Origin of the sequence: Amycolatopsis sp. lyj-90 (assembly GCF_046549035.1) — a bacterium.
GTDB lineage: Bacteria > Actinomycetota > Actinomycetes > Mycobacteriales > Pseudonocardiaceae > Amycolatopsis.
The window spans coordinates 56,410-111,705 of record NZ_JAJPWP010000006.1 but is presented as its reverse complement, the minus strand read 5'-3'; the positions used below and the strand labels follow the sequence as shown (position 1 = coordinate 111,705).

Here is a 55,296-nt window from a genome sequence, read left to right as displayed (position 1 = left end):
ACACTGCGTCAACCGTACGGTATTCGCTGTGATCGACACCGACGCGCTGCGGACGCAGCCCGAACTCACCGGCGAGAACATCGTGCTGGCGCAGCTCGACGAGTCCTACTTCGAGTCCGCCTGGCGGGCGCTTCAGGAGCCGGAGACCACCCGGCTGACCGGCACGCACACCGTCTTCACCGAGGAACAGATCCGTAACTGGCTGGCCTCGCGGCCGGGACTCGACGACCGGGCCGACTACGCGATCCTGCGCAAGGTGGATCGCGTCTACCTCGGCGATGTCGTGCTTTCGGACTTCGACGAGCACAACCGCTCGGCCTCGTTCCGGATCGCGCTGACCGGGCCCGGCGTCTTCGGCAAGGGATACGGCACCGAGGCGACGAAGCTGATCCTGGACTTCGCCTTCGACGTCGTCGGCGTCCATCGTGTCTCGCTGGAGGTGTTCGACTTCAACCCTCGGGCCCAGCGTGTCTACGAGAAGTGCGGGTTCGTCCGCGAGGGACTTCAGCGGGAAGCCCTGTGGTGGGACGGCGAATGGCATGACGTCATCACGATGGCACTTTTGAAGAACGATCCACGGCCCTGAGCAGCGCCGGACTGGCTACGGTGGGCGCATGCCCAAGAACGGTGAGCCGATCGAGGTCGAGGTAGGCGAGCGCAAGGTCCGGGTCTCCAGTCCGGACAAGCCGTACTTCCCCGCCCGCGGCATCACGAAGCGCCAGGTGGTGGAGCACTACGTCGCGGTCGGCGTGCCGTTGCTGCGCGCGGTCGGCGAGCGGCCCACGACGCTGAAGCGCTACGTCGACGGCGTCGAGGGCGAGTGGTTCTACGCCAAGCGCGTGCCGAAGGGCGCCCCGGACTGGGTGGAGACCGCGAAGATCACCTTCCCGTCGGGCCGGACCGCCGAAGAGGTCTGCCCGACCGAACCCGCCGTGTTCGCCTGGGCGGCGAACCTGGGCACCTTCGACTTCCACCCGTGGCCGGTGCGGCGGCCTGACGTCGACCATCCCGACGAACTCCGCATCGACGTCGACCCGCCGGACGAGGCGGGCTTCTCCGACGCGGTCGAGGTCGCCGGCGTGGTGCGCGAGGTCCTCGACTCGGCGGGGCTCGTCGGCTACCCGAAGACCTCGGGCGGCCGCGGCGTGCACGTCCTGGTGCGGATCCGGCCGGAGTGGGACTTCATCGACGTCCGCCACGCGGTGATCGCGCTGGGCCGCGAGGTCGAGCGCAGGATTCCCGGGAAGGCGACCATCGCGTGGTGGAAGGAAGAGCGCGGCGGCCGGGTCTTCATCGACTACAACCAGGCAGCCCGCGACCGCACGGTGGCGTCGGCCTGGTCGGTCCGCGGCACGCCGCGCGCGACGGTGTCGACCCCGCTGACCTGGGATCTGCTCACCGAGGTCGACCCGGACGACTTCGACGTCCTCACCGCCGGCGCCTTCTACGCCGAGCGCGGTGACCTCCACGCGCCGATGGACGAGCAGGCGTTCGGCATCGAGACGCTGCTGGAGTGGTACGCGCGGGACGAGCGCGACCACGGCCTCGGCGAGATGCCGTATCCGCCCGACTATCCAAAGATGCCGGGCGAGCCGAAGCGGGTCCAGCCCAGCAAGGCGCGCGACGACACCTAGGCCCGCCCGACGCGGGCCAGCGAGCGATCCGCGACGGTCAGCGCGAGGAACAGCACGCTGACCACGAGCATGAACGCGGCCAGGTGGTGCAGGCCGCCGCTGTCGGCGCGCTGCCCGAAGAAGGCGCCGTTGGCCGCGGACGCGACGATGGCGCCGAGGTAGCCGAAGGTGCGCAGCAGCCCGGCCGACGAGCCCATCCGTTCGGCGTGGGCCTGGTGGTACACGGAGTTCTGCAGCGCGAGGTTGTTCAACCCCTGCGGCACCCCGAGGACCACCACGACGGCCAGGAGCGCCCAAATCGGGCTGCCGTCGTTCAGGAACAGCAGCAGGGCGCAGGCGGCGACCTGCCCGAGCGAGCCGATCAGGAGCTTGCCGCGGACGGCCTTGTCGCGACCGGTGACGGTGGAGGCGATGATCCCGACGGCGAACAGGGGGAGCAGGACGAGCCCGGCTTCCGACGCGGACAGCCCGTGGCCCTGCTCCATCCACTGCGTGTAGCCATAGAGGAAGGCGTAGCTGACGACGAAGCTGAGCAGGGCCCTCCCGTAGGTGGCCAGCAGCGGCAGGTTGCCGCCGAGCAGGCGGACGTCGATGAACGGTTGCCGTGCCCGGAGTTCGCGCCAGGTGAATCCGGCGCCCGCCGCGACGGTCACGGCGAGCAGCCACCAGTCGCCGCCCCGCACGTCCATCAGGAACAGCAGCAGGCAGACGAGCGCCGCGGCGAACAGGCCCATGCCGGGCAGGTCCAGTTCGCGCACGATGCTCCGGCCGCCGCGGTGGGGGACGGGTGTCGCCGGGAGACGGCGGAAGCCGAGGTACAGGCCGGCCAAGGCGAGCGGGACGTTGATCGCGAGGGTCGCGCGCCAGCCGCCGACCCCGATCAGCAGTCCGCCGAGGCTGGGCCCCACGACGGCGATGGTCTGCGTGGTGATGGCGAGCGCGGTGAGGACCCCGGCCGGGCTGTCCTTCCCGGTGCGCAGGGACTCGCTCCGGATGAGGTGCATCGCCGCCGGATAGCCGGCGCAGGTGCCGAAACCGAGGAGCACCCGGGACGCGACGAGCACGCCGAAACCGGGGGCGAGCATGCCGACGACGCCCGAGATCCCGGTCAGCGCCGCCCCGGCCAGGAACAGGCTGCGGGGCCCGAAGAGGTCGATGAGCCGTCCCACCACCGGCTGGCCGATCGCGGTGGCCAGGTACAGCGCGGAGACCAGCCACGCCGTCTGGGCGGGCGGCGCCCCGAAGGCCACGCCGATCGGCACCAGGGACACGGAGATGATCGACGAGTTGACCGGGTTGAGGGCCGCTCCGAGCATCATCGGGGGCAGGAGCCGCCGGTCGAAGTCCGTGCTCACCGCCGCACGACCCGTTCCAGCACGGCCGCCGCTTCGATCAGCGTGCGTCGCTCTGCTTCGGTGCAGTGCGTTTCCAGGACCTGGGCGAGCCAGCCCTCCCCGGCGCGACGTCGCTCGTCGAGGAAGGCGCGGCCGTCGTCGGTGACGAAGATCAGCTGACGCCGTCCGTCCTCGGGATCCGGGCGGCGGGCGGCCAGTCCCCGTTCCACGAGGACACCGACGGTGGTCGCGACCGACTGGTGGCGGATGCCTTCCAGCGCGGCCAGGTCGCTGACCGACGCTTCGCCGTCCTTGTCGAGCCTGCTGAGCACGGAGGTCTGGGACGGCGTGAGGTCGCCGCTGCCGTAGTTCTCGCGCAGGCGGCGCCGCAGCCTGCTGAAGGCGACGCGGATGTCGTGGGCCGCGCGTGCGGCGGTCTTGTCCATGTCCGCAGGTTAACTTGCGCAGGTGAAACTGCGCAATTATGACTGCGTATCTACGGGGACAGGCTGAACTCGCAGCCCGCGACCTGCACGTATTCGCCTCTGCGGGTGGTGAACCGGGCTGCGCCGGTGGTCAGCTGGTCGGCCAGGATCTTCGACACGCCGCCGGTGCGCAGCCTCGCCCAGTAACAGTGCCCGTTGCCGCCCGGCACCGGCCCGGGCGAGCGGTACGAGCCCGCTTCGACCTCGGTGCCGACCAGGTAGGTCCCGTCGGCGAACCGGTTCGCGGGAGCGGTGGGGACGGCGCGTCCCGAGGTGACCGGGGGCGCCGGGACGGTCACGGTCGGCGCGGGCGTGGCCTCCGCGGTGACGGTCACCGTCGCCGGGGCAGGCGCCGTGGCCGCGTCGAGCACTCTCGGTTTAGTGGCCGCCACCACTCCGACGCCCGCGCCCAAAGTGAGCGCGACGGCGAGCCCGGCCACGAGCGGGAACGCATTTCGTGACGACGCGTGCGGTATCGGTGACCAATTCGTGCTCGTCATCCATCTCTTCTTCGTTTTTGCTCGCGGAGTGATTGCGCTTTCGTGTCGATCTAGAAACCTGTTACCGCTCCGCGGCGGACCGATACGAGACTGTGTGACGCGTGGGACCTTGTCGTAACGCCGGGCTTCCTGCCAGCGACAGTCTCACCCGAACACTAGGCTGGGGGAGACGAAGGAGTACCTGTGGACGACTTGATCGCCTTTCTCGCCGCGCGTGTGGGGCAACGCCAGGCGTTGATCATGCAGGCGGTCAAGAAAACCGAGATCAGCGAATCGCTCAATCGCGGTGAGACCAAGGTCGTCATCGAAAAGAAGATCCGTTCGATGAACGACATCGAGCTCGATGTGGTCAATCAGATGATCAACGAGATCGAGGCGACCCGCAGGCTCCTGCAGGCGCACCGCACCACGGTTTCGGAGAAGGTCCCGGGATTCCCCCTGTACGGCAACGAGTACTGGTGCGAGACGTGCAACGTGCCCGCCGACGAGGCCGGGACGAACTGGTGCCTGACCCTGCGGCTGCTGGCCCTGCCGCACGCCGACCACGCGGACTACAGCGAGCGCTGGCGCCCCTGAGCGGGGAATGCCCGCCGGGTCCGGGCGCGTTGACCCGAGGGTGATCACGCTTTCGGTACTGGACCGGTCCCCGACCCGCCGTGGTGGCGACGCGCCCCGCGCGCTGCGGGACACGGTCGCCTTCGCCAGGGACATCGAAGCGCTGGGCTATCACCGATTCTGGGTCTCCGAGCACCACAGCGTGCCCGGCGTCGCCGGTTCGGCGCCGACGGTGCTGGCGGCCGCCGTCGCCTCCGCGACCGAGCGGATCCGGGTCGGCACCGGCGGCGTGATGCTGCCGAACCACCGGCCGCTGGTGGTCGCGGAACAGTTCGGTGTCCTCGAATCGCTGTTCCCCGGCCGGATCGACATGGGGCTGGGCCGGTCGGTCGGGTTCACCGGCGGCGTCCGCCAGGCACTCGGGCACGAGAAGGACGACGCCGACCGCTTCGGCGACCAGGTCCGGGAACTGCTGGGCTTCCTGTCAGGAGACCAGACGGCGTATCCGGGCGTGCACGCCATTCCGGCGGAGGGGCTGCGCGTGCCCGCGTTCCTGCTGGCCACCGGCGCCGGGGCGCGGCTGGCCGCGGAACTGGGGCTGCCGCTGGTGATCGCGCCGGTCCGGGGCGAGGGGCCGCTGCTCGAAGCCATCGAGGGCTACCGCTCCGGCTTCCGTCCTTCGGTGCAGGCTTCGCGGCCGTACGTCGTGGTGTCCACGGCGATCGCGGTCGCGGAGACGGCCGAAGCCGCGCGACGGCTGCTGATTCCCGAAGCGTGGTCGACGGTCTACTCGCGCACGCACGGGGTCTTCCCGCCGCTGTCGCCGGTGGAGGAGATCCTCACCGGGGCACTGTCCGAACGCGACCGTGAGCGGCTGGACCGGGCACTCGACGGTCAGATCGCCGGCACCCCGGACGAGGTGGGCGACCGGCTGGCCGCCCTCGTCGCCACCACCGGCGCCGACGAGATCCTCGTGACCACCAGCACTTTCGACCAAGCGGAACGGCTGGATTCCTATCGGGCCCTCGCCGAGGTCGCGGGGCTGCGGAGCCTCGCCACGGCGTCGTGATTCTTGCTAGTGTCACGGCCATGACTGCCGGGTCGGCCTCGTGCCGTGAGCGGACGGGTTCCCCGGCCGACGCTTGATCTCCGCGCGGGCCCGCAGCCCGCCTCCGTGTGCGTCCCTGTGTGGTGGACGATGCGCGGAGAGGAGGTGAATCGCATGTCCCCCAACGAGAACTGGCGCGCTTTCGTCGTCGCCAACGCCGACGGTGGCGTCCTGGACGGCGTCGTCACGCGGGTGCTGCCGTTCGGCGCGTTCGTCGAAGTGGCCCAAGGGATGGAGGGTCTTTTGCCGACCGTCGGCGGTGCCGGCCCGCTCACCGCCGGTGCGGCCGTCGCGGTGCGGCTCGACAAGCTGGACGTCCAGAACCGGCGGTTCAGCCTGACCCTGGCTTGACCCCCCTCGCGATTCGTCCTCTAGTTGCGGTAGTTCGTAACGCGTACAACCGCAACTAGAGGACGAAACGCGGTCTAGAGGCGCAGGAGAAGCTGGGTGAGGATGCGCTGCGCGGGGTCGTCCAGGTCGATCCCGGACACCTCGGCCGCGCGCCGCACCCGGTACCGCACCGTGTTCGGGTGGATGTTCAGCTCGCGCGCCGCGCGCCGGACGTCACCGAAAGCGTCGAGGTACGCGAGCACCGCGGGAACCAGGATCCCGCCGTGTTCGGCGTCGTGCGCGATCAGTTCGGCCAGCCGCGGATCGCGGATCCTCGGCTGATCGCCGAGGAAAGCGAGCACTTCGGAGAGCAGGACCTCGGCGCGGACGTCGGCCAGCGAGGCGACGTCCGCGGTCCCGTGACCACGCGCCATCGTCGCCAGCACGCGGTCCGCGTCGCCCCGCGAGGCCGCCGCGTCAGAGAGACGGGGCACGACGCCGCCCAGCGCGGCGCGCACCCGGACGTCGAGGTGCCGTTGCGCGGTACCGACGATTTCCTTGGCCAGTGCCAAGATCCGGGTCTCCGCGTGTTCGGGCAGATCCGGCAGGAGCGCGTAGACCCGGCCGCCGATCACGCTCACCAGCGCACTCCGCCGGTACGCCGCGGTGTGCACGGTGATCAGGTGCACCAGCTCGGCCCGCCGCAGCTGCCGGTCGGTCGCCGCGCGGTCGCGGGGGAGCGAGAATCCCAGCACCATGGCCGGTTTCCCGGGATCCGCGCCGATGTCGTCGGCCACGGACTCGACGTCGAGGCGGCCGTCGAGCAGTCCCGCCAGCAGGTCTTCGCGCAGCCGGAGTTCCGGGCTGGGCAGGGTCCGGTGCCGGATCAGCTGGGGCGCGAGCGCCCGGCTCGCGCCGAGCAGCGCGATTTCCGCGCTTTCGGTGAGCGGATGCGCGCCCTCCTGGACCCAGATCGTGCCGAGCGGCTGTGACCCGGCGTGGATCCCGGCCGCGATCCGGCGCCGGATGCCGAGATCGGGCCGCTCGTCGATGCGGACGATGCCCTCCCCGGCGCGAAGTCGCTGGTAGACACCCCATTCGCGCAGCATCGCGAGGTACCGCTCCGGGCCTTCACGGCCGAGGATCGAGAGACGGCGCAGTTCGTCCACCTCGTCGCCCGCTCGCGAATAGGCCAGCACGCGGCTCGCGGTGTCCTCGATGCTGACCAGGCCGCCGGTGAGCGTCGCGATGGTCTGCGCGAGCGAGAACAGGTCGCCCAGCACCTCGCCGCTGTCCGCCTCGCCCCCGGCCCTGGCCGCGTCCACGACACCCCTGGCCAGCGCCTCGACCTGCTCCCAGCGCGCCTCGTGGCCGACCTCGATCAGGGCGATCCCCGCGTCGGTCGCGACGTTCACGACCGCCGAGCCGTTCTTGACCGCCACCGCGGCCGCCCCCGACCGCCCCGCCGCCCGGATCGCGCCCGCCGCGACCCGGCCGCGGGCGCCGATCACCAGGACGAGATCACCCGGATGGGCGTCGGGCGGATCCTCCGGATCGTGGATGACGACGTCCCCCACCTCGACCCCGAGCCCACTCGGTGCCGCGAGCACCCTGACCAGCGGTTCCCCGAGAGTGGCGAGGACATGCCGCAGGGAGGCGGCAGTGGTCGAATCACTAGTCGCTGTAATCACCGAATTAAGCCGATCGGACAAGATGGTCACCCCGATTCTAGCCAGTCGAACAAGCCGCGGCGGACTCGTCCGGTCTAACGTTCGGGGTGAGACCTCTACCCGGCGAAGTGAAGTCAGGAGCAGTCAGTGGACGCCGTGACCCAGACCCCCGCCCCGAAGAACGAGCCGGTGCTGAACTACGCGCCGGGCAGCGCGGAGCGCGCTGAACTCGAGGGCGCGCTCAAGTCGCTGGGCGGCGCGGACCCCATCGACATCACCGTGACGATCGGTGGTGAGCAGCGCAAGGGCGGCGGCGAGAAGATCGAGGTCGTCCAGCCGCACAACCACAAAGCGGTGCTGGGCGTCATCCACAGCGCGACCGCGCAGGACACGCACGACGCGATCGCCGCGGCCAAGGCCGCCGCTCCCGGCTGGCGCGCGCTGTCCTACGACGACCGCGCCGCGATCATCCTGCGTGCCGCCGACCTGCTGGCCGGACCGTGGCGTGCCCGGCTGAACGCCGCCACCATGCTCGGCCAGTCGAAGACCGCCTTCCAGGCCGAGATCGACTCCGCCTGCGAGCTGATCGACTTCTGGCGCTTCAACGTCGCCTTCGGCCGCCAGATCCTCGCCGAGCAGCCGGTCAGCTCGCCCGGTATCTGGAACCGGATGGAGCACCGCCCGCTCGAGGGCTTCGTGTACGCCATCACCCCGTTCAACTTCACCGCGATCGCCGGCAACCTGCCGACCGCGCCCGCGCTGATGGGCAACGTCGTGCTGTGGAAGCCGTCGCCGACGCAGAGCTACGCCGCGCACCTGCTGATGCGCCTGCTCGAAGAGGCCGGCATGCCGCCGGGCGTGATCAACCTGCTGCCGGGTGACGGCAAGGCCGTCTCCGAGGTCGCCCTGACCCACCGCGACCTGGCCGGGATCCACTTCACCGGCTCCACCGCGACCTTCCAGCACCTGTGGGGCACCGTCGGCGCCAACATCTCCGGCTACCGCACGTACCCGCGTCTGGTCGGCGAGACCGGCGGCAAGGACTTCGTGCTCGCGCACTCCTCGGCCGACGTCGACATCCTGCGCACCGCGCTGGTCCGCGGCGCCTTCGAGTACCAGGGCCAGAAGTGCTCGGCCGCGTCCCGCGCGTACGTCCCGCGTTCGCTCTGGGCGAGCCTGAAGGACGGCCTGATCGCCGAGACCGAGGCCATCACCTACGGCGACGTCAACGACCTGGGCAACTTCGGCGGCGCCGTGATCGACCGCCGTGCCTTCGACAAGCACGCCGCCGTGCTGAAGAGCGCCGCCGAGGACGCCGAGATCGACGTCATCGCCGGTGGCACCGCGGACGACAGCGTCGGCTACTTCGTGCGCCCGACGATCCTGGTTTCGGACAACCCGGGCCACGAGATCTTCCGCACCGAGTACTTCGGCCCGATCCTCTCGCTCCACGTCTACGACGACGAGACCGACGAGGGTTTCGACAACGTCTTGAAGCTGATCGACGAGACCGCCGACTACGCGCTCACCGGCGCGGTCATCGCCAACGACCGCACGGCCGTCGCGAAGGCGTCCGAGGCGCTGCGCTTCGCCGCCGGCAACTTCTACGTCAACGACAAGCCGACCGGTGCGGTCGTCGGCCAGCAGCCCTTCGGCGGCGGTCGCGCGTCCGGCACCAACGACAAGGCCGGTTCGGTGTTCAACCTCCTCCGCTGGACGAGCCCGCGCTCGGTCAAGGAGACCTTCGTTCCGCCCACCTCCGTCCGTTACCCCCACCAGGGCTGAGTTCTCAGGAGTCCGTGATGTTGCGTGCCCCGCTGCTCGCCGCCGCTCGATCCCAGCGGATGCGCAAGCTGGTCGAGGTCGTTCCCGCCACCCGATCGGTGGTGAGCCGGTTCGTCGCCGGTGCCGGGACGCCCGACGCCGCCCGGGTGGTCCGCGAACTGGCCGATGACGGCCTCCGGGTCACCCTCGACCACCTCGGCGAGGACACCACCGACGCCGAGCAGGCCGCGACGACCGTCCGCGCCTACGAGGAACTGCTGTCCGCGCTGGCCGCCGACGGTCTCGCGTTCGGCGCGGACGTCTCGGTGAAGCTGTCCGCGGTCGGCCAGTTCCTGCCCGCGGAAGGCGAGAAGGTCGCGCTGGAGAACGCCCGCAAGATCTGCGCGGCGGCCGAAGCGGTCGGTGCCACGGTCACCCTCGACATGGAGGACCACACCACCACCGACTCGACGCTGGGCATCCTCCGGGAACTGCGCACCGAGTACCCGTGGGTGGGTGCGGTGCTGCAGGCCTACCTGCGGCGGACCGAACAGGACTGCCGCGACCTCTCCGGCGAAGGCTCCCGCGTCCGGCTGTGCAAGGGCGCGTACGCCGAACCCGAAGAGGTCGCGTTCCAGGACAAGTCCGAAGTGGACAAGTCCTACGTGCGCTGCCTGAAGATCCTCATGCAGGGCAAGGGTTATCCGATGGTCGCCTCGCACGACCCGCGGATGATCGCGATCGCCGAGAAGCTCGTGATGGACACGGACCGCAAGGCGGACGACCACGAATTCCAGATGCTGTACGGGATCCGTCCCGAAGAGCAGCGCCGGATCGCGGGCGACGGCAAGACGATGCGCGTCTACGTCCCCTACGGCGACGAATGGTACGGCTATTTCATGCGCAGGCTGGCGGAACGCCCGGCGAACCTGGCGTTCTTCCTGCGCGGACTCGCCACCCGGGGCTGACCCGGTCCCTGGTGGCACGGTTCCGCTGAAGTACAAAGGGGCCCTTCCCGGCGAAATCCGCCGGGAAGGGCCCCTTCTTTTCGGTTCAGGCTTCTTGTGCCTCTTCCTTGAGCTTGTCCATGTCGATGTCGCGCGCCTGCTGGATCAGGTCTTCGAGCGTCTTCTCGGGCAGCGCGCCCGGCTGCGCGTAGATGACCGTCTTGTCGCGGATCACCGCGAGCGTGGGGATCGAGCGCACGTCGAAGGCGGCGGCCAGCTGCTGTTCGGCCTCGGTGTCGACGCTCGCGAACACGATGTCGTCGTGATTGCCCGACACCTTTTCGTAGGTCGGCGCGAACTGGCGGCACGGCATGCACCAGCCCGCCCAGAAGTCGATGATCACGAAGTCGTTCTCGGACACGACCTGATCGAAGTTGGCGGCGGTCAGCTCAACTGTGCTCATGTCCGGCGTAACGAAACAGGCTGGGCGCACATTCCCGCGAGAGCGCGTAGCGTCTCTTATGGAGCAACCCAGGTTTCGTTTCGCAGGAGGCGCACATGGCCGACGGGGACATCCTCAGCCGGATCGACGAACTGGTCAGCGAGGAGCACGAACTCCGCTCGCGGGCGATCGGCGCCGGGCTGAGTTCGGACGACCGGGCCCGGCTCGCGGGTGTGGAGCAGCAGCTCGACCAGTGCTGGGACCTGCTGCGGCAGCGGCGGGCGCGGGTCGAGTTCGACGAGGACCCGGACGGGGCCGCGGTGCGGCCGGTCTCCGAGGTGGAGTCTTACCGGCAGTAGCGCTTTTCGCGGCCGCCCGACGCTATGAAAGGCCCGTTACTTGCAAAATTTGCAAGTAACGGGCCTTTCATAGCGCGCGCGGGGGGCACGGAACGTGAGGGATCAGGCGGGGCAGAGGGTGCCGTCGACGGGGATCTTGCCGTCGATCAGGAAGGCCCGCGTCGCGTCGGTGACGCAGGGGGAGAGGCCCAGCGCGCCGTGCCCGGAGCCCTGCCAGGTGATCGTGACCGCGCTCGGCATCTGGTCGGCGGCCCGGCCGGTGCCCTGTTCCGGCGTGACCGGGTCGGTCGCGGTGCCCGCGACGAGGATCGGCGGCGCGCCGGGGGCACCCGCGGGCGGGAGCGGTTCGCGGCGCACGGGCCACGGGCTGCACCACGCCAGCTGTTGCGCGGCGAAGACGCCGAACTGCGGGTACTTGTCGCGCAGGGTCGTGGTCACGCGCGTGAGTTCTTCGGCCGAGAGCCGTGTCGCGCTGTCGTTGCATTTGGTCGCGAGCGTGCCGTCCAGCCGGGTCGGCCGGGCCCGGGAGTCCTTGAGCACCGGTTCGGCGAACGCGGCCAGCGGCGTGACGTCGCCGGTCTGCGCGGTCTTGAGCGCCTCGGCGAGTTCCACCCACCGCGAGCGCTGCGCGAGCCCGGAATAGACGGCGTACAAAGCGATCCCCGGCGTGATCTCCACCCCGTCGGTGGTCATCGCGGTCGCTGCGCGGAGCCGGTCCGCCACCGCGGTCACGGCCGCGCGGGCGTCGCCGATCGGGCAGCCCTTGGCGATGCAGTCGGCACCGAAGGCGTCGAGGGTGGCCTGCGCGCTCGCGGCGATGGACTCCTGGACGGCGGCCGCATCGGGGGCCGGGTCGGGCAGTCCGTCGAGCATGACGCGGCCGACCTGTGCCGGGAACCGCACGGCGTACTCGGCGAGGACCTTCGAACCGTCACCGCGGCCCAGCGCGTGCAGTTTGTCCAGCCCCAGCTGCTCCCGGAGTTCTTCGAGGTCGCCCGCTGCCCGCCAGCTGTCCATCGCGACCTGCGAGTCGTCCAGTTCGATCGCGCACTGCTGGCCCGCCTTGCGCGCCGCGTCGACCACCGCTTCGAGGTCGCCGGCGGCCGGGTCCCCGCCGAGCAGGTCGGTGCGGATCTCCGCCGGGATGCACTGCACCGGCGCGGACGCCCCGGTCCCGCGCCGGTCCACGCCGATCAGCGAGAACTTCTGCAGGTACTCGGGCGGCAGCGCCGCGGCCAGCCGCGCGGCGTACAGCGAACCCGGCTCACCGTCGACGTCGTTGACCACGACCAGCGGGATCGGCCCGCCGCCGGTCTTGACCACCGTCATCCGCGAGAGCCCGCGGCCGGGCAGATCCGGCGCGTCGAGCGTGGTGGGCACCCTGGCGCAGGAGAACTTCAGCGTGTCCGGCACGGACGGCTGGCCAAGCCGTTGCCGGGTCGCCTCGTCGCAGTTCTCCCATTTGATGGACGGCGACTGCGGTTCGGTGAGCGGCGGCAGCGGTACCTGCTGCGCCGTGGTCGACGAGCCGGGATCGGCCTTGCCGTCGTTGTCGATCACCGCCGGCCGGACCGACGGACCGGCCGTGCAGCCCGCGAGCGCGGCCGTGACCATGGCCGTGGTCAGGATCAGCCGTGGCGTGCGGCGGGCGGTGCTCACGGGCTGGTCCTCACTTCCAGGGCATGACAAAGCTCGTGGGTGAGCTTCGCAGGTGGTGTGTCAGACCCCGGTTAGCGGGTGCGCTTGACCTCGCCGCGGAAGACCGCGTCCAGGTCGTAGCGGGCCACTTCTTCGAGCTGGGCGTAGGTGCAGGAATCCGGTTCGCGGTCGGGACGCCACCGCTTGAACTGCGCGGTGTGGCGGAACCGCGACGGATAGCCGCCTTCCGTGTGCTCGTAGCCGACCTCGACCACCTTCTCCAGCTTCAGCGGCACCCACGGGGCTTCCTTGGACTTCCACCGGGTGATCCCGCCGGGGATCCGCTGCTTCTCCCGCACGTTGTCACCCAGCCAGGGGTGATCGGCCCCGTCGGTGATCAGCGGCGCCAGCTCCTCGGCCAGTTCACGCCGCCGGGTGACCGGGAACGACCCGACGACACCGGGGTGGTGCAGCACGCCGTCCTCGTCGTAGAGCCCGAGCAGGAACGAGCCGACCATCTCGCCCGCTTCGCCGTCGACGTGCCAGCGCAAGCCCGCGAGCACGCAGTCGGCGGTGCGGGAGTGCTTGTACTTGAGCAGGACCCGTTTGCCGGGGGTGTACGGCTCGTCGAGCGGTTTGCCGATGACGCCGTCGAGTCCGGCGCCCTCGAACAGCTCGAACCAGTGCCGCGCGATCGCCGGATCCGAGGTGGCCGGGGTCAGGTGGATGCCGTCCGAGGCCAGCTTCTCCAGCCGTTCGCGCCGCTTCGACGTCGGTTCGTCCAGATAGGACTCGTCGCCGAGCGCCAGCAGGTCGAACGCGACGAACTCCGCCGGGGTCTGCTCCGCCAGCAGCTTGATCCGGCTTTCGGCGGGGTGGATCCGGTCGGTGAGCGCGTCGAAGTCGAGCTTCCCGTCCCGGCCGACCACCAGTTCGCCGTCGAGCACGATCCGCTCGGGCAGCGCCGCCTTCAGCCGCTCGACGACCTCGGGGAAGTACCGGTTGAGCGGTTTCTCCGAGCGGGACTGCAGGGTCAGCTCGTCGCCGTCGCGGAACACCAGGCAGCGGAAGCCGTCCCACTTCGGCTCGAACAGCAGACCACCGGAATCGGGGATCGCCTTCGCCGGTTTGGCGAGCATCGGTTTGACCGGCGGTGTCAAGGGAAGCGACATGACGGCCATTCTTGCCACAACGACGCGCTCAGCGCACCCGTTGCGGTGCTCCCGTGTCGAGTTCGAGCCGGACGGCGGTGGGCAGCACGGTGACCCCGAGCGATTCCCGCGCGCGGGCCAGGACGGTGAGGTCGAGCTGCTCCCAGACCCGTTTCAGGTCGGTGCCCTCGCTCAGCCAGAGCGTGATCCGCAGCGCCGGGTTGTCGCTGTCGCCGACCGCGCGGACCCGGGCGCGCCCGACGCCGTCGATCGTCTCGGCGTCGGCTCGGACGGCCTCGGAGATGGCCGAGGAGGTCACCACGAGGTCGTCGTCGAGTTCGAGGTCCGGACGGCCTTCCGGGCGCAGCGACCGGAAGAACCACCACAATCCCAGCCACAACAGCAGGACACCGAGCACGATGGCGCCGATCCGGGCGGCGAGCGCGTGCTGCGAGAGCCAGTCGAGCGCGATCGGGTCCACGAGCGAGCGGTCGGCCCGATAGGTGCCGAGCCAGCCCGCGCCGACCGCGATCACCGCGGCCCCGCCGAGCAGCGCGAGCAGTCCGATGAGGACGGTCAGGGTGCGTTCGGTGCCGGTGGACCGGCCGAGCGCCTTGGCGGAGACCGAACGGGTCATCGGCGGTCCTTCGGGGAGTCGACGACGACGGACACCTTCGGCCGCCGCACCAGGGGGACGTCGTCGAGCAGGCCGGAGACCGTTTCCAGCAGCCGCGGCCGCAGCTCGCCTTCGGTTTCCAGCCTGCTCGTCGCGCGGACGCGGATCTTCTTGGCGGTGGCGGTGACCTTGGCGCCCGCGACGTTGTCCTGCGCGCGCACGGTCAGCCCCACCAGCCTCGCCAGCGAACGCGGCGAAGTGGTCACGCTGACCTCGTTCGCCGGATCGGTCAGCCGGATGGCCCGCCGCCCGGCCGAGGCCGCGGCCAGGATCAGCAGCAGGCCCACGACCGCGACGGCGATCGCGAGGTACCGGACCTCCGGCGCGCTCCAGGACACCCCCGAAAGCCTGTCGCGCCAGTCGTCCCACGGGAGGAAGAGCGGCCCCCGCCCCGGCCGCCACCAGCCCCAGCCGACCTCCAAGGCCAGCAGGACCCCGGCGGCGGCCAGCGCCAGCCCGATCAGGGCGGACAGCAGGCGGACGAACAAACGCATGCCAGTTGCTCCTTTTAGCGGACGCGGGGCGCGATGTCGGGCAAGAGCGCGGAGACCTTCACCGAGATGTCGCGGACCTGGTACGAGGTGATCCGTTCGACCTCTTCGGTGACGTGAGCGCGCAGATCGCCGACGATCCGCCGCACCGGTGCCGGATAGTTCAGCGCCACGTCGAGCACGAGATCGACGTCGTTGCCCTCACCGCCGACCTTCGCGCTCGCGCCGTGTGTCCCCAGCCCGAGTCCGGCGATCCGCCGCTCGGCACGCGTGGTCCCGTCGACCTGGTCCGCCGCGTGCTGCGCGATCTTGCGGACCACGGCGGGCGCGATGGTGAGGGTGCCGCGATCTTCCGGGTCGGGCGGGACGGTCATTTGTCGCGGCCCCGGCCGAACAGATCGCCGAGGTCGAGTTCGCCGTCGAGCACCCGGCCGAGGACGAGGCCGATGACGCCGACGGCCAGTGTCACCAGGAACGCGGTGAAGCCCTGGGTCGCGGCGAGGCCGAGGATGAGCCCGGCGAGCAGGCCGGTCTGGGTCCCGTTCATCATTCGACCCGCGAGGTCTCGGTCTCGCCGCCGTTCTCGTCGGGCAGGTGGATGTCGTTGACCGCGATGTTGACCTCGATCACCTCGAGGCCGGTGATCTGCTCGACCTGGCCGATCACGTTGCGGCGCACCGCCCGCGCGACGTCGACGATGCGCGCGCCGTACTCGACGACCACGTCGAGATCGATGGCCGCCTGCTTCTCGCCGACCTCGACCGAGACACCGGAAGTGGTGACCGTGCCGGAACCGGGGATGCGCTCGCGGATCGCGCCGAAGGCCCGCGAGACGCCGCCGCCCAGCGCGTGGATCCCGGTCACCTCACGGGTGGCCAGACCGGCCACCTTCTGCACCACCACCGACGAGATCGTGGTCTTGCCGGCGGCTCCTTCCTCGTTGAGGGACGACCCCGCGACCGGGGTGTCGGGCTTGCTCACGCTCGGTTGCGCCATGAAGTTCGCTCCTTCTCGCACCGGTTGCCGCGCGACCTGCGCGCGCGGCGGTCCCTACGCTCTCACCGACCAGGACACGCGCGCATGCCGAGTCGTCCCGCCGTGTCCCCCGAACGGGGTAATCACTTCGGGGGTTCAGTCCGGGTGGACGTCGACCACGTGGACGTTGATCGCGGGCGGGGACGAGCCGAGCTGACCGGTCAGCGCCGCGGTGACGCGGTGGCGCAACAGTTCCGCGGCCGACGCCTCGACGCCGAACCGGACCGTCACCAGCACCTGGAGGACGTCGTCCTCGAGCGCGACGGCCGAGACGTGGACCCCGCCGAGGTCGCGGCCGATCTCGGCGGCGACCCTTCTGGTCATCAGCACCAGCGCCCGTTCCGACACCTGGGTCTTCCCACCCGCCGAGGGCAGATCGAGCGGCGCCGTGGTGTGCCTGCCGCGGACCCCGCCGACCGAGCGGAGCACCCGTTCGACGAGCCCGGGCGGCGTCGGCACCGGACGGCTCGCGGCGGCGCGCACCTGCGCCCACCGGGGGTCGTCGCGCGGATCCTCGCTCATCACCGTTCCCCGGGTCGGAAGTTGCCGCCGAGCTTCGCCAGCAGAGCCACCCTCGCGCGGTGCAGACGGGCGCGCAAGGCGGGCACTCCGACCTCGAGGACCTCGGCGATCTCCTCGTAGGTCAAGCCTTCGAATTCTCGCAGAATTAGCGGGATCCGCTGGCCGACATCGAGTTCGGCGATCGCGCGCAGCACGGTGCCGACCTGTTCGGCACTCACCACATGCCCCTCCGGACCAGGCACGACGCCCGCGTCCCCCTCATCGAGCGGCACGGTCGGTTTCCGGCGCCGGACCTGGCCGAGCGCGCCGTTCGTCGTCACCCGGTAGAGCCAGGTGGACACCGCGGATTCGAACCGGAACGCCGGCAGCGCGCGCCACGCGGAAAGCCAGGCCTCCTGGACGACGTCCTCGGCCTCCGACGTGCTGCCGGTGATCCGCAGGGCCACGCGGTACATCCTGGCCGTGTGCCGCCGGACCAACGTGTCGAAGGCACCGTGGTCCCCGGCGGCGGCCCGGGCCGCCAGCTCCTCGTCCGGAACCGGCGCGGGCTCGCTCACCCGCCCTCCCGGCGGCGATAGCGGAGCATGGTGAAGCCGTCTTCGAAAAGCACGGACGCGAGATCCATCCGCCGCGGTTCCGGGGCGGGGCGGCCGTCGGCGATCCGGCGTTCGCCCGCGCCCGCCAGCAGGGGAGCGACGGTCAGGCACAGCTGGTCGACGAGGTCGGCCGCGATCAGGTCGCCGAACAGCATCGGCCCGCCTTCGCAGTCGACGCGATACAGCCCGCGCCCGGCCAGGAGTTTCAGTGCCTCGTGGAGGTCGACGTCGTCGGTCCCGGCGACGAGTACCTCGGCACCCGCGCGCTCCAGCGCGGCCCGCGGCGCCTTCTCGGTGGTGATGACGAGGGGCGGGACCTTGGTGTCGGTGAACAACGGGCCCGCGGGGTCAAGTTCACCGGAACGGGTCACCACCGCGATCGGCGGGACTTCGGACAGGCCGAGCGAGACCCGGCGGGCGGCGCGTTCGGGAGTGATCCGCGCGCCGCGGTAGCCCTCGGCGCGAGCCGTGCCCGCGCCGACCAGGATCACGTCGGAAAGCAGCCGTCCCATCAGGAAGATCCGCTTGTCGGCGGGGTGCGAAAGCCCCTCGGACAGCTCGTCGACCGCGGCCGCGCCGTCCGCGGAGCTGACGAAGTTGACCTGGACCCAGGGACGGGTCAGATCCTCGGGGTACCCGTAGAGCCGTTCCAGGTCGGCGTCGGAGACGGGATCCGCCGGTGTCGTTGGCCACAAAAGCTGCACACGACCATCCCAGCACGCGCCCGACGGCACCGCTGAGCGGGGGATACGCCCGGTCAGGGAGGGTGAACGGCCGCCGCCGGTGCCGTTACTCTCGGCGAATGCCCGCCCGCCTGATCGATCGCCGTCCGGAGCTGTCCGCCGACGAGCTGATCACCGCGCTCGTCCCGCCGCCCCGGTTCGACGCCGTCCGGTTCTCCACTTACGTGCCCAACCCGGACGAGCCGAGCCAGGCCGCGGCCGTCGTCGACTGCGGCGCTTTCGCGAAGCGCGTGGCCGAGGCCGCGAACCGGAAGCCGAAGTCTAAGCTGCGCGCGCTGTTCGGCGGCGGGGACGACGCGCCCGCTGGGCCGATGGGGCTCTACCTGGACGGCGGCTTCGGTGTCGGCAAGACGCACCTGCTCGCCTCGACATGGCACGAGACGCCGTCCCCCAAGGCATACGGCACTTTCGTGGAGCTGACCCACCTCGTCGGTGCCCTCGGTTTCGCCGAAGCGGTCCGGCGGCTGTCCGAGCACCGGTTCCTGGCGATCGACGAATTCGAACTCGACGACCCCGGCGACACCATGCTCGTCACCCGGCTGCTGCAGGAGCTGATCTCGGCCGGGGTCTTCGTGGCGGCGACCTCCAACACGCTGCCGGACAAACTCGGCGAAGGCCGGTTCGCCGCCGCGGACTTCCTGCGCGAGATCCAGTCGCTCTCCGCCCGCTTCGGCGTCTGCCGCGTCGACGGCCCGGACTACCGCCACCGCGGCCTGCCCGACGCGCCGCCGCCCGCGAGCCCGGAGGCGCTGGAAGCCTCCGCCGCCGCGCATCCCGAGTCCACTGTGGACGACTTCGACGCGTTGTGCGGGCACCTCGGCGAGCTGCATCCTTCGCGCTACGGCAGGCTTCTCGACGGCGTGACCCGCGTGCACCTGCGCGACATCCACCCGGTCCCCGACCAGAACGTCGGACTGCGGCTGGTCGCCTTCGCCGACCGGCTCTACGACCGCGCGATCCCGCTGGTGGTCTCGGGTGAGCCGGTGCCGCTGCTGTTCACCGAGGAGATGGTGAACGGCGGCTACCGCAAGAAGTACCTGCGCGCCGTCAGCCGTCTGACGGCACTGGCGCGCGACGCCGTGCAGCCCAGGTGAGCAGCGTCCACGTCGCGCACACGGTCGCGACGGCGAACAGCGTGCCGCCCACGACGTCGGTCAGGTAGTGGTAGCCGAGGCCGATCATGCCGATCGTGACACCGCCGAGCACCACCGCGCCCACGACCGCGATGACGGCCGTCGCGACCCCTGGGCGGGCGAGCAGGACGAGCACGGTCAGCACCGCGACCAGCGCGACGGTGTGCCCGCTCGGGTAGGCGAGGTAGGTGTTCTTCCAGCGGTCGAAGAGCGGTTTGAGTACCCAGGTGTTGGCGAGGATCGCGATGAGCGGGCCCACGACGGTCAGTACCGCTTCGAGCTTGTGCCCTCCTGACAGGCACAAGGCGACGGCGAGGACCGCGATCGGGATCAGGACGTAGGCCTCGGTCGGCAGGACGAGGAGCCGCAGAAGGTCTTCGCCGAAGGTGCGCCGCACCCACCCGTCGGCCAAGGCGTCGGGCCCGGACAGACCTACGCCGGAGACCAGCAGGCCGAGGACGACCATGAGCACGGCGCAGGTCACCGCGACCAGCCCGTACGGTGCTCTTCCGCTCATCCGGCGAGATTACGTGACGGCCCACGGGGGCTGAAGGGGACTTTCCCCACATCAGACGTGGGGAAAGCGCCCTTCGTCGAGTGAGACGCGGGGAAGGGCCCCTTCAGCTCGCGGCGAAGGCAGCGAAGTCTTCTTCGGTCTGATCCGCGTATCGCACCGCGTACGCCCCGATGGCCTCGTCGAGGTCTTCGTCGTCCTCGAAGTATCCCGCCAGCATCTGCGGGTGCAGCGACCGCGCGTGCGCCCGAGCCAGCAGAGCGCCCGCGAGGCGGCCGTAGTCGTCTAGGTGGTCCTTCTTCAGCTCCGCTGGGTCGATGTCGCCCTTGAGGTTCCGGAACTGCCGCACGATGTACGGCACGCCGTCAATGGTCGTCCAGCCGAGCAGGATGTCCGTCTCGGCCTGCACCAGCCGCGCGCCCTCGACGATCCGCTTGCCTTCGTGTTCCGGCGAAGGCAGCCCGAGGTAGGGCGCCAGCGCCGACGGGTTGGCCTGCTTCACTTGCAGGACAAGGTCTTCACCGGAGTTCCCGTGCAGCAGCGCGACATAGCTGCGCAGCCCGACACTGCCGGTGCCGACCACCCGGAAGGCCACATCGGACACCCGGTACCGCGAGATCAGCGTCCGCCGCGACTCGCGCAGGGTGTCCACATACGACACCAGGCCGGTGACGACGGCTTCCGCTGTCGCGTCGTCGACGTGCGTGAGCACCGGCGGGTCTTCGACGAACCGGTGCCGTTCCAGGCCGGTCTCGTGGTCGTCGATCCGCCGGGTCCACTTCGCGGTGACCTTGGCGCTGGTGTTCTTCCGCGCCTTCTCGGCCGCTTCTTCGAAGTCGTCGATCAGGTCGTGCGCTTTCACCTTGCTCAGCACCGACGCGTCCGGCAGCGCGTTCCACGCTCGCAGGAACGGCAGTTCCGCCAGCCCCCGGATGGTGCGCCGGTAGGACTTCACCGCGTCTTCGGCGGCTTCGCGGCAGCCCGATTCGCCGATGCCGCCCTCGCGCCCGGCCAGCACGAGACTCGCGGCGAGCCGTTTGAGGTCCCACTCCCACGGCCCCGGCACGGACTCGTCGAAGTCGTTGATGTCCATCACGATCTGGCCCTCGGGAGTGCCGTAGAGCCCGAAGTTCGCCGCGTGCGCGTCCCCGCACAGCTGCGCCGTCAGCCCGGACGCCGGCGAGCCCGCCAGATCCGCGGCCATCAGCCCGGCCGCGCCGCGGTAGAAGGTGAACGGCGACGCGAGCATGCGCTCGCGCCGCAGTTCCACCAGTTCCGGCAGGCGGCCTTCGTTGGTCCGGGCGAAGAACTCCGCCACCCCGGGCCGTTCCTTGCCCGCCGCCGCGTGATCGTGCTCGGACGACGGCGCCTTGTCCCGCAGCGCCTTACCCCTCGCGAACCAGTCCTCCGGCGACACCGTCTCGGTGCCGACCAGCGGCCGCTCCACCCACTCCCGCTCGTCTCCCATGGACAGCCAACGTACCGGCCGCCCGAAAGGTTCACCGGGTCTTGACGACCTCCGTGATCGCGTCGATACCGCGGTCGAGTTCCTCGCGGCTGATCACCAGCGGCGGCGCGATCCGCAGGGTGTGGTCGTGCGTCTCCTTGCACAGCACGCCGCGTTCGGCCAGCGCAGTGGACGCCTCCCGGCCGCTCGGCCCGCCGGGCGCGATGTCGATGCCCGCCCAGAGGCCGCGGCCGCGGACCTCGGCCAGCCCGTTCCCGACCAGTTCGCCGAGCCTGCCGTGCAGGTGGGCGCCCAGTTCGCGCGAGCGCTCCTGGAACTCGCCGGTCTTGAGCAGCCCGACCACGGCCCGGCCGATCGCGCAGGCGACCGGGTTCCCGCCGAAGGTGGAGCCGTGCTCACCCGGCTTCAGCACGCCGAGCACGTCCTGGCTGCCGACGACGGCCGAGACCGGCATGATCCCGCCGCCGAGCGCCTTGCCCAGGGTGTAGACGTCGGCGCGGACGTCTTCGTGGTCGAGTGCGAGGACGGTGCCGGTGCGCGCGAGGCCTGACTGGATCTCGTCGGCGATCAGCAGGACGTTGTGCTCGTCGCACAGCCGCCGCGCTTCGGCGAAGTAGCCGGTGGGCGGCACGATCACGCCCGCCTCACCCTGGACCGGCTCCAGCAGGATCGCGGCGGTGCGCTCGGTGACGGCGTCGCGCAGCGCGTCGGCGTCGCCGTACTTGACGGTGACGAAGCCCGGCGTGAACGGGCCGAAGTCGGCGCGCGCGGTCTCGTCGGTGGAGAAGGACACGATGGTCGTCGTGCGGCCGTGGAAGTTCGAGCCCGCGACGATGATCTCCGCGGTCCCGTCGGGGACGCCCTTGACCTGGTACGCCCACTTCCGGGCGATCTTCACCGCGGACTCGACGGCCTCCGCGCCGGAGTTCATCGGCAGCGTCATCTCGGTACCGGTCAGCTCGGCGAGTTCCCGGCAGAACAGCCCGAGCTGGTCGTGGTGGAAGGCGCGGGAGGTCAGGGTCACCCGGCCGAACTGCTCGATCGCGGCGGCGATGAGCCCGGGGTGGCGGTGCCCGAAGTTCAGCGCGGAATAACCGGAAAGGAAGTCGAGGTAGGTCTTGCCCTCGACGTCGGTGACCGAAGCGCCCTCGGCGGTGGCGATCACGACGGGCAGGGGGTGGTAGTTGTGCGTGCTCCACTGCTCGTCGAGCGCGATGAAGTCGGCGGTCGTCATGCGTTCAGGTTAGATGTCCTTCCCGTGGACTTCATCCGGGAAACGTTGCTTTGACCCGTTGTTCGTTGCGTATCGACTCCATCGAGTGGCGAAATCGTGCATCGGACTACTTGATCACCGCAGGCGCGTGACGCGGACCGCGGTTATCGTCGCCGGATGGCGAAAAAGGACCAGGTCTCCGTACGGGACGCGCTGAGGATCGGCAAGGGGACCGAGCGGCACGATCCGGGCTCGTTCCCGATCGGGCCGCACAAGAAGCCGAAGGCGCTCAAGGACCTCGCCGACTCCGGCGGCAAGCTCGCGAAGCTGCAGGAGGCCCTCTACGCGGAGGGCGTCGGCGGCGGCAAGCGCAGTGTCCTGCTGGTCCTGCAGGGGATGGACACCTCCGGCAAGGGCGGCACGGTCGGACACGTCCTCGGCCTGGTCAATCCGATGGGCGTGCGGTACGCGGGGTTCAAGAAGCCGACCGCCGCCGAAGCACGCCACCACTATCTGTGGCGGATCCGCAAACAGCTCCCCGTGCCGGGGCAGGTCGGCGTCTTCGACCGCTCCCACTACGAGGACATCCTGGTCCCGAGGGTCCAGAAGCTGGTGCCCGCCGCGGAATGGCGCAAGCGCTACGCCGAGATCAACGAGTTCGAACAAGAGCTGGCCGACGCGGGCACGACCGTCGTGAAGGTGTTCCTCGACATCTCGCCGGAGGAGCAGCTGAAGCGGCTCAAGGCGAGGCTGGAGACCCCGGCGAAGTGGTGGAAGTACAACCCCGCCGACCTCGACGCGCGCGCCCAGTGGAACGACTACCAGAAGGCCTACGCCGACATCTTCGCGAAGACCTCGACGGCGACCGCGCCCTGGTACGCCGTTCCCGCCGATCACAAGTGGTACCGCAACTTCCTGGTCGCGCGGCTGCTGATCGAGACGATCGAGGAGATGGACCCGAAGTTCCCTCAGGCCGACTTCGACCCCGAGACGGAGCTGAAGAAGCTGGAAGGCGTTGGCGTCCCCGAGTGATGGTCTGAGAGAGTGCGGACGTGACCAGCCTCGAAGATCTTCCGTTCCTCCGCCGTCAGGCCCGCACTCAGCGCTTCACCCTCGGCGCGCCGAAAGAGTTCAAGGTCGCTCCGGACGGCTCCCGTGTCCTGTTCCTGCGTGCCGAGTCCGGCACCGACCCGCGGCACAGCCTGTGGTCGTTCGACGTCGTGTCGGGCGAGGAGACGAAGCTGGTCGACGCGGCCGAGCTGCTGCCGGGTGAAGAGGACCTGCCGCCCGAGGAACGCGCCCGCCGCGAGCGCAGCCGCGAGACCGGCGGTGGCGTGGTCGGCTACGCGGTCGACGACGCCTTCACCGTCGCCGCGTTCTCGCTCTCGGGCAAGCTCCACACCCTCGACCTGGCCACCGGCGCGGTGTCCGTGCTGGTCGACGGCTCGGTCGTCGACCCGAGGCCCAGTCCGGACGGCACCCACGTCGCCTACGTCCGCGACCGGCGCCTGCGGGTGATCGACCGCGCGACCGGTGAGGACCGCGTGCTCGCCGGGGAAGACGGCGAGGACATCACCTGGGGGCTCGCGGAGTTCATCGCGGCCGAGGAGATGGGCCGGACCCGGGGCTACTGGTGGTCCCCGGACGGGAAGAGCCTGCTGGCCGAGCGGTCCGACCGCGCCGCCGTGCCGCGCTGGACGATCGCCGACCCGGCCAACCCGCAGTCGCCCGCCACCGTGGTCGCGTATCCGGCGGCGGGATCGAAGAACGTCGACGTGACGCTGGCGATCATCGGCCTCGACGGTGCCCGCGTCGACGTCGCGAAGACCGATTGGGAGTACCTGGCCGCGGTGCACTGGTCGGCCGCGGGCAAGCCGCTGCTGTCCGTGCAGTCGCGTGACCAGCGCACCCTCGAGATCCAGGCGGTCGACCCGGCGACCGGCGCGGTCGAGGTCCTGCACACCGAGACCGACGAGTGCTGGGTCGAGATCGCCGCGGGTGTCCCGGCGTGGACGACCGGCGGACGGCTGGTGCGCGAGAGCGCCGCCGACGGTGATCACCGGCTGGTCGTCGACGGGGTCGCGGTCACCCCGCCGGGGCTGCAGGTGCGCTCGATCCTGCACGTCGGCGACGAGGTGCTGTTCAGCGCTTCGGAAGCCGATCCGACGCAGATCCACGTCTTCCGCACCGAAGGCGGCGAACTCCGTCGTCTGTCCACTGAGGACGGTGTGCACGTCGGTTCCGGCAACGCTTCGCTGACCGTGCTCTCGTCGTGGAGCCTGGACCGCAGCGGCCCGGTGGTGACCGTCGTGTCCGGTGAGAAGACCGTGGCGCGCATCGGTTCCCACACCGTCGATCCCGACGTCGTGCCGAACCTGACCTGGCTGACGCTGGGGGAGCGGGGTCTGCGCGCCGCGCTGGTGCTGCCGACCGGCTACGAGGAGAGCGAAGGCAAGCTGCCGGTGCTGCTCGACCCGTACGGCGGCCCGCACGCCCAGCGTGTCCTGCAGACCCGCAACGCCTTCCTGACCCCGCAGTGGCTGGCGGACCAGGGTTTCGCGGTACTGGTCGCCGACGGCCGCGGCACGCCCGGCCGGGGTTCCGCCTGGGAGAAGGAGATCGCGGGCAAACTCGCCGACGTCACCCTCGCCGACCAGGTCGACGCCCTGCACGCGGCGGCCGCGCTCCATCCGGAACTGGACCTGGAGCGGGTCGCGATCCGCGGCTGGTCCTACGGCGGCTACCTGTCCGCGCTGGCCGTGCTGCGCCGCCCCGACGTCTTCCACGCCGGTATCGCGGGCGCCCCGGTGACCGACTGGTCGTTGTACGACACGCACTACACCGAGCGCTACCTCGGGCTTCCGCAGGAGGAAACGGCGTCTTACGAGCACAACTCGCTGATCGCCGGCGCCGGTGACCTTTCGCGGTCGCTGCTGATCGTGCACGGACTGGCCGACGACAACGTTTTCGTCGCCCACTCGTTGCGCCTGTCGTCGGCACTGCTGGCCAAGGGACGCGCGCACGTGTTCCTGCCGCTGGCCGGCGCGACGCATATGACGCCGCAAGCCGAAGAGGTCGCGGAGAACCTGATGCGCACGCAGGTCGACTGGATCGTGCGCGAGCTGTCCGGTGACGCGGTGAAGAGCGAGGAGAACGCATGAAACGGTGGGGCATCACGATTCCGCTGACCGGGGTGCCGCTCGCGGCGCACAAGGAGATGGTCGAGCAGCTGCCCGACCTCGGCTACACCGACGCGTGGTCGGCCGAGACGGCGGGCAACGACGCCTTCACCCCGCTGGTGCTCGCCTCGCAGTGGGCGCCGCAGCTGCGGCTGGGCACCGCGATCGTGCCGGTGTACACCCGCGGCCCCGGCCTGCTGGCGATGAGCGCGGCGACCGTTGCGGAACTGGCGCCCGGCCGGTTCGTGCTCGGCATCGGGGCGTCGTCCCCGGTGATCGTGAAGAACTGGAACGCCGCCGAGTTCGAGGCCCCGTTCGCGCGCTCCCGTGACACCCTGCGATTCCTGCGGTCGGCACTGGCGGGGGAGAAGGTCACCGAAGAGTACGAATCCTTCTCCGTCAGCAAGTTCCGGCTGGAGCGGCCCACCGACCCGCCGCCGTCGATCATGCTCGCCGCGCTGCGGCCGGGGATGCTGCGGCTGGCGGCGAAGGAGGCCGACGGCGCCATCACCAACTGGCTCGCTCCCTCCGACGTGCCGAAGGTGCGGGCCGAAATCGGCCCGGACACCGAACTCGCCGCGCGGATCTTCGTCTGCCCCACCGAGGACAAGGCCGCCGCGCGCGGACTCGGCCGGATGCTCATCTCGAGCTACCTGACCGTGCCGGTGTACGCGGCGTTCCACGAATGGCTCGGCCGAGGCGAGGCTTTGGCGCCGATGCACGAGGCGTGGGCCGCCGGTGACCGGCAGAAGGCGAACCAGGTCATCCCGGACGAGGTCGTCGACGACCTGATCGTCCACGGCAGCCTCGATTCCTGCCGTGAGCAGGTGCAGTCCTATGTGGACAACGGGCTGACGACGCCGATCATCGCCTTGCTTCCGACGGGTGAGGATCCTTTCGCGCACGTTCGGGGTCTCGCGCCGCGCTAACCATCCGCCGCTGTAATGAACGGGACTTTCATTGCAAAATTTGCAATGAAAGTCCCGTTCATTACACGTCAGGCGACATTGAAAAGCTCTTCGTACCGCGAAGCCATCATGTGCGACCCCTTGATCTCCGAGGTCGTAGCCGCGTCCAGCACCCCCACCTCCTCCGCGTAGGTCGCGCCCCCGGAAGGCCCGAGCGGCAGCGAGATCATCGGCCCGCCCGGCGTGTGGGTCCGCAGCTCGCCGCCCTCGATCAGCGCCCTGATGTTGGCCACGACCACCTCCGCGTGGTCACCGGCCACCTTCGCCAGCTTCCCCTCCGGCAGCGCGGTGATGTCGCCGAGCGCGAACACCCGCGGCTGCCCGGGAAGCCGCAGGTCGGCGGTCACGTCCACGCGTCCGTTCGCCTGTCGTGCGGCGGCCAGTTCGCCGTCGAGGTACGTCGTGTGCGGCGCGCCCCCGTAGCACTGGAACCACAGGTCGGCGGTCACCTCGCCGCCGCCGGTGAGGCCCGAGGTGAACGTCTTCGCCTGCCCCGGTTCCGAGACCGGCGGCTCGGCCAGTGAAGTGCCGAGCAGGAGTTCGACGCCCAGTTCGTCGAGCTGGCGGCGGATCTCCGCGCGGAACTCGTCCGGGAAGCCGGGCAGGATCCCCGACGCCGGGTCGACGATCGTCACGGCCTTCTCCGGCCACACCGCCTTGATCTCACCCGCCAGTTCGAGCCCCACCGGGCCCGCGCCGAGCAGCAGCACCTTCTCCGCGCCCGCGAGTTCTTCCCGCGTGGCACGGATCTTCGCCTTCGCCGCGGCGCTGTCCTGGAAGTCGATCTTCGCCGGGAACGGGTACGCCGAACCGGTGGCCAGCACGACGTAGTCCGGCGTGAGCCGCTCGCCCGACGCGAGGGTGACGCCGTTCTGGTCCACGGTCACCGCGCGGTCGCGGAGCACCCGCCCTCGCTCGAGAAGGCGGGCGTACGGGTAGAAGAGCCGATCCGTCCACTCGGGATCGACGAGCCCGCGCAACGCGGCGACGTGGTGGACGAAATCCTCGCGCGGCTCGACGAGGACGACGTCGGTGAACGCGTCCAGTTCCTTGGCGACGGTGATGCCGCCGTATCCCCCGCCGATGACGGCCACGGTCGTGGTCATGAGACCCCCTAGTTCGTAGTACGTAATGTTGGTACTGCGAACTACAGTAGTTCGTACTCCGAACGATCGTCAAGTAGACTCGGGAGCATGACCACGGCCGAAGACCTCGGATTCGCGACGGCGCTGGTGCGGCTCTCGCATCTCGTGCAGCGGGCTTTCATCGACGTCGGCCGGTCCCACGACCTCACGCCCCAGCAGGCGCAGCTGCTCTGCGTGCTGGCACAGGGGGAGACGGGTGTCGGGATGACCGAGCTCGGCCGCCTGCTGAACCTGGAGAAGTCCAGCGTCACCGGCCTGGTGGACAGGGTGCAGCGGCGCGCTCTCGTCGAGCGGGTCGCGGATTCCTGCGATCGCCGCGCGCTGAAGATCACGCTGACCGAAGAGGGGCTCCGGCTCGCGAACGCCGCTCACGAAGGCGTCGTCGAGAAGCTGGAGGAGATGGCGGCCGGTCTCCCGGCCGAACAGCGTGAGGCGATCGCGATGGCCGCGTGGCGGATGGTCCCCGAAGACTGAGTCAGTGCCAGACGGCGGCGGCGAGCAGGAGTCCCGCCGCCGCGGCGCCGATCCCGGCGGCCATCGTGACGCCGACGTTCAGCACGGCGCGCGGCCGTGTCTCCTCGGTGAACAGGCGCAGCGTTTCGTATCCGAAGGTCGAGAACGTCGTGAGCCCGCCGCAGAACCCGACGGCCAGCAGCGAGCGGATCCCGTCCGGCTGGCCGCCGTACAGCGCCCAGCCGGTGAGGACCCCGAGGATCGCCGAGCCTGCGATGTTGACCACCAGCGTGCCCCACGGGAAGGCGGCGCCGTGCCGGGCCCGCATCCGCAGATCGGTCAGGAAACGCAGGATCGCGCCGGTACCGCCGCCCAGTGCGACGAGCAAAACGGTCATTTCGCCACCGCGCGGGTGATTTCGTGGCCGGCGTAGACCGCCACCAGCGCGGCGGCCACCGTGCCGAAGGCGTACGCCAACCCGGTGAACGGATGCCCGGTCGTCACAAGATCGAGTGAGTCCGTCGCGTAGGTCGAAAACGTGGTGTAACCGCCCAGGATCCCGACCCCGAGGAACGGCCGCAGCAGCCGGTGCGGATCGGCCGCAGCGGTCAGCAACGCCATCAGGACGCCGATGAGCAGGCAGCCGGAAACGTTGGTGGCGAAGGTCGAAAGCGCGAACTGGCCCCGCGAATGGGGGAGCGCGACCGACAGGCCGTAGCGGGCCAGGCTGCCCAGCGCGCCCCCTGCGCCGACGGCCGCGAGCACGTCCCATCGCGGTCGTGGGACGGATGCCGGTTCAGCCATGGATGGGAGCTTAGAACCGCTGTCCGGGTGAACTCGCGCCACGGTGTCGAAGATCGCTCCGCAGGTCGTTTTTCCCTGCTGGGCGGTGAATTTTCTCGAAACGTGTCGTAGGCTTGGCGACGCTCCAGGCCGATTTTCGGTCCGTCCGCTCGTCTGAGAAAAGGTGGCAGGATGGCACAGGAACAGTCAGCTACGCAGGCTCCCGACAGCGGTTTGCTGTTGGAGGTCGAAAAGATCCCGACCGCGGTCGACCGCGGGAAGGCCAACGGCGCGGCCGCCGACAACGACGGCAACGACGGCTGAGTGCCCGAAACGCCGACACTGGCTGACCTCGTGGCTCCGCTCGGGGTCAGCCAGTTCTTCCAAGACGTCCAGGGCGAGACCTACCGCCGTTTCGAAGGCCGCGCGGGCCGGTTCGCCGACCTGCTGCCGTGGCCGGCGCTGAATGCGATCCTCCGGCAGCATCGCCTGGAGTTCCCGCGGCTGCGCCTGGCGCTCGATGGCACTCCGGTGCCCATGGAGAGCTACACCGATCTCGTCCCCACCCGCCGCAGTGGCACCGTCCCCCGCCTGCAGGCCGCTCCGTTCACCGAGCACCTCCGCGGTGGCGCGACGATGGTGCTCGACGCCATCCAGGAACTCAGCGACCCGATCGGCGATCTCGCCAGGAGTCTCGAACACGACCTCCGCGAGAGCGTCCAGGTCAACCTGTACGCGGGCTGGGGCGTGACCCACGGCTTCGACGTGCACTGGGACGACCACGACGCGTTCATCATCCAGGTCGCCGGGCGCAAACGCTGGCGGATGCACGGCCCGACCAGGACCGCTCCGCTGCACCGCGACGTCGACCAGCCCGAGCGTCCCGGTGAGCCCATCGACGACTTCATCCTCGAAGACGGCGACGTCCTTTATGTCCCGCGCGGGCATTGGCACGACGTCACCGCGGTGGGGGAGATGTCGCTGCACCTCACGCTCGGTTTCAGCCCGGCCACCGGGATCGACCTGGTGTCCTGGCTCGCCGACAAGCTGCGGGCGAGCACCGTGTTCCGTCAGGACCTCCCGAGGTTCGGGACGGAGGACGAGCGCGTGGTCCGTGCCGCCGCCCTGCGCGCCGAACTGGAAGCCACGCTCACCACCGACGTCGTCGGCCGGTTCCTCGCCGAGCGCGACTCGTCGGCCCCGGCGCACCCGCGTGTCGGGCTGCCCTGGGCGGCGACCCCCGGCCTGCTGCCGGACGGCGACGAGACCGAAGTCCGGTTCCTCGTCCCGCGGGCGGTGCTCGAAGAAGGCGACGGCCGGGTGACCCTGCTCGCGGACGGCAAGCGGTTCGTCTTCGCGGGCGCCGCGGCCCCGCTGCTGAGAGCGTTGCTCGACGGGACTCCGCAGGCGGTCAAGCGACTCGCCGAGCTGTCCGAACTCGATCGGGGGACCGTCCGGGCCTTCCTCGGCGAGCTCACCACACAGGGGCTTCTCTCCATCGGCTGAAGGTCACAGGGGACGAGAAGTGTGAAGGTAGCCCGGACGGGGTAAGCTAAGGCATGCCTAAGGTGAAGTCCGGAGCGGTCGGCCGATGACCGCTCAGCTCTCGGACACCCCATCGCCGGACAGCCCGGCGGCGCCCGCCGCGTTGCCGGGCTGCGCCACCGTCGCGCGCATGCTGGGCGCGAGCCCCGCCGGCACCGCGGCCGACATGCGCTGCTGGCTGCTCGTCGAGCAGCCGGGCCCCTGGCCGGCGGACGCGCTGGAAAACCTTCTCGACGAGGCATTCCCCGCCGAGCGCCGTGAGCTGCTCGAGAACCTGAGACGTTCGCACGGGCTCCGCCCGCTGCTGATCCGCCGTCCCGGCAAGCACCAGCGAGACCCGGATCGCCCCCGTGTCGTGTACGTCGGCGGGGGCGAACCGGGCAACCGCTGGCTGGAGCGCCTGGAGATCCGCGACACGAGCGACCTGGCCGGACTGGACCTCGAAGCGGTCGCGAACGGTGTCGGCGGGCTCGGCACGCGAGTGGACGGGCCGCTGTTCCTGGTCTGCACGCACGGCACCAAGGACATGTGCTGCGCGGTCCTCGGCCGTCCGCTGGCCTCGGCGCTCAACGCGAACCACCCCGGCCGGTCCTGGGAGGTCAGCCACGTCGGCGGCGACCGCTGGGCGGGCAACCTCCTCGTGGTCCCCGACGGATTCCTGCACGGCCAGCTCAACCCGGCCGAAGCGGCGCTGGTCGCCAAGGCCGCGTTGCGCGGGCAGGTCGAACCGGAGCAACTCCGCGGCCGCACGTCCGCCAGGACGGCGTGGGCGCAGTTCGCGGAGATCGCGATCCGGCGTCAGCTGAACCTGTCCGGATTGGACGACGTGCTCGCCGTCCAGGAGGAGCCGCTGCTCGAATCCGACGCGCGGGTGGTCACCGTGCGCGGCGGTGAGGACTTCTACTCCGTGACCGTGCGCCGCCGGTCGGCGACGCCGCGCGGGGAGAGCCGGTGCGCGGGTCTCATCCAGCCCGCCGGGTACGTCACCGACGAGATCACCAAGCTCTGACCCTCGCAAGGACCGCGACCAGAGGACGAAACGCGGCAAAGATCACCCGCGTTCGAACACCTGTTTGACACCTGTCTAGAACATGTGTTCGACTGGCCGGGTGCGATGGGATCGACAGCGGGCGGACGGCGGCGAGCCGGTCCTGCCCGGATTGGACGGGCTGCTGCGCTCCGTGCGGGCACCCGAATTCGACGGCGTCACCTTTCACGAGGTGCACGCCAAGTCCGTGCTGAACAAGGTGCCCGAGGGCTCGGGGGTCCCGTTCGGCTGGACGGTGAACCCGTACCGCGGCTGCTCCCACGCGTGCACGTACTGCCTCGAAGGCGGGACGCCGGTCCTGATGGCCGATGGCCGGACGAAGCCACTCGCGGATCTCGCGCCCGGCGACGAGATCTACGGGACGCGCGGGCGCGGCGCGGGGCGGCGCCTGGTGCCCACGACCGTCCTCGCGCACTGGTCGACGCTCAAACCGGCGTACCGCCTGACCCTCGACGACGGAACGTCCATCGTGGCCAGTGGCGACCACCGGTTCCTCACCGGACGCGGGTGGAAGCACGTCACGGGTTCCCGCTTCGGCGCGGCGCAGCGGCCGCATCTGGTCGGGGGCACCGAACTCGTCGGGGTCGGGAAGCTGACCAGGACCCCGGACGACACCATCGGTTACCGCGCCGGTTTCCTCTGCGGAATGCTGCGGTCCGGGGGATTCTCGGCCGAACAGGCCGCCGCGGACCGCGCGCTCAAGTACCTGCCCGACTTCGGCGCGTCGGTCGGCTTCGTGCAGGTGCCGCCGTCACCGGATTCCCATTGGCAGCGTGGATTCCTGGCCGGGCTGTTCGACCTCGCGGGCAGCTACCGGCACGGCGCGCTGCGGGTCGCCCACGACGAGCAGGACATCGTCTCGACCTTCTGCGCCGCGCTCGACAACTTCGGTTTCCGCTACGTGAAGACCGAAAACGTCAAGTTCCGTCCGCTGTGGACGGTGCAGCTGATCGGCGGCCCGGCCGAAGAGATGCGCTTCTTCCACCTCGCCGACCCCGTCGTCGGCTGGAAACGGTCCCTCGACGGGCTCGCCATCGGCCGGACCAGGCGGAAGGTGGCGTCCATCGAGGCGCTCGGCATCGAGCTGCCGCTGTTCGACATCACCACCGGCACCGGTGACTTCATCGCCGACGGCATGGTCACGCACAACTGCTTCGCGCGGAACACCCACACCTATCTGGATTTCGACGCCGGACGCGACTTCGACACGCAGGTGATCGTCAAGGTCAACGCGCCCGAAGTGCTGGCCGCGCAGCTGCGGCGGCCGAGCTGGACGCGCGAGCACGTCGCGATGGGCACGAACACCGATCCCTATCAGCGCGCCGAGGGCCGGTACGGGCTGATGCCGCGCATCATCACCGCGCTGGCGGATTCGGGCACGCCACTGTCCATCCTGACCAAGGGGACCGTGCTGGCCAGGGATCTGCCGCTGCTGGAATCGGTGTCGAAGGACGTGCCCGCCGGGCTGGCGATCTCGCTCGCGTTGCTGGACGAGGGCCTGCAACGCCGCCTCGAACCCGGGACGCCGACCCCGCGGGCGAGGCTCGACCTGATCCGCAAGGCGGCCGACGCCGGGCTCCCGTGTTCGGTGCTGGTCGCCCCGGTGCTGCCGTACCTGACCGACTCGGTGGAGGCACTCGACGCCTTGTTCGCGCGGCTGGCCGAGGCGGGCGCCACGCGGGTCACCGTCCTCCCGTTGCACTTGCGGCCGGGCGCGCGGGAGTGGTTCGCGCGCTGGCTCGGCCGCGAACACCCGGAGCTGGTGCCGAAGTATCGCGAGCTGTACTCGCGCGGCGCGTATCTCCCGAAGTCCTATCGAGAGCGGTTGGGGACACGCGTCGGCCCGCTGCTGCGCCGTCACGGCTTCGGTTCCCGTGCGGACGACGGGGACCGGATGCAGGTGACGATGCCCGTGCAGCGTGCGGGGGAGGCGGTGGTGCCTGCCGCGGAACAGCTCAAGCTGCTGTAAGGCGTCACTTTTGCCTCATCCGACCAAAAGATCGACTCTTTTCGGGCAACACCGGAAAACGTCTTCCCGGTACGCGGCACGCATTGTGAATCTTCTTACGTCACAACGGATTCGGCCGTTCGGCTTAGTCACTTGGCGGAAATCCCTTTCGTGCTTAATCTCGAAGGGACGAAGGCGAGGAGGTGCCTGTTGACCACCCGGACTGACCGCACCGCCGCTGTCCGCATCGCCTGGGCCGCGACCAAGCTGACCAGAGCGGGAAGACACCCGATCGCCATCGGCAGACTCGCCGGCACCGTCGGTATGGACCCCGCCGAGGCCCACCGGCTGATGGAGCTGATGGGTTTCGTCATCCGTGACGGCCTGGTCGTGATGGACCGCGCCGCCCGGCCAGGTCCGGCAGGCCGGGCGGGTTCCGACCTGTTCCGGGTGGACCTGTTCCTGCTGGCCGTCGCCACCGGTGAACCCGTGCACGCGGATTCGGTCTGCCCGGCGACCGGAGCACGCGTCCGCGTCCACTTCACCCGGGCGCACGTGCTGAGCGTGGACCCACCGCACGCCGTCGTCGCCGCGTCGCGGCTGCCGGGCGTCGACCTCACCCTCGGCCAGGAGTACGTCGAGGCGCTGGTCTGCACCCAGTTCTTCGCCTCGAAGGAGGCCGCGGCGGGCTGGCTGCTGGAGAACATCGACGGCCGGGTCCTGTCCGTGCCCGACTATCTGGCGCACACGCGGCGGATGGTCGCGGCGCTGGAGGCCTGGCCGACGATCTGAGAACACCTGGTCGCGAGGCATCGGTGTCGATTCGTTAGCCTTTGACGTCGGCGAAAAGCCGAATCGCAGAATCGTGATGCCGAAGGAGAGCACCCGCAGTGCTTCGCACCCACAAAGCCGGCACCTTGCGTGCCGAGCACGCCGGTCAGACGGTCACCCTCACCGGATGGGTGGCTCGGCGGCGCGATCACGGCGGCGTCATCTTCATCGATCTGCGCGACGCCAGCGGCGTGAGCCAGGTCGTCTTCCGCGAGGGCGAGATGGCCGAGCGCGCGCACCAGCTGCGGTCGGAGTACTGCCTCCGCATCGTCGGCGAGGTCTCGAAGCGCCCGGACGGCAACGCCAACGCCGAGATCCCCACCGGCGAGATCGAGGTGCTGGCCACCGAGCTCGAGGTGCTGTCCGAGGCCGCCGTGCTGCCGTTCCCGATCGACGACCGGGTCGACGTCGGCGAAGAGACGCGCCTGAAGCACCGCTACCTCGACCTGCGCCGCAGCGGCCCCGCGGCCGCGATGCGCCTGCGCAGCGACGTCAACCGGGCCGCCCGCGAGGTGCTGCACGCCCAGGAGTTCGTCGAGGTCGAGACCCCGACCATGACCCGTTCCACCCCCGAGGGCGCCCGTGACTTCGTGGTCCCGGCCCGCCTCAAGCCCGGCTCCTGGTACGCGCTCCCGCAGTCGCCGCAGCTGTTCAAGCAGCTGCTCATGGTCGGCGGGCTCGAGCGGTACTACCAGATCGCGCGCTGCTACCGGGACGAGGACTTCCGCGCCGACCGGCAGCCGGAGTTCACCCAGCTCGACATCGAGATGAGCTTCGTCGAGCAGGACGACGTCATCGCCCTCGGCGAGGACATCGTGACGGCGCTGTGGAAGCTGATCGGTGCCGAGATCCCCCGGCCGTTCCAGCGCATCACCTACGCCGAGGCGATGGAGAAGTACGGCTCGGACAAGCCGGACCTGCGCTTCGACCTCGAACTCACCGACATGACCGCGTTCTTCGCCGACACGCCGTTCCGCGTGTTCCAGGCGCCCTACGTCGGCGCCGTCGTGATGGCGGGCGGGGCCGACCAGCCGCGCCGCACCCTCGACGCCTGGCAGGACTTCGCCAAGCAGCGCGGTCACCGCGGTCTCGCCTACATCCTGGTCAACGAGGACGGCACGCTCGGCGGGCCGGTCGCGAAGAACCTGTCGGAGAAGGAGCGGGAGACCGTCGCGGAAGCCGTCGGCGCCAAGCCCGGCGACTGTGTCTTCTTCGCCGCAGGCAAGCCCGCCGACGCGCGTTCGCTGCTCGGCGCGACCCGGTTGGAGATCGGCGGCCGTCTCGGCCTGATCGACGAAAACGCCTGGTCGTTCGTGTGGGTCGTCGACTTCCCGATGTTCATCTCGGCCGACGAGTCCGACGACGTCGCCGTCGGCGGTGGCAAGTGGAAGGCGCTGCACCACGCCTTCACCTCGCCGACCCCGGAGTGGATCGGCAAACTCGCCGACGACCCCGGCGGCGCGCTGGCCTACGCCTACGACATCGTCTGCAACGGCAACGAGATCGGCGGCGGCTCGATCCGTATCCACCAGCAGGAACTGCAGAAGCAGGTCTTCGAGCTGATGGGCCTCGGCGAGGAGGAGGCGCAGGAGAAGTTCGGCTTCCTGCTCGACGCCTTCGCGTTCGGCCCGCCGCCGCACGGCGGCATCGCGTTCGGCTGGGACCGGATCGTCATGCTGCTGGCCAAGGCCGATTCGCTGCGTGACGTGATCGCGTTCCCGAAGACCGGCGGCGGATTCGACCCGCTGACTTCGGCTCCGGCGCCGATCACGCCGGAACAGCGCAAGGAGGCGGGCATCGACGCCAAGCCCGCGCCGCCCGTCAAGAACTGATGCTCCATCTCAGGGCCGTGTGCCCGCCGGAACGGACCGAAGAAGCGATCCGGATCCTGCGGGCCCACGCCGGGATCGCCCACCTCGTCGTGCATCGCGGGGTGGCGGTCGCGCCCGAGGGTGACCTGGTCGAGGCCGACATCGCGCGTGAGGCGGCCGACGAGATCATCGAGTCGCTGTGCGGGCTCGACCTCGACCACACCGGCGGGATCACCTTGGAGGCGCTGGACACCGCGGTGTCCGACGCCGCGGACAAGGCCGAAGAGGACGCGCCGGGCGAAGCCGCGGACGCGGTGGTGTGGCAGGAACTCGTCGGCCGCACGGGTGAGGAATCCCGGCTTACCTGGACATTTCAGGCGTTTCTGACCATCGCTTGCGTGCTGGCGTCGGTGGGCGTGATCACGAACTCGTCGGTCACCATCGTCGGCGCGATGGTCGTCGGGCCGGAATTCGGCCCGCTGGCGGCGATCGCGGTCGGGCTGGTGCTGCGCCGGGGCGATCTGGTGAAACAGGGCACCGTCGCGCTGCTGGGCGGATTTCCCATCGCCATGGTGATCACCCTCGGTGTGGTGCTGCTGGGCAACACCACGGGTGTTCTCGAGGTCGGCAAACTCGTGGACAACCACGAGGCGGATTTCGTTTACCAGGTGGGAATCGCGTCGCTGATCGTCGCGCTGCTCGCGGGCGCGGCGGGGATGCTTTCCATGACTTCGGCCAAATCCGCCGCCCTGGTCGGCGTTTTCATCTCGGTGACCACGGTGCCGGCGGCGGGCTACGCCGTGGTCGCGGCGGTTGCCGGTGAGTGGGACCGGTGCCTCTATTCGGCCGGTCAGCTGCTGGTCAATCTCATCGGAATCGTTGCAGCTGCGGCCATTGTGCTGATGTTGCGCCGTCGAGGGCAACGATCGAGGGTAACGGAACGTCCGCTTTCACGCGGATGAGTCCCAGATCGCGTCAGTGCGCGCGTTTGCCCGGATCTCAGTGGTCATGGTTGCTCAGTCACGAGTAGGGTCGGTGGTAATGACAGTCGATACCTCCTCTGCCGATGATTCCACCGTCGGAGCTGGAGCCGAAACCCTCGCCGTCGCAGCGGCAGTCGCTGCGGGCGAGTCGGTCCTTTCGCGCCGCTTCGGCAGCGCGATCACACTCGTAGCCCCGGAAGACCTCGCCGGCAGTGGCCCGGCCACGGTCGTCCGGGCGCGGGTGGCGTCCTCGCCGTTCGCGTTGCCGCGCACCCTGGTCATCAAGCACTACCCCGATCCACCCGAACCGGGACGGGCCGATCCGTTCGCGCAGGAGGCGGTCAGCTACCAGCTGTTCACCGCGCTCGCGCCGGAGGACCGGATGTGCCCGGAGCTGCTGGCGCACGACGGCCGGTATCGCGTCCTGGTGATCGAGGACCTCGGCGGCGTCCCGACGCTGCACGACAAGCTCCACGCCCGTGACGCGCGCGGCGCCGAACGCGCGCTGCTGTCCTGGGCCCGGTCGCTGGGCAGGCTGCACGCGAGCACCGCGAGCCGCGAGCCCGATTTCAACGCGCTCCTGCGCCGTCTGGGTGGTCCGGTCAAGAACGAGGACGCGCCGCTGCCCGCGGTCTGCGCCCAGCTGCCGGGGCTGCTGGAGGAACTGCTCGACGTCGAGACACCGGAGCCGGTGCAACGGCGGGTCATGGAGGTCGCCGAGCGCGCGGGCGCGCCGTCGTACCGCGCGTTCAGCCCGGTGGACCTCAGCCCGGACAACAACCTCGTGACCAGCGGCGGAGTGCGGTTCCTCGACTTCGAACGCGGCCGGGTGCGCAGCACCCTGATGGACGCGGCGTACCTGCGGCTGCCGTTCGCGTCGACCGCGGACGCGCTGGCGCTGCCGCCGGGGATGAGCGAGGCGATGATCGCCGCCTGGCGGTCGGAGGTCGTCTCCGTCTGGCCCGCGCTCGCGGACGAGGACGCGCTGGCCGAGTACCTGATGGACGGTCAGCTGCTCCTGCTGTGGATCATCACCTGGGAGATCCTCCCCGAGCTGGACCTGGACAGGCACGCCACGCCGATCAGCCGGGAGGCCGGCCTGGTGACCTGGTGGCGGGAACTGGCCAAGCATTCGCTGCGCGCCCGCCTGACGGACATCTCCGAACACGCCACCCGGGTCGCCGCGGCGCTCGGGGCCCGGCTGGGCCCGCACGCGGACCTGGCGTTCTACCCCGCGTTCCGGTAACCGCCGCACGGACTTTTCGCTCGACCGTCCTCGCCGCGTTACCCAGGCATCACCGCAGGTGAGTCTGCGTGGCCGATGGTGGCTACCGTGACCGTGATCAGTGTCGAAGTCACTCCGAGTCCCGAACCCCTCCTTCCTCCTGCCCCGGCCGTACCCCGGTCCGCCCGCAGACTGGTCGTACTCGGCGATTCCACCGCCGTGGGCCTGGGTGACCCGCTGCCGGACAGAGGCGGCTGGCGCGGGGTCGGCCCGCTCGTCGCCGAGGCGCTGGGCGTCGAGCCGGACGGCTACCTGAACCCGTCGTTCGCCGGAGCGCGCATGGGGTGCGTGCTGACGAAGCAGCTTCCCGCGGCCGTGGCGCACCGGCCGGACGTCGCGCTGGTCGTGGCGGGGATGAACGACACGCTGCGGCCCGATTTCAGCGCCGAGCGGATCGCCGCGGACCTCACCGAAGTGATCCGCTCGCTGGCCGCCGTCGGCACCACCGTGGTGCCGGTGCGCTACCACGACCACGGCAAGGTGTTCCGCCTCCCGCAGTCGTTGCGGCGCGCGCTGAGCGAGCGGGTGGCCGAGCTGAACGCCGCCATCGCCGGTGTCGTCGAGCGCGAAGGTGTGCCGTGCCTCGACCTCGAACTGCTGCCCGGCGCCTACGACCTGACCGCGTGGAGCGTCGACCGGCTGCACCCGTCGGAACTCGGGCACCGGATGCTGGCGACCGGGTTCACCGAACGGCTGTCCGAAGCCGGGTTCGCGGTACCGCGTCCGGTCACCCTGACCTGCTCGGGAGGCGTGGAGCCGAGTACCGCCGGGCATGTCGGCTGGCTGGTGCTGAAGGGGGTGCCGTGGGTGTGGCGGCGGGGCCGCGAGTTCGTGCCGTACGCGGCCGTGATCATGTGGCACTCGTTCCGGGAGCGGCTGCGCTGACCTGTGGCCGGAACCGTCGGTGGCTACGGCTACCGTCGACACCGTGGCACAGGACGAACTCTTCACCGTGAACCCCGATCTCGGGCCTCCTCCGGAGGATGACGAGCCGAGGGAGGTCGCTGTACCGGCAGGCTCGCCGCTGGCCGTGCGCATGCGTCCGCGGACGCTCGGCGAGGTCGTCGGCCAGCAGCACCTGCTGCGTGAAGGCGCGCCGCTGCGGCGGCTCGTCGAGGGCGCGGCGCCCGCGTCCGTGCTGCTCTACGGTCCGCCGGGGACGGGCAAGACCACGCTGGCGAACCTCGTTTCGGCCGCGACCGGTCGCCGGTTCGTGGCGATGTCGGCGCTGTCGGCCGGGGTGAAGGAGGTGCGCGGGGTCATCGAAGAGGCCCGGCGACGCCGTAACTACAACGCCGAGAACACCGTCCTGTTCATCGACGAGGTCCACCGGTTCTCCAAGACGCAGCAGGACGCCCTGCTCGGCGCCGTCGAAGACCGGACGGTCCTGCTGGTGGCGGCCACCACGGAGAACCCCTCGTTCTCCGTCGTCGCCCCGCTGCTCTCGCGGTCGCTGGTGCTGCAGCTGCGGCCGCTGACCGACGACGACATCGTCGCCCTGATCGACCGCGCGCTGACCGACGAACGAGGTCTCGGCGGCGAACTCACCCTGACCGAAGAGGCGCGGGCGCATCTGGTGCGGCTGGCCACCGGCGACGCCCGGCGAGCGCTGACCGCGCTGGAAGCCGCCGCCGACGCCGCGAGCGCGACCGAGGCCAAGACGATCGACCTAGCCATCGTCGAGTCCACAGTGGACAAAGCGGCGGTACGGTACGACCGCGACGGCGATCAGCACTACGACGTCATCAGCGCGTTCATCAAGTCGATCCGCGGCTCCGACGTGGACGCCGCACTGCACTACCTGGCGCGGATGATCGAAGCGGGGGAGGACCCGCGGTTCCTGGCCCGCCGCCTGGTGGTGCACGCCAGCGAGGACATCGGCATGGCCGACCCGACGGCACTGCAGTCCGCCGTCGCGGCGGCGCACGCGGTGCAGTTCATCGGGATGCCGGAAGGCCGGCTCGCGCTGGCGCAGGCGACCGTGCACCTGGCGACGGCGCCGAAGTCGAACGCCATCGTCACCTCGATCGACGCGGCGCTGTCCGACGTCCGGTCCGGGCGGATCGGGACGGTGCCGCCGCACCTGCGGGACGGGCATTACGCGGGAGCGGAGAAGCTCGGCAACGCGAAGGGGTACCGGTATCCGCCCAACGCGCCGGAAGGTGTTCTGGCGCAACAGTATCCGCCGGACGAACTGGTCGGGCGGGACTACTACGAGCCGACGCAGCGAGGTGCGGAGCGCACGCTGCACGAGCGGGTTCCGAAGCTGCGGCGCACGATCCGGGGCGAACGTTCCTGAAGTGAGCTTCGGGTGGTGGTCCTCCTCGGACGGACTTGCGCTGGGGCGATCGGGCAAGTGAGGCGGGACTGTGTGGATTTTGGGACATCTGACGTCCCAAAATCCACACGGTTGAGCGTCCGGAGTCTTCCCCGCTCGGCCGGGCGCCCCGGAGTTTGGGCATGGCGAGGGGCCCGTCGCCGGTGTGGCTGGCGGGCTCCTCGGGTCACACAGTGCAGTTGCGTCGGGGTTTTCGTAGCGGGTCCAAGTACTGGGGTGGGATGAACTCCGGTAGCCCGTCAGGTGCCATCTGGACTTGCCAGTCGCCGTGGTGGATCAGGCGGTGGTGAAAACCGCACAGCAGGACCAAGTTCCGGAGATCTGTCGGTCCTCCGTCTGCCCAGTGGTGGATGTGGTGGGCGTGGCAGTTCTTCGGCTTGCGATGGCAGCCGGGGAATGCGCAGCCCCCGTCACGGATGTTCAAGGCACGGCGTTGGCCTGGGGTGACGAACCGTCGTAGCCGTCCCACGTCCAGCGGCTCACCCGCGGCGTTGAGCACGACCGGCAACATGAGGCAGTCGCAGGCCGCCATCCGCGCCTCGCGGGCGGTCATCGTCCCGACGAAATCGACACACGCGGTACCCAGTCCCGACTTCAGTTCGTCGAGGCCGATGGTGACGTGGATCAGGGTGCGGTAGCCGCTGGTCCCGGGCTGGTCCGGGCACGCGATCGCGAGGTCCACGAGCTCGGCCCAGGCGTCACCCTGGCGTTCGGCCTTGGTCCGCAGGTCCGCTTGGCCGAACTCGTCCATCGGGCGAGGCTTGGCGTAAGCCTCGAGTGTCGCGGCGGTCCGGGCGCCGGTCTCGTCGTCGAGGAGGCCTTTCAGTGTCCAGTAGCCGTCTTTGCGGCGTTCCAGGGTCAGCTCGCGGCGGGGTTGGGCGGGTTCGGGGTCTTTCGGTTCCTTGCCGTCGGGGTCGAGCCAGCCCAGCAGCTGGTCTCCGAGATCCGACACCTGCTGCGGTCCGGCTTTCCGGGCTAGGTCGGCGAGGGTTGTCTCCGCGTGCTCCCGATCCTCCACCGACACCCCGGCCGGGATCTTCCGCAGGATCTCCACGATCTGCTTGATCCGTTCCTCACCGATCACACCCTCCGCCGCCGCCACACTGGTAGCGGGCGCGAAAGCCGGGACCTCCGTTCCATCCAAGGCACGTGTGGGGTTCAGATCGAGAGCACGCTTCACATACGGCCGCGCTTCCCCCTGGCTCAGTCCGGCGATATCGGCGAACCACGCCAACGTTGTCCCATAACCGTATAAGTCTTTCGCGCCGCGAGAATCAATCTCCGCCAGATATCGCCCCAACCCGGCGGAAGCGACCCGCATCACCTGCAGGAACTGCTGCACGCCGTGGGCAAGCTCCAGCTTGCCAGCGCGCCACAACTCCTGCGGCAACTCGGGAACAAAGGTCTCGGACACCCCGCAATAATACCGCACATCTATCGAACAGGTGTTCGTAATTTTAAGCAACAAGGCAACCCGCACATTCACCACTGAGGGGTGATTTCAGCAGAAAACAACCGCTACCCGGCGCGACACCGAACGTCAGTCACTGCATTTAGTCGACTAAATGCGTCGGGTCGCCTGGTGTGACATTTGAACCGTTATCGTAAACGGCAAGACTCCTCCGTCTGTGACCCATCGTCGCCCCCGATGAATCCTGTAAAGGGTGATTGTGGTGGGAATTCATATGTGTTCACGTAACGGAGTCCTGTGATGCGAGTGGAGATTCGGGGTTCTGTTGAGAGGTAAGGAAATACGGCTCTCGTGAGGGGTAAAGACGGTTAGAACCGTCCTCTCCGCTCACGAGACTCGAAGCGGTAAGGGTCACCCTGGGCAACTGGACCGTGCCGTTCGCGAACCCCGCGCCCGCAGTCGACCTCTGGCGTATAACGGCCTACACGTGTCCGCATGGTGAGACTCGGTGCCATATCGTGGACGAGCGACATACAGTCCGGGACATGTCGCCGAGAACCCTCCTGCGGGCCGTCATGGCCGTTTCCGCCGTCGCGCTCCTCGCCGCGTGCAACGCCTCGGCCAAGGACCCGGCCGCCCGGAACGCGGCCGGGCCCGCGCTGGTCCTGATCACGCCGAGCCCGGTCGGGGTCAACGACTTCCTCAAGCTCGCGGTCCAGGGCATCGAGGACTCAGCCAAGAAGCACAACGGGACGCAGAAAGTGTTCCAGAGCACCGATCCGGCGTCGATCCAGCAGAACCTCGCGGCCGCGGTGCGCGAGAAGCCCGCCGTGATCGTCGCCGTCGGCTTCAACTTCGCCGACGCGATCGCGGCCGAGGCCGAGCGCAACCCGGAGCAGAAGTTCCTGTTCGTGGACTCCTGCACCACCAAGCCGTTCCCGAACGTCACCTGCGCGGTGTTCCGTGAGCACGAGGGCTCCTACCTCGCCGGTGCCGAAGCCGGGCTGCTGAGCAAGTCCGGCAAGGTCGGCGCGGTCGTCGTGCTCGACGCGCCCCAGTTCCACCGCTACTCGATCCCGTTCGGGAAGGGCGCGGAGAAGGCCAAGCCCGGCACCACGCTGGCCCCGTTGTATATCGGCGGCGCGAACCCGTTCAACGATCCCGCCCGCGCGAAGGCGCTGGCCACCACCCTCTCGGGCCAGGGCGTCGACCACGTTATGGGTGCGGCCTCCGCGGCGGGCAACCTCGGGGTCTTCGAGGCGGCCAAGCAGGGCGGCTTCTTCGCGTTCGGCGTCGACGCCAACCAGTGCCCGGCCAGTCCCGGGCAGGTCGTGGACAACGTCATCAAGCGCACCAACGTCGTCATCGGCGACGGGGTCGAGGCGATCCTCGGCGGCAAGGCGGGCGAGGTGAAGTCCTACGGCCTCAAGGAGAAGGGCATCTCCCTGACCGGGCTCGAGCCGGATGCCTCGACGTCTCAGTGCGTCGTCGCGAACCGCCCCGACGTGCTGTCGAAGGTCGGCGAGCTGCGGGACCAGATCATCTCGGGCGCGATCGTCGTCGATGACCCCGCCAAATCCTGACGCCGTCTCACTCCGGGGGATCGTCAAGCGGTTCCCCGGAGTGCTCGCGAACGACCACGTGGACCTCGACGTCGGCGCGGGCGAGATCCACGCGCTGATGGGCGAGAACGGCGCGGGCAAGTCGACGCTCATGTCCGTGCTCTACGGTCTCCACCGGCCCGACGAGGGCACGATCTCCTTGCACGGCGAGGAAGTCTCCTTCGGCTCGCCCGCGCAGGCCATCGACGTCGGTGTCGGCATGGTGCAGCAGGGGTTCGCGTTGTTCGGCGAACTCACCGTCACCGAGAACGTCGTGTTCGGGAGCGAACCCACCCGCCGCGGCTTGCTTGACCGCAAGGCGGCGACGGCCCGCGTCACCGCGCTGATCGAACGGCACGAACTGCGTCTCCGGCTCGGTGACCGCGTCCGCGACCTGCCCGTCGGGCTCCGGCAGCGCGTCGAGATCCTCAAACTCCTCTATCGCGAGGCCGACGTCCTGATCCTCGACGAGCCCACCGCGGTGCTGACCCCGCCCGAAACCGAGCGGCTGTTCGGCGTCCTGCGCGCGCTCGCCGGGGAAGGCCGCACGATCCTGTTGGTGTCGCACAAACTCCAGGAGGTCCTCGCCGTCAGTGACCACGTCACGGTGCTGCGGGACGGCCGTGTCAGCGCTCGCGGGCGCACGGCGGACCAGACCGCCGCCGGGCTCGCCGCGGCGATGACCGGACGTGAGGTCGACCTCGACCGGATCCATCCGGCCGGGACGCCCGGTGACGCCGTTCTCGAAGCCCGTTCCCTGACCGTTCCCGGTACGGAAGGAAAGCCGTTGCTCGACAACGTGTCCCTGACCGTGCGCGCCGGCGAGATCGTCGGCGTCGCCGGGGTCGCGGGCAACGGCCAGGCCGAACTGTCCGGCGCGATCACCGGCCTCCTGAAGACCGGCGGCGAGATCGTCCTCAAAGGACAGAGCCTCGACGGCCTTTCGGTGCGCGCGAGGAGGGACGCCGGGCTCGCCCACGTGCCGGAAGACCGCGCCGAGGTCGGCTCGGCGCCCACGGCGAGCCTCCGGGAGAACCTGGCCGTAGGCTTCCACCGCAAGCTGCCCTTGGTACGCAAGGGATTTCTGCGCCGCAAGGCGATCGACGACCACGCGTCGGCGATCACCGAGGCTTACGACGTCCGCGGCGCCGGTCCCGCCGCCGCGATGGGCACGCTGTCCGGCGGCAACCAGCAGAAGGCGATCTTCGGCCGCGAACTCACCCACGACGCGCCGTTCCTGCTGGTCGAGCAACCCACCCGCGGGGTCGACGTCGGCGCGATCGAGAACATCCACGCCCGGCTCGTCGCCCACCGCGACGCCGGGCACGCCGTCCTGCTGATCTCCGCCGAGCTCAGCGAGGTCCTCGCGCTGTCCGACCGCGTGCTGGTGCTGTTCGAAGGCCGGATCGTCGCGGAGTTCACCAAGGACGAAGCCGATCAGCACACGGTCGGCCTGGCGATGGCCGGAGGTGCCGGATGACCCGCGTCCGCCTCATCGCCGTGCCGGTCGTCGCGGCACTCGTGCTCGGCGCGATCCTGTTGCTGGCCACCGGAACCGACCCGCTGGCCGCCTACGGCGCGATCGTCTCGGGTGCTTTCGGTCCCGACGGCATCGGCGACACCCTCGCCTATGCCGTCCCCGTCGCGGGGATGGCGACCGCGCTCGCGATCCCGCTCCGCGCGGGCATGGTCAATCTCGGCGGTGAGGGACAACTGGTGCTCGGCGCGATCAGCGCGCTCGCAGTCGGCCTGTACGTGCCTGGTCCAGGTCCGGTCAAGGTCGTCTTGGCACTGCTCGCGGGCGTTCTCGCCGGAGCCGCGTACGCCGCGCTGGCCGCGGTCTGCGAGAACCGCCTGGGTGTCCCGTTGCTGATCAGCACGCTGCTGTTGAGCTATCCGGCGATGTCGCTGGCCGGCTATCTGGTGCGGTTCCCGTTGAAGGACGCGGGCTCCAGCCTGCCGCAGAGCCCCCAGCTGCCTGAAGGCACGCGACTGCCCGAACTCGACGGCGTGACGACCGGGATCTTCCTGGTGGTGGCGGTGATCGCGGTCTACGCGGTGATCGACGCCCGCACGCCCGCCGGTTTCGAAACGAAGGTGACCGGCTGGGCACCGCGGTTCGCCGAGTACGCCGGGATCGACCGGCCGAAGCTCACGGTGCGGCTGCTGGCCGCGTCGGGCGGGACCGCCGGGCTGGTCGGCGCGATCGCCGTCCTCGGCTTCCCGTACCGGTTCATCGACGGCGCGCTGATCACACCGCAGTACACCTGGATCGGCCTGCTCGCGGCGCTGCTCGCCGGGGCGAGCCCGCTCGGGACGCTGCTCGCGGCGGTCTTCTTCGCGGCGCTGACCAGCGGCGGGTTCGCCATGGAACGCGCCACCCAGGTCCCGCGCGAGCTGACCGCGGTCCTGCAGGCGGTGCTGATCATCTTCCTCGCGGCCACCTCCGGGGTCTTCAAGCGGAAGGCGGGGCGGGCATGATCGACGCGAGCCTGTTCTCCTCGGCGCTCACCGCGCTGACACCCATCCTGTTCGCCGCGCTCGCGGGCGCGCTATGCCAGCGGGCGGGCGTCTTCAACATCTCCCTCGAAGGCTCGCTCCTGGTCGGCTGCTTCGGCGCCGTCGCGGGGAGCTGGTACACCGGCAGCGTGTGGATCGGCGTCGTCGTGGCGGTGATCGCGGCGACGGCGTACTCGCTGATCCTCGCGATCGGGTCGATCACCTTTGACGGCGATCCGATCGTGCTGGGCGTCGCGAGCAATCTGCTCGCGGTCGGACTGACCAGCTTCCTCATCCGGACGGTGTTCGGCACCGAGGGCTCGTTCAGTGACCCCACGTTGCAGGGCCTCGGCCAGTTCGGCCCGATTCCCGGGCAGTCGCTGCTGGTCTACCTGTCCTGGCTGGCCGTGCCCGCGCTCGCGGTGCTGCTGTACCGGCATCCGTGGGGCCTGCGGCTGCGCGGGGTCGGCGAACGTCCGGAGGCCGCGTCCAGCCTCGGCGTCAACGTGACCAAGTCCCGCTACGGAGTGATCCTGGCCGGGGGAGCGCTGTGTGGTCTCGGCGGCGCGCAACTGGCGCTGGGCTCGGTGACGTTGTTCGCCGAGAACATGACCGCCGGACGCGGCTGGATCGCCGTCGTCGCGGTCATGCTCGGCCGCGCGCATCCGCTCGGGGTGCTCCTCGCGGCGCTGCTGTTCGGCCTCGCGGAAGCGTTCGGTTTCCGGCTCCAGGGCATCGGCCTTCCGCAGCAGGCCACCGACGCCGCCCCGTATGTCGTCACGCTGGTGGCGCTGTTCCTGTCCAACCTCAAGCGGAAGAAGGGACAGCCCGCGTGAGCGACGTCCTGCCCATCACCAAGATCCCCCGGCACGGACTGCCGCCGCGCGCCGTCGTCGTCGGCGACCCGGACCGCGCGACCGCGGTGGCCGAAACGCTGGAAGACGCCCTCCTCGTCGGCCAGAACCGCGAGTACCGCAGCTACACCGGCACCTGGAAGGGCGTCCCGGTGGTCGTGTCCTCGCACGGCGTCGGTGGGCCCGGAGCGCTGTGCCAGTTCGGCGAGCTGGCCGAGGCCGGTGTCCGTACCTTCATCCGGCTCGGCACCGCCGGTTCGCTGGCCGACGGGATCACCGACGGCGACCTCGTCATCGCCGAGGCGGCGGTCCGCGACGACGGTGTCACCCAGCAGCTGATCCATCCGGAGTACCCGGCCTTCGCCACTCCGGAGGCCGTCGTGGCGCTGAGCCGCGCCGCTCCGGAGGCGCATCGCGGCGTGGTGTGGACGCGGGCCGCGTTCAGCCCGCTGGTGCTCACCCTCCCGATGGCCGATTACCTCGCGGCGCGGGTCGTCGCCATTGAGATGGAACTCTCCACGCTGCTGGTCTTCGCGGCATTGCGCGGCCTGCGGGCCGGTGGTGTGCTCGTGATCGACGGCGACGCGCGGCCCGAGCACCCCGACCCGTCGGCCTACGACCCGCATCGCGACGTCGTGGCCGAAGGGGTGGCGAGGGCGACCCGCGTGGCCCTCGACGCGGTGGTCGAGTTGGAAGGGGCGGAATGACCGAAGTGTGGCGAAAAGCGGCTCACGAGCTGGCGAGCACCCTGGCGGCGGACGCCGCCGAGCGCGACCTCGCCGGACGGCTCCCGGTCCAGGAGGTCGCCCTGCTGCGCGAGTCCGGGCTCCTGCCCCTGCTCGACACCGCCGGCTGGGCGGCCGCGAACCAGGCCACCCGGATCGTGTCCGCCGCGGACGCGTCGGTCGGGCATCTGCTCGGCTACCACTACCTGCAGCTGTGGCGCACCGGCCTGTTCGGGCCGCGCGCCGCGAGCGAACCGGGCTGGTTCTGGGCGGGCGTGAGCAACCCGCTCGACTCCATCCTGTTGCTGACCCCGGTGGACGGCGGGTTCACCGTCGAGGGCACGAAGACCTTCGCCACCGGCGCGGCCGTCGCCGATCGCCTGGTGGTCAGCGCGACGAGGACCGACAACGGCGACAAGCTCACGTTCGTCGTCGACGCGCGGGCCGACGGGATCACCTTCCCCGGTGACTGGGACAACATCGGCCAGCGGCTCACCGCGAGCGGCGCGGTGCGGTTCGAGGCCGTCCGGATCGCCGAGGACGACGTGCTCGGTGCCCAGCCGGAGGACCAGTCGGATCCGAAGGTGCCCCGCATCTCCCTGGCGGCGATCGGGTTCCAGCTCATGCTGGCGCAGGTCTACGTCGGCCTCGCGTCCGGCGCGCTCGACGCGGCCGCGGTCTACACGCGCGAGACCGCGCGGGCCTGGACACTGTCCGATGTAGACAAAGCGACGCAGGATCCGTACACCCTGGCCGGATACGGCGAACTGGCCGCGACGGCGCGGGCGGCCGGATTCGCCGTCGACGCGGCGGTTTCCGCCCTTGGCGAGGCCGACGAACGCGGCTTCGACCTGACCCCGGCCGAGCGTGCGGAAGCGGCGATCGCCATCTCGTCGGCGAAGATCGTGGCCAGCCGGGCGGCCGTCGAGACGACGAGCAAGGTCTTCGAGTTCACCGGTGCGCGGGCGACGGCGACCAAGTACGGCTTCGACCGCTTCTGGCGCAACGCCCGCACGCTGACCTTGCACGATCCGGTGACCTACAAGGCGCGCGAGGTCGGCGACCACTTCCTCAACGGCATCCCGCCGTGTCTTTCGGGGTACAGCTGATGACGCTGCCGATCCTCGCCGAAAGCGTCCGCCTCGAAGACGACGGCGTGCACATCCTCGACCGGCGCGTCTTCCCGTTCGCGCGGGAGTGGGTGCTGTGCCGGACTTCGGAAGAGGTCGCGGTGGCCATCGAGGACATGGTCACCCAGTCGTCCGGACCGTACTTCGCCGCACTGGGAGCGATGGTGCTCGGCGCGCGCGAGGCGGCGGGGCACGCGCCTGCCGAAGCCCGCGCGTACCTGGAGCGCGTGGGGGAGCGGATCATCGCGACCCGCAAGACGAACAACCACCTCCGCAAAGCCGTCGCCGCCGTACTGTCCGAAGTGGACAAGTCGACCGGGGACCTGGTCGAGGCCGCCACCGCCGGGGCGCGATCGGGCGACGAGTTGTACCGGTCGCGCAGCCGCGCGCTGGGCGAGCACACGGCGGCGCTGGTCCCGGACGGGGCGACCGTGCTCACGCACTGCTGGGCGGATCTCTACCTGATCGAGCTGGTGCTGGCCGCGCGACGGCGGGGCAAGGAATTCTCCTTCCTCTGCACGGAAACCCGGCCGTACCTGCAGGGCGCGCGGCTGACCGCCGAGACGCTCGTCGAGATGGGCGCCGACACCCGGCTGATCACCGACGGGATGGGTGCGGCCGTACTGTCCTCGGGTGAGGTCGGCGCGCTGGTGACCGCCGCCGACCGGGTCACCATGGACGGTCACGTCGTCAACAAGATCGGCACGCTGGGGCTCGCGGTGGCGGCCGAAGCGTTCGGCGTGCCGTTCCACGCGATGGTCCAGGCGCCGGACCAGGCCGCGCCGACCGGTGCCGACGTGCCGATCGAATACCGCGACGGCGACGAGGTGCTGAGCGCGCTCGGGCACCGTGTCGCCGGCGAACGCGTCCGTGGGCACTATCCGGCCTTCGATGTGACACCACCGCGTTTCGTGACCAAGGTGGTGACCGACCGCGGGGCCCTCGCACCAGAACGGCTCCGTGAGTACTACGCAGAAGGGGAAGCGAACCAGTGACCGCAACGCTGACCGCCCGATGGGTGGTCCTCGACATCGAGGGCACGCTGACGGCCACCAGCTACGTGCACGTGACCCTCTACGACTACGCGCGCCCGCGGCTGGGCCCGTGGATCGACCAGCATCCGGACGACCCCGAGGTCGCCGGCGCCGTCGCGCGGATCAAGGAACTCGGCGGGCTCCCGGCGGACGCGTCCACAGTGGACGTCGTGGGGGTGCTGCACGGCTGGATGGACGCGGACCAGAAGATCGCGCCGCTGAAGACGTTGCAGGGCCTCATCTGGCAGCGCGGGTACGCCGACGGCGACCTGACGACGGAGTTCTTCGGCGACGTCGCCCCGGCCCTGCGGTCGTGGCACGAGTCCGGGCTGCGGCTCGCGGTGTTCTCGTCCGGCTCGGTCGCCGGGCAGGTCGCGTCGTTCTCGCGGACCACCGACGGCGACGTCACCGGCCTGTTCGAGAAGCATTTCGACACGGTGAACGCCGGGCCGAAGCGCGAGGCGCCATCGTATCGCGCGATCGCCTCCGCGCTGAGGGGCGAGCCGGGTGACGTCGTGTTCTTCTCCGACGTCCCGGCCGAACTCGACGGGGCCGCCGCCGACGGCTGGCAGACCGTCGGGCTGGCACGTGCCGGTGAGCCGTTCGGTGACGCGGATTTCGGGGCACACCGGACGATCCGGACGTTCGACGAGGTGAAGGTCGTTCCTCGATGAGTCTCCTCGAACTCGCCGGTCGTGCGCTGGCGGAGGAGTCCGCCCGGTTCGCCGGGCTGGGCTGGATGCGGGGCACGTCCGGGAACCTGTCGGTGGTGCTGGGCCGCGATCCGCTGCGCGTCGCCGTCACCGTCAGCGGACGGGACAAAGGCGAGCTGACCAGCGACGACGTCGTGGTGGTCGGCGAAGACGGGCTGGCCGTGGCCGAGCAGCCGCATCCGGACAAGGTCCCCTCGGCCGAAGCGGGCCTGCACGCCCGGATCGCGGCGGTGTCGGGCGCGGGTGCGGTGATCCACGTGCACGCGCTCGCGCCGGTCGTGGCCGCCGAGCACTGGCCGGACGGCGTCGAACTCCGCGACCTGGAGATGCTCAAGGGCTTCGGCCGCGCCGCCCACGACGACCTGGTGACGATCCCGGTGATCGCCAACGGCCAGGACATGCGCGTCCTCGGCGACGCGTTCGAGGCGGGGTTCCGGGCGGACACACCGGCGGTGATCGTCGCGCGGCACGGGATCTACGTCTGGGGTGACGACCTGCGCCACGCGCGTCATCGCCTGGAATGTTTGGAGTGGTTGCTCCGGTTCCGGGTAGAGACGAGACTCGTCAGTGAGGAAAGGGGAGCGCGATGACGCTGCTGACCGTGTGGCCGGACGACCGGCCCGACGAGATCGCGCTCAGGACCGAGGACCCGGCCGTGATCACCGCGGAACTGGGACGGCTCGGTGTCCGGTTCGACCGGTGGGAACTCGTCGCGGACCTGCCGCGCGAAATGACGCCGGAGCAGGTGCTGGCCGCTTACGAGGAGCCGATCGGCAAGGTCTCGGCGGCGGAGGGCTACACCTTCGTCGACGCCGTCCGCATGACCCCGTCCGACGAGCCCGGCTGGGCGGCCGAGGCCGCCGAAGCCCGGCAGAAGTTCCTCGCCGAGCACACCCACGACGATGATGAAGACCGCTTCTTCGCCCGGGGGTCCGGCGTGTTCTACCTGCATGTCGGCGGGCGGGTGTACGCGGTGCTGTGCGAGGCGGGGGACCTGCTGAGCGTGCCCGCGAACACCACGCACTGGTTCGACATGGGGACGCGGCCCGACTACGTGTCGATCCGGTTCTTCCACGACGACGGCGGGTGGGTCGGCGACTTCACCGGCGCCACCCTGGCGGGGGACTTCCCGGACTTCGACACCTTGACCGCCGGGCGTCACTGACCTCCGCCGCAAGTAGTCCTCTACTCGCGTGACATGAAAGGCCCGTTACTTGCAAAATTTGCAAGTAACGGGCCTTTCATAGCGCGCTGCCGGGGTCTGTCAGGCGGGGGTCCACAGGGCAGGCACGTTCGGCGGCTCCCAGCCGGGCAGGGACCGGTGGCCCTGACGGCAGACGTACGCCGCGCCGTTGTGGGTCACCCGGGCACCGGTGGCGTAGTCGGTGTTCGGTTTCCAGGCGTCCGACGGGACCGAGGTGGTGGTCGACGTCGGCGTGGTGGTGGTCGTCCGGGTCGTCGTCGGACTGGTCGTGGTGGTGGGGGTCGTGGTCGTCGTTCCGGTGGTCGTGGTGGGTGTGGTGGTGGTCGTCGGCGGTGCGCCGCCGCCGCGCGGGTGATCCGACGCGATCGCGTAGGTCGTCCCGCCGAAGGTGAAGGTGAAGTTCGACGGCGACGCGATCGGCATGTAGTAGTTCAGCCGGATCTCGACCGTGGCTCCCGGCGCGATGGTCTGCCAGGTCGGCACGGTCACCGCGACGTGCTGGAAGTCGCCCTTCATGCCACCGACGTTGGGCCCGCTATGGCCCTTGCTCGTGACCGTCAGGCCGAAGCCGGACTGGTCGGACATGCTGCCGGGCGCGCTCGTGCCGTAGTCGAACTCGATCTTCGTGCCACCGGGGATGGTGGTGGTCGAATTGTTGGCGATGCGCATCCGCGGGGTGATCGGGTAGTTCGCGTCGCCCAGCGCGAAGCCGGTCAGGTTGACGTTCGCGTTCAGCACCGACGACGGCGCGGGGCGCGACGACTTCGTGTTGCCGTACGGGGCGGCACCGCGCAGGCCGTCGTTGATCTTCGTGATCAGCGTGTCGCCCATGAAGTACTGGCCCTTGGCTTCGTCGAAGGCGTAGTCGCCGGCCAGTTCCCAGATCATGATGCCGCCGATGCCCTTGTCGGCCACGTACTTGGCCTTCGTGGCGAGCGACTGTTCGTCCTCAGTGGACAGGAACACCTTCTTGTCGTTGTTCCACAGCCACGGCGTCACCATGGTGTTGTCGTAGTGCCGGTTGTAGGTACCGGAAACCCGGTCCGTCGGGTCGGTCTTGGGCGTGAGCCCGTACGCCTCCAGGTAGTCCGGGGTGATCTCGTTCTCGAGGTTCTTGGCGTGCCACATCGGGTTCGCTCCCGCGGGCACCTCGCCGCCCGCCAGCCCGAGGTCGTGCCACAGGTTGTCGATACCGATCGCGCCGTTACCGCAGGGCACCGTCGAGCCGACCTGGGATCCGGTGCCCGGTGGACACTGTTTCTGATCCGGCAGTGGAGCCTTGCCCCACAATCCGTTCGTCCCACCGCTCACTCCTTGCCAGCCGCGCGTGTAGAAGCCGACGCCGATGTTGATCCGGCCGGCCTGCATCGCGCCTCGGAAGTAGTGATAGGCCCAGTCGGTGTTGAGATAGCCCTGCCCGTCGTACTGCGGTGTCGTGTACACCTGCCAGTGCGCGAGTTCCGCGTCGTTCCCGGCGTCGTAGAGCGCCGCGTTCGGCCCGGCGAACTGGTTCCACGCGCCGTGCAGGTCGTAACTCATCATGTTGGCGTAGTCGAGATACCGCGTGACGCCATAGACTTCCTGACCGCGCAGCAGCCAGCCGGACGCGGGCACGGCCGCGGTCAGCAGGTAGTGCTTGCCGTCGGCGGCACCGGCCCTGTCGATCTTCTCGCGCAGCGTGCGCATCAGGTTCTCGTAGCCCGCCCACAGGGTGCCGCGGTTGGACTGCGCGATCCAGTAGTCGTCCGGGTTTCCGGCGTAGCTGGCCGACGTCGCGTACTCGTAGTCGATGTCGGCGCCGTTGAATCCGTAGTCGCGCAGGAACTTCACGACGGAATCCGCGAAGACGTCAATGCTCGCTTGGCTTTGCGTCATCTTGTAGAACCCGCCCGACGCGTTGCGCGTGCCGTCCGGGTTGAGGAAGCCGCCCGTCTCGGCCCAGCCGCCGATCGAGATCAGCGACTTCACGTTCGGGTTCTGCTTCTTGTACTTGGTCAGCAGATTGAAATGTCCCTTGTAGGGCAACGATGGATCCATCTCGGCGCCCGGGATGTCCGGCCATTCCATGCCGATGGCCTCGTTGTTCGCGCCCGGGTTGCCGACCGAAACCTTGTTCTGCGCGTCGACGTGGGCGAACGCGTAGTTGAGGTGGGTCACCTTCGACCACGGGATGTTGTTGACCAGATAGGAGGGCGAACCGTTCTTGCCGGTGCGCCAGCTGGTGAAGTAGCCGATCACGCGGCGGGAATGGTCCGCTCCCAGTGATTCCCGGCCGTTCGTGTCGTAGACGGTGCAGTAGGGGGTGTCGACGCCCGGTGTCCGGTACAGCCCGTCGGGGCGGCAGTCTTCGTGGCCTGCCGCGCTCGACGTGGACGGGGAGATGACGACGATCATGAGTCCGGCCAGCGCGATGAGCGACGCCAGCAGGGGGAGTAGTTTCCTGGTTCTCCTTGGCACGCCGAACCTCCGACAGTGGAAGATGGCCCTCGGTCACTGCAGCTTGAGCCGCTGACCAGGCGCGCGTCAATAGGTGTAGACCAATTTCCATCCTGTGCCGTACGCCGGGGCGTACCTGAGGTTCGTCAGGTCTGGTCTTCGTCGAAGATCGAGGGCCGTTCGGGTGGCGGCGTGTAAGCGAGGCCTGTCAACAAAGTTCGCGGATGGCCATACTCCCGACCACATCTGGTGAGTGCTATGACCCCATGCCCTTCGACACGGATGTGCGGGCCGATCTTGCCGGGATACACCGAAAGCGCCTCGGCGATCGTGTCGGCGTCGCAGTGGTCCGGGATCCCGAGTTCCGTTGTCAGCCGCCGGTACCGCCGAAGCCATTCTCGTTGCCAGTCCAGGGGATTTTCGGTGTGCTCGATGTCGTCTGCCCAGCCTTCGGGCAGCGGAGTGTCTTCGTGGGGGAGCAGGTAGCCGTTCTCGGCAGCGAGTTCGCCGACAGATTCCTCGGGGACGGCGACGTCGTAGAACCGGACCAGCTCGCCCTTTTCGGCGATACACCACGACGTCATCGCGTCACCGTGACTGGTGAAGTAGAAATGTGCCGTCCCGAATCGGCGGCTCAGTTCGACGCATCTCTCCCGGGTCACCCGGCGCCAGACGGCCTCGTTCGCGAGGATGTTCGCGTACATGTCGCGGGGGCCGGCGTCCCAGTCACGTTCTTCCACGATGCCGGGGGGATGCTGGTCCGGTGAAGCGGAACCGAAGACGAGAGTCCAGCCGTCGAGAGCCGGGCTGACGTAGACCTGGGCGCACCGCTGGTGCCCGAGAGAGGAATGGCGCCGGCTCCAGATCTCGGTACCCAGCGACATGGTCACCGGTTCCGCGTCGGACAGGCCGAACGCGTCGAGCACCGCCGCCTGGTCGGTGGTCGGGATGGCGTACCAGACCTCGCAACAGTCCATCGGTACGGGAACGTCGTCGGCGAGTTTGCTCCGGATCAGGCGGCGGACGAGCCCGAGGTCGTACTCGCCGAGCGCCTCCGGGCCGCC

58 protein-coding genes (2 of these 58 cut by a window edge) are annotated in these 55,296 nt (G+C 69.8%); 33 read left to right on the top strand and 25 right to left on the bottom strand.

What is annotated here, in order from left to right:
- A protein-coding gene (locus ACLJPX_RS23745; protein ID WP_410602019.1) for a TVP38/TMEM64 family protein crosses the window boundary here: on the bottom strand, positions 1–4 show its beginning. 683 nt of this gene lie to the left of the window's left edge; the window shows 4 of its 687 coding nt (coding positions 1–4); it begins with the start codon at positions 2–4; its stop codon lies off the left edge, out of view.
- Between the two features lie 24 nt (positions 5–28).
- Between ACLJPX_RS23745 and ACLJPX_RS23740 the strand changes: the two genes are divergently transcribed.
- Entirely contained in the window at positions 29–586 is a 558-nt protein-coding gene (locus ACLJPX_RS23740) for a GNAT family N-acetyltransferase (protein ID WP_410602018.1), read from the top strand.
- Positions 587–614: 28 nt separating this feature from the next.
- A complete protein-coding gene (locus ACLJPX_RS23735; protein ID WP_101606654.1) occupies positions 615–1,634 on the top strand; it encodes a DNA polymerase domain-containing protein in 1,020 nt (339 codons plus the stop codon).
- On the opposite strand, the gene ACLJPX_RS23730 is transcribed toward ACLJPX_RS23735, so the two are convergent.
- The 3 genes from ACLJPX_RS23730 to ACLJPX_RS23720 are packed head-to-tail and all read right to left on the bottom strand — an operon-like array spanning position 1,631 to position 3,953.
- Positions 1,631–2,989: an MFS transporter gene (locus ACLJPX_RS23730; RefSeq protein WP_410602016.1), complete on the bottom strand. Its 1,359-nt coding sequence runs from the start codon at positions 2,987–2,989 to the stop codon at positions 1,631–1,633. The genes ACLJPX_RS23735 and ACLJPX_RS23730 overlap by 4 nt on opposite strands.
- A complete protein-coding gene (locus ACLJPX_RS23725) occupies positions 2,986–3,414 on the bottom strand; it encodes a MarR family winged helix-turn-helix transcriptional regulator (protein ID WP_410602014.1) in 429 nt (142 codons plus the stop codon). The genes ACLJPX_RS23730 and ACLJPX_RS23725 overlap by 4 nt, the downstream gene beginning before the upstream one ends.
- A 50-nt stretch (positions 3,415–3,464) precedes the next feature.
- Entirely contained in the window at positions 3,465–3,953 is a 489-nt protein-coding gene (locus tag ACLJPX_RS23720) for a hypothetical protein (protein ID WP_410602013.1), read from the bottom strand.
- A gap of 183 nt (positions 3,954–4,136) precedes the next feature.
- Here ACLJPX_RS23720 and ACLJPX_RS23715 point away from each other — a divergent pair, with 183 nt between their 5' ends.
- The 3 genes from ACLJPX_RS23715 (at position 4,137) to ACLJPX_RS23705 (ending at position 5,967) form a co-directional block, all read left to right on the top strand.
- A complete protein-coding gene (locus tag ACLJPX_RS23715; protein ID WP_101606657.1) occupies positions 4,137–4,529 on the top strand; it encodes a DUF6221 family protein in 393 nt (130 codons plus the stop codon).
- A 7-nt stretch (positions 4,530–4,536) separates the two neighbouring features.
- Positions 4,537–5,577, top strand: a complete 1,041-nt coding sequence (locus tag ACLJPX_RS23710; protein ID WP_410602012.1) for an LLM class flavin-dependent oxidoreductase — start codon at positions 4,537–4,539, stop codon at positions 5,575–5,577.
- A 153-nt stretch (positions 5,578–5,730) separates the two neighbouring features.
- The gene (locus ACLJPX_RS23705) at positions 5,731–5,967 is read left to right on the top strand and encodes a S1 RNA-binding domain-containing protein (protein ID WP_101606659.1); all 237 of its coding nucleotides are present in this window, start codon (positions 5,731–5,733) and stop codon (positions 5,965–5,967) included.
- Positions 5,968–6,041: 74 nt separating this feature from the next.
- On the opposite strand, the gene ACLJPX_RS23700 is transcribed toward ACLJPX_RS23705, so the two are convergent.
- On the bottom strand, positions 6,042–7,634 hold the full coding sequence (locus ACLJPX_RS23700; protein ID WP_410602558.1) for a PucR family transcriptional regulator: 1,593 nt from the start codon (positions 7,632–7,634) through the stop codon (positions 6,042–6,044).
- A gap of 129 nt (positions 7,635–7,763) precedes the next feature.
- Between ACLJPX_RS23700 and pruA the strand changes: the two genes are divergently transcribed.
- Entirely contained in the window at positions 7,764–9,401 is a 1,638-nt protein-coding gene (pruA, locus tag ACLJPX_RS23695) for an L-glutamate gamma-semialdehyde dehydrogenase (protein WP_410602011.1), read from the top strand.
- Positions 9,402–9,418: 17 nt separating this feature from the next.
- A complete protein-coding gene (locus ACLJPX_RS23690) occupies positions 9,419–10,348 on the top strand; it encodes a proline dehydrogenase family protein (protein WP_410602010.1) in 930 nt (309 codons plus the stop codon).
- A gap of 85 nt (positions 10,349–10,433) precedes the next feature.
- On the opposite strand, the gene ACLJPX_RS23685 is transcribed toward ACLJPX_RS23690, so the two are convergent.
- Positions 10,434–10,790: a thioredoxin family protein gene (locus tag ACLJPX_RS23685; protein ID WP_020637318.1), complete on the bottom strand. Its 357-nt coding sequence runs from the start codon at positions 10,788–10,790 to the stop codon at positions 10,434–10,436.
- Positions 10,791–10,885: 95 nt separating this feature from the next.
- Between ACLJPX_RS23685 and ACLJPX_RS23680 the strand changes: the two genes are divergently transcribed.
- Positions 10,886–11,128 carry a DUF2630 family protein gene (locus ACLJPX_RS23680; protein ID WP_101606663.1) on the top strand — a complete coding sequence of 81 codons (243 nt, stop codon included), beginning with the start codon at positions 10,886–10,888 and terminating at the stop codon, positions 11,126–11,128.
- 102 nt (positions 11,129–11,230) lie between these two features.
- Here the strand turns inward: ACLJPX_RS23680 and ACLJPX_RS23675 are convergent, their stop codons facing one another.
- From ACLJPX_RS23675 to ACLJPX_RS23630, 10 genes are all read right to left on the bottom strand, one after another.
- Positions 11,231–12,742 carry an alpha/beta hydrolase gene (locus ACLJPX_RS23675; protein WP_410602556.1) on the bottom strand — a complete coding sequence of 504 codons (1,512 nt, stop codon included), beginning with the start codon at positions 12,740–12,742 and terminating at the stop codon, positions 11,231–11,233.
- Between the two features lie 116 nt (positions 12,743–12,858).
- Positions 12,859–13,938, bottom strand: a complete 1,080-nt coding sequence (locus ACLJPX_RS23670; protein WP_101613071.1) for an ATP-dependent DNA ligase — start codon at positions 13,936–13,938, stop codon at positions 12,859–12,861.
- Positions 13,939–13,966: 28 nt separating this feature from the next.
- The gene (locus ACLJPX_RS23665; protein WP_410602009.1) at positions 13,967–14,554 is read right to left on the bottom strand and encodes an alkaline shock response membrane anchor protein AmaP; all 588 of its coding nucleotides are present in this window, start codon (positions 14,552–14,554) and stop codon (positions 13,967–13,969) included.
- On the bottom strand, positions 14,551–15,087 hold the full coding sequence (locus ACLJPX_RS23660) for a DUF6286 domain-containing protein (RefSeq protein ID WP_410602008.1): 537 nt from the start codon (positions 15,085–15,087) through the stop codon (positions 14,551–14,553). The genes ACLJPX_RS23665 and ACLJPX_RS23660 overlap by 4 nt, the downstream gene beginning before the upstream one ends.
- Before the next feature lie 14 nt (positions 15,088–15,101).
- Positions 15,102–15,458 carry an Asp23/Gls24 family envelope stress response protein gene (locus ACLJPX_RS23655; RefSeq protein WP_410602007.1) on the bottom strand — a complete coding sequence of 119 codons (357 nt, stop codon included), beginning with the start codon at positions 15,456–15,458 and terminating at the stop codon, positions 15,102–15,104.
- Complete coding sequence (locus ACLJPX_RS23650; protein ID WP_005157087.1) at positions 15,455–15,631, bottom strand: hypothetical protein; 177 nt, start codon at positions 15,629–15,631, stop codon at positions 15,455–15,457. The genes ACLJPX_RS23655 and ACLJPX_RS23650 overlap by 4 nt, the downstream gene beginning before the upstream one ends.
- Positions 15,631–16,080, bottom strand: coding sequence for an Asp23/Gls24 family envelope stress response protein (locus tag ACLJPX_RS23645; RefSeq protein WP_101606667.1), 450 nt, complete (start codon positions 16,078–16,080; stop codon positions 15,631–15,633). Before ACLJPX_RS23645 ends, ACLJPX_RS23650 begins: the two co-directional genes overlap by 1 nt.
- A 135-nt stretch (positions 16,081–16,215) precedes the next feature.
- Positions 16,216–16,641 (bottom strand): hypothetical protein, encoded by a 426-nt coding sequence (locus ACLJPX_RS23640; protein WP_410602006.1) that lies wholly within the window; start codon positions 16,639–16,641, stop codon positions 16,216–16,218.
- The gene (locus ACLJPX_RS23635) at positions 16,641–17,198 is read right to left on the bottom strand and encodes an RNA polymerase sigma factor (RefSeq protein ID WP_410602005.1); all 558 of its coding nucleotides are present in this window, start codon (positions 17,196–17,198) and stop codon (positions 16,641–16,643) included. Before ACLJPX_RS23635 ends, ACLJPX_RS23640 begins: the two co-directional genes overlap by 1 nt.
- Complete coding sequence (locus tag ACLJPX_RS23630; RefSeq protein ID WP_410602004.1) at positions 17,195–17,941, bottom strand: pyrimidine reductase family protein; 747 nt, start codon at positions 17,939–17,941, stop codon at positions 17,195–17,197. The genes ACLJPX_RS23635 and ACLJPX_RS23630 overlap by 4 nt, the downstream gene beginning before the upstream one ends.
- Before the next feature lie 98 nt (positions 17,942–18,039).
- Here ACLJPX_RS23630 and zapE point away from each other — a divergent pair, with 98 nt between their 5' ends.
- Positions 18,040–19,074 carry a cell division protein ZapE gene (gene zapE, locus ACLJPX_RS23625; protein ID WP_410602003.1) on the top strand — a complete coding sequence of 345 codons (1,035 nt, stop codon included), beginning with the start codon at positions 18,040–18,042 and terminating at the stop codon, positions 19,072–19,074.
- Here the strand turns inward: zapE and ACLJPX_RS23620 are convergent.
- The 3 genes from ACLJPX_RS23620 to rocD all read right to left on the bottom strand — a co-directional run bounded on the left by ACLJPX_RS23620 (position 19,028) and on the right by rocD (position 22,329).
- The gene (locus tag ACLJPX_RS23620) at positions 19,028–19,630 is read right to left on the bottom strand and encodes a phosphatase PAP2 family protein (protein ID WP_410602002.1); all 603 of its coding nucleotides are present in this window, start codon (positions 19,628–19,630) and stop codon (positions 19,028–19,030) included. The two genes, zapE and ACLJPX_RS23620, sit on opposite strands and share 47 nt — an antisense overlap.
- Positions 19,631–19,733: 103 nt before the next feature.
- Positions 19,734–21,095, bottom strand: a complete 1,362-nt coding sequence (locus ACLJPX_RS23615; protein WP_410602001.1) for a DUF2252 domain-containing protein — start codon at positions 21,093–21,095, stop codon at positions 19,734–19,736.
- A 31-nt stretch (positions 21,096–21,126) separates the two neighbouring features.
- Positions 21,127–22,329 carry an ornithine--oxo-acid transaminase gene (rocD, locus tag ACLJPX_RS23610; RefSeq protein ID WP_410602000.1) on the bottom strand — a complete coding sequence of 401 codons (1,203 nt, stop codon included), beginning with the start codon at positions 22,327–22,329 and terminating at the stop codon, positions 21,127–21,129.
- Between the two features lie 156 nt (positions 22,330–22,485).
- Between rocD and ACLJPX_RS23605 the strand changes: the two genes are divergently transcribed.
- Genes ACLJPX_RS23605 through ACLJPX_RS23595 form a run of 3 tightly spaced genes read left to right on the top strand, consistent with a single transcriptional unit; the run spans position 22,486 to position 26,416 of the window.
- Complete coding sequence (locus tag ACLJPX_RS23605; RefSeq protein ID WP_410601999.1) at positions 22,486–23,340, top strand: PPK2 family polyphosphate kinase; 855 nt, start codon at positions 22,486–22,488, stop codon at positions 23,338–23,340.
- Positions 23,341–23,360: 20 nt separating this feature from the next.
- Positions 23,361–25,469: a prolyl oligopeptidase family serine peptidase gene (locus ACLJPX_RS23600; protein ID WP_410601998.1), complete on the top strand. Its 2,109-nt coding sequence runs from the start codon at positions 23,361–23,363 to the stop codon at positions 25,467–25,469.
- A complete protein-coding gene (locus ACLJPX_RS23595; RefSeq protein WP_410601997.1) occupies positions 25,466–26,416 on the top strand; it encodes an LLM class F420-dependent oxidoreductase in 951 nt (316 codons plus the stop codon). Before ACLJPX_RS23600 ends, ACLJPX_RS23595 begins: the two co-directional genes overlap by 4 nt.
- 68 nt (positions 26,417–26,484) lie before the next feature.
- Here ACLJPX_RS23595 and ACLJPX_RS23590 read toward each other — a convergent pair whose 3' ends face one another.
- On the bottom strand, positions 26,485–27,561 hold the full coding sequence (locus tag ACLJPX_RS23590) for an NAD(P)/FAD-dependent oxidoreductase (protein WP_410601996.1): 1,077 nt from the start codon (positions 27,559–27,561) through the stop codon (positions 26,485–26,487).
- An 87-nt stretch (positions 27,562–27,648) separates the two neighbouring features.
- Here ACLJPX_RS23590 and ACLJPX_RS23585 point away from each other — a divergent pair, with 87 nt between their 5' ends.
- The gene (locus ACLJPX_RS23585) at positions 27,649–28,074 is read left to right on the top strand and encodes a MarR family winged helix-turn-helix transcriptional regulator (RefSeq protein ID WP_101606679.1); all 426 of its coding nucleotides are present in this window, start codon (positions 27,649–27,651) and stop codon (positions 28,072–28,074) included.
- 1 nt (position 28,075) lies between these two features.
- On the opposite strand, the gene crcB (ACLJPX_RS23580) is transcribed toward ACLJPX_RS23585, so the two are convergent.
- On the bottom strand, positions 28,076–28,450 hold the full coding sequence (gene crcB, locus ACLJPX_RS23580; RefSeq protein WP_410601995.1) for a fluoride efflux transporter CrcB: 375 nt from the start codon (positions 28,448–28,450) through the stop codon (positions 28,076–28,078).
- On the bottom strand, positions 28,447–28,857 hold the full coding sequence (crcB, locus tag ACLJPX_RS23575; protein WP_410601994.1) for a fluoride efflux transporter CrcB: 411 nt from the start codon (positions 28,855–28,857) through the stop codon (positions 28,447–28,449). The genes crcB (ACLJPX_RS23580) and crcB (ACLJPX_RS23575) overlap by 4 nt, the downstream gene beginning before the upstream one ends.
- A 171-nt stretch (positions 28,858–29,028) precedes the next feature.
- On the opposite strand from crcB (ACLJPX_RS23575), the gene ACLJPX_RS23570 reads away from it, so the two are divergent.
- The 10 genes from ACLJPX_RS23570 (at position 29,029) to ACLJPX_RS23525 (ending at position 40,586) form a co-directional block, all read left to right on the top strand.
- A complete protein-coding gene (locus ACLJPX_RS23570) occupies positions 29,029–29,160 on the top strand; it encodes a hypothetical protein (RefSeq protein WP_255414917.1) in 132 nt (43 codons plus the stop codon).
- Complete coding sequence (locus ACLJPX_RS23565; RefSeq protein WP_410601993.1) at positions 29,161–30,342, top strand: cupin domain-containing protein; 1,182 nt, start codon at positions 29,161–29,163, stop codon at positions 30,340–30,342. It abuts the gene before it with no gap.
- Between the two features lie 85 nt (positions 30,343–30,427).
- Positions 30,428–31,390, top strand: coding sequence for a sucrase ferredoxin (locus tag ACLJPX_RS23560; RefSeq protein ID WP_410601992.1), 963 nt, complete (start codon positions 30,428–30,430; stop codon positions 31,388–31,390).
- 100 nt (positions 31,391–31,490) lie between these two features.
- Complete coding sequence (locus ACLJPX_RS23555) at positions 31,491–33,398, top strand: intein-containing Rv2578c family radical SAM protein (protein WP_410601991.1); 1,908 nt, start codon at positions 31,491–31,493, stop codon at positions 33,396–33,398.
- Between the two features lie 189 nt (positions 33,399–33,587).
- On the top strand, positions 33,588–34,169 hold the full coding sequence (gene merB, locus ACLJPX_RS23550; protein ID WP_410601990.1) for an organomercurial lyase: 582 nt from the start codon (positions 33,588–33,590) through the stop codon (positions 34,167–34,169).
- Positions 34,170–34,267: 98 nt separating this feature from the next.
- Positions 34,268–36,040, top strand: coding sequence for an aspartate--tRNA ligase (aspS, locus tag ACLJPX_RS23545; protein WP_410601989.1), 1,773 nt, complete (start codon positions 34,268–34,270; stop codon positions 36,038–36,040).
- A complete protein-coding gene (locus tag ACLJPX_RS23540) occupies positions 36,040–36,981 on the top strand; it encodes a DUF389 domain-containing protein (RefSeq protein WP_410601988.1) in 942 nt (313 codons plus the stop codon). The genes aspS and ACLJPX_RS23540 overlap by 1 nt, the downstream gene beginning before the upstream one ends.
- Before the next feature lie 79 nt (positions 36,982–37,060).
- Positions 37,061–38,248, top strand: a complete 1,188-nt coding sequence (locus ACLJPX_RS23535) for a phosphotransferase (protein WP_410601987.1) — start codon at positions 37,061–37,063, stop codon at positions 38,246–38,248.
- 75 nt (positions 38,249–38,323) lie between these two features.
- On the top strand, positions 38,324–39,172 hold the full coding sequence (locus ACLJPX_RS23530; RefSeq protein WP_410601986.1) for an SGNH/GDSL hydrolase family protein: 849 nt from the start codon (positions 38,324–38,326) through the stop codon (positions 39,170–39,172).
- A 43-nt stretch (positions 39,173–39,215) separates the two neighbouring features.
- Positions 39,216–40,586 (top strand): replication-associated recombination protein A, encoded by a 1,371-nt coding sequence (locus ACLJPX_RS23525; protein ID WP_410601985.1) that lies wholly within the window; start codon positions 39,216–39,218, stop codon positions 40,584–40,586.
- 205 nt (positions 40,587–40,791) lie between these two features.
- Here ACLJPX_RS23525 and ACLJPX_RS23520 read toward each other — a convergent pair whose 3' ends face one another.
- A complete protein-coding gene (locus tag ACLJPX_RS23520; protein WP_410601984.1) occupies positions 40,792–42,039 on the bottom strand; it encodes a DUF222 domain-containing protein in 1,248 nt (415 codons plus the stop codon).
- A gap of 542 nt (positions 42,040–42,581) precedes the next feature.
- Between ACLJPX_RS23520 and ACLJPX_RS23515 the strand changes: the two genes are divergently transcribed.
- Genes ACLJPX_RS23515 through ACLJPX_RS23470 form a run of 10 tightly spaced genes read left to right on the top strand, consistent with a single transcriptional unit; the run spans position 42,582 to position 51,757 of the window.
- Entirely contained in the window at positions 42,582–43,619 is a 1,038-nt protein-coding gene (locus tag ACLJPX_RS23515) for a BMP family ABC transporter substrate-binding protein (RefSeq protein ID WP_410601983.1), read from the top strand.
- The gene (locus ACLJPX_RS23510) at positions 43,600–45,117 is read left to right on the top strand and encodes an ABC transporter ATP-binding protein (RefSeq protein WP_410601982.1); all 1,518 of its coding nucleotides are present in this window, start codon (positions 43,600–43,602) and stop codon (positions 45,115–45,117) included. The genes ACLJPX_RS23515 and ACLJPX_RS23510 overlap by 20 nt, the downstream gene beginning before the upstream one ends.
- Positions 45,114–46,118 carry an ABC transporter permease gene (locus ACLJPX_RS23505; protein WP_410601980.1) on the top strand — a complete coding sequence of 335 codons (1,005 nt, stop codon included), beginning with the start codon at positions 45,114–45,116 and terminating at the stop codon, positions 46,116–46,118. Before ACLJPX_RS23510 ends, ACLJPX_RS23505 begins: the two co-directional genes overlap by 4 nt.
- Positions 46,115–46,972, top strand: a complete 858-nt coding sequence (locus ACLJPX_RS23500; protein WP_410601979.1) for an ABC transporter permease — start codon at positions 46,115–46,117, stop codon at positions 46,970–46,972. Before ACLJPX_RS23505 ends, ACLJPX_RS23500 begins: the two co-directional genes overlap by 4 nt.
- The gene (locus ACLJPX_RS23495; RefSeq protein WP_410601978.1) at positions 46,969–47,697 is read left to right on the top strand and encodes a nucleoside phosphorylase; all 729 of its coding nucleotides are present in this window, start codon (positions 46,969–46,971) and stop codon (positions 47,695–47,697) included. The genes ACLJPX_RS23500 and ACLJPX_RS23495 overlap by 4 nt, the downstream gene beginning before the upstream one ends.
- Positions 47,694–48,824, top strand: a complete 1,131-nt coding sequence (locus ACLJPX_RS23490; protein WP_410601977.1) for an acyl-CoA dehydrogenase family protein — start codon at positions 47,694–47,696, stop codon at positions 48,822–48,824. The genes ACLJPX_RS23495 and ACLJPX_RS23490 overlap by 4 nt, the downstream gene beginning before the upstream one ends.
- Positions 48,824–49,840 (top strand): methylthioribose-1-phosphate isomerase, encoded by a 1,017-nt coding sequence (locus tag ACLJPX_RS23485; protein ID WP_410601976.1) that lies wholly within the window; start codon positions 48,824–48,826, stop codon positions 49,838–49,840. Before ACLJPX_RS23490 ends, ACLJPX_RS23485 begins: the two co-directional genes overlap by 1 nt.
- Positions 49,837–50,553 (top strand): acireductone synthase, encoded by a 717-nt coding sequence (gene mtnC / locus ACLJPX_RS23480; RefSeq protein ID WP_410601974.1) that lies wholly within the window; start codon positions 49,837–49,839, stop codon positions 50,551–50,553. Before ACLJPX_RS23485 ends, mtnC begins: the two co-directional genes overlap by 4 nt.
- Positions 50,550–51,182: a methylthioribulose 1-phosphate dehydratase gene (gene mtnB / locus ACLJPX_RS23475; RefSeq protein WP_101606698.1), complete on the top strand. Its 633-nt coding sequence runs from the start codon at positions 50,550–50,552 to the stop codon at positions 51,180–51,182. Before mtnC ends, mtnB begins: the two co-directional genes overlap by 4 nt.
- Complete coding sequence (locus tag ACLJPX_RS23470) at positions 51,179–51,757, top strand: 1,2-dihydroxy-3-keto-5-methylthiopentene dioxygenase (protein WP_410601972.1); 579 nt, start codon at positions 51,179–51,181, stop codon at positions 51,755–51,757. Before mtnB ends, ACLJPX_RS23470 begins: the two co-directional genes overlap by 4 nt.
- A gap of 99 nt (positions 51,758–51,856) precedes the next feature.
- On the opposite strand, the gene ACLJPX_RS23465 is transcribed toward ACLJPX_RS23470, so the two are convergent.
- Positions 51,857–54,253, bottom strand: a complete 2,397-nt coding sequence (locus tag ACLJPX_RS23465; RefSeq protein ID WP_410601971.1) for a chitinase C-terminal domain-containing protein — start codon at positions 54,251–54,253, stop codon at positions 51,857–51,859.
- A 125-nt stretch (positions 54,254–54,378) separates the two neighbouring features.
- On the bottom strand, positions 54,379–55,296 hold the 3' portion of the coding sequence (locus ACLJPX_RS23460; protein WP_410601970.1) for a hypothetical protein. Its footprint extends 162 nt past the window's final position; 918 of the gene's 1,080 nt are visible here — the last part of the coding sequence; its start codon lies off the right edge, out of view; it ends in the stop codon at positions 54,379–54,381.

Coding starts and splice junctions, on each gene's coding strand:
- crcB (WP_410601995.1), bottom strand. CDS start 28,450: ATGACCGTTTTGCTCGTCGCACTGGGCGGCGGTACCGGCGCGATCCTG.
- ACLJPX_RS23675 (WP_410602556.1), bottom strand. CDS start 12,742: ATGGTCACGGCCGCGCTCGCGGGCTGCACGGCCGGTCCGTCGGTCCGG.
- ACLJPX_RS23560 (WP_410601992.1), top strand. CDS start 30,428: ATGACCGCTCAGCTCTCGGACACCCCATCGCCGGACAGCCCGGCGGCG.
- ACLJPX_RS23655 (WP_410602007.1), bottom strand. CDS start 15,458: ATGACCGTCCCGCCCGACCCGGAAGATCGCGGCACCCTCACCATCGCG.
- ACLJPX_RS23605 (WP_410601999.1), top strand. CDS start 22,486: ATGGCGAAAAAGGACCAGGTCTCCGTACGGGACGCGCTGAGGATCGGC.
- ACLJPX_RS23505 (WP_410601980.1), top strand. CDS start 45,114: ATGACCCGCGTCCGCCTCATCGCCGTGCCGGTCGTCGCGGCACTCGTG.
- mtnB (WP_101606698.1), top strand. CDS start 50,550: ATGAGTCTCCTCGAACTCGCCGGTCGTGCGCTGGCGGAGGAGTCCGCC.
- ACLJPX_RS23710 (WP_410602012.1), top strand. CDS start 4,537: ATGCCCGCCGGGTCCGGGCGCGTTGACCCGAGGGTGATCACGCTTTCG.
- ACLJPX_RS23540 (WP_410601988.1), top strand. CDS start 36,040: ATGCTCCATCTCAGGGCCGTGTGCCCGCCGGAACGGACCGAAGAAGCG.
- ACLJPX_RS23535 (WP_410601987.1), top strand. CDS start 37,061: ATGACAGTCGATACCTCCTCTGCCGATGATTCCACCGTCGGAGCTGGA.
- ACLJPX_RS23615 (WP_410602001.1), bottom strand. CDS start 21,095: ATGGGAGACGAGCGGGAGTGGGTGGAGCGGCCGCTGGTCGGCACCGAG.
- ACLJPX_RS23490 (WP_410601977.1), top strand. CDS start 47,694: ATGACCGAAGTGTGGCGAAAAGCGGCTCACGAGCTGGCGAGCACCCTG.
- ACLJPX_RS23670 (WP_101613071.1), bottom strand. CDS start 13,938: ATGTCGCTTCCCTTGACACCGCCGGTCAAACCGATGCTCGCCAAACCG.
- ACLJPX_RS23665 (WP_410602009.1), bottom strand. CDS start 14,554: ATGACCCGTTCGGTCTCCGCCAAGGCGCTCGGCCGGTCCACCGGCACC.
- ACLJPX_RS23690 (WP_410602010.1), top strand. CDS start 9,419: ATGTTGCGTGCCCCGCTGCTCGCCGCCGCTCGATCCCAGCGGATGCGC.
- ACLJPX_RS23585 (WP_101606679.1), top strand. CDS start 27,649: ATGACCACGGCCGAAGACCTCGGATTCGCGACGGCGCTGGTGCGGCTC.
- crcB (WP_410601994.1), bottom strand. CDS start 28,857: ATGGCTGAACCGGCATCCGTCCCACGACCGCGATGGGACGTGCTCGCG.
- ACLJPX_RS23470 (WP_410601972.1), top strand. CDS start 51,179: ATGACGCTGCTGACCGTGTGGCCGGACGACCGGCCCGACGAGATCGCG.
- ACLJPX_RS23640 (WP_410602006.1), bottom strand. CDS start 16,641: ATGAGCGAGGATCCGCGCGACGACCCCCGGTGGGCGCAGGTGCGCGCC.
- ACLJPX_RS23595 (WP_410601997.1), top strand. CDS start 25,466: ATGAAACGGTGGGGCATCACGATTCCGCTGACCGGGGTGCCGCTCGCG.
- ACLJPX_RS23735 (WP_101606654.1), top strand. CDS start 615: ATGCCCAAGAACGGTGAGCCGATCGAGGTCGAGGTAGGCGAGCGCAAG.
- ACLJPX_RS23590 (WP_410601996.1), bottom strand. CDS start 27,561: ATGACCACGACCGTGGCCGTCATCGGCGGGGGATACGGCGGCATCACC.
- ACLJPX_RS23660 (WP_410602008.1), bottom strand. CDS start 15,087: ATGCGTTTGTTCGTCCGCCTGCTGTCCGCCCTGATCGGGCTGGCGCTG.
- ACLJPX_RS23680 (WP_101606663.1), top strand. CDS start 10,886: ATGGCCGACGGGGACATCCTCAGCCGGATCGACGAACTGGTCAGCGAG.
- ACLJPX_RS23720 (WP_410602013.1), bottom strand. CDS start 3,953: ATGACGAGCACGAATTGGTCACCGATACCGCACGCGTCGTCACGAAAT.
- ACLJPX_RS23650 (WP_005157087.1), bottom strand. CDS start 15,631: ATGAACGGGACCCAGACCGGCCTGCTCGCCGGGCTCATCCTCGGCCTC.
- ACLJPX_RS23620 (WP_410602002.1), bottom strand. CDS start 19,630: ATGAGCGGAAGAGCACCGTACGGGCTGGTCGCGGTGACCTGCGCCGTG.
- zapE (WP_410602003.1), top strand. CDS start 18,040: ATGCCCGCCCGCCTGATCGATCGCCGTCCGGAGCTGTCCGCCGACGAG.
- ACLJPX_RS23510 (WP_410601982.1), top strand. CDS start 43,600: ATGACCCCGCCAAATCCTGACGCCGTCTCACTCCGGGGGATCGTCAAG.
- ACLJPX_RS23685 (WP_020637318.1), bottom strand. CDS start 10,790: ATGAGCACAGTTGAGCTGACCGCCGCCAACTTCGATCAGGTCGTGTCC.
- ACLJPX_RS23705 (WP_101606659.1), top strand. CDS start 5,731: ATGTCCCCCAACGAGAACTGGCGCGCTTTCGTCGTCGCCAACGCCGAC.
- rocD (WP_410602000.1), bottom strand. CDS start 22,329: ATGACGACCGCCGACTTCATCGCGCTCGACGAGCAGTGGAGCACGCAC.
- ACLJPX_RS23725 (WP_410602014.1), bottom strand. CDS start 3,414: ATGGACAAGACCGCCGCACGCGCGGCCCACGACATCCGCGTCGCCTTC.
- ACLJPX_RS23515 (WP_410601983.1), top strand. CDS start 42,582: ATGTCGCCGAGAACCCTCCTGCGGGCCGTCATGGCCGTTTCCGCCGTC.
- ACLJPX_RS23645 (WP_101606667.1), bottom strand. CDS start 16,080: ATGGCGCAACCGAGCGTGAGCAAGCCCGACACCCCGGTCGCGGGGTCG.
- ACLJPX_RS23500 (WP_410601979.1), top strand. CDS start 46,115: ATGATCGACGCGAGCCTGTTCTCCTCGGCGCTCACCGCGCTGACACCC.
- ACLJPX_RS23485 (WP_410601976.1), top strand. CDS start 48,824: ATGACGCTGCCGATCCTCGCCGAAAGCGTCCGCCTCGAAGACGACGGC.
- ACLJPX_RS23570 (WP_255414917.1), top strand. CDS start 29,029: ATGGCACAGGAACAGTCAGCTACGCAGGCTCCCGACAGCGGTTTGCTG.
- ACLJPX_RS23530 (WP_410601986.1), top strand. CDS start 38,324: ATGGTGGCTACCGTGACCGTGATCAGTGTCGAAGTCACTCCGAGTCCC.